The 55886-nt window shown below is 59.9% G+C and carries 57 protein-coding genes and 4 tRNA genes (2 of these 61 cut by a window edge); 40 read left to right on the top strand and 21 right to left on the bottom strand.

All coding sequences use genetic code 11. The features are described 5' to 3' along the window. Together AAIE04_RS23195 and AAIE04_RS23190 are read left to right on the top strand one after the other, a co-directional pair. Nucleotides 1–207 carry the final stretch of a helix-turn-helix domain-containing protein gene (locus AAIE04_RS23195; protein ID WP_498577733.1) on the top strand. The gene continues 366 nt to the left of window position 1, outside the view, so 207 of the gene's 573 nt are visible here — the last part of the coding sequence; the start codon falls outside the window, past its left edge; its stop codon occupies nt 205–207. An 823-nt stretch (nt 208–1030) separates the two neighbouring features. Continuing rightward, the gene (locus AAIE04_RS23190) at nt 1031–1318 is read left to right on the top strand and encodes a hypothetical protein (RefSeq protein WP_498577732.1); all 288 of its coding nucleotides are present in this window, start codon (nt 1031–1033) and stop codon (nt 1316–1318) included. 85 nt (nt 1319–1403) lie between these two features. Here the strand turns inward: AAIE04_RS23190 and AAIE04_RS23185 are convergent, their stop codons facing one another. Continuing rightward, nucleotides 1404–2030: a helix-turn-helix transcriptional regulator gene (locus tag AAIE04_RS23185; RefSeq protein ID WP_004929586.1), complete on the bottom strand. Its 627-nt coding sequence runs from the start codon at nt 2028–2030 to the stop codon at nt 1404–1406. A 310-nt stretch (nt 2031–2340) separates the two neighbouring features. Here AAIE04_RS23185 and AAIE04_RS23180 point away from each other — a divergent pair, with 310 nt between their 5' ends. From AAIE04_RS23180 to AAIE04_RS23160, 5 genes are all read left to right on the top strand, one after another. Next, nucleotides 2341–3615 carry a cation:dicarboxylate symporter family transporter gene (locus AAIE04_RS23180; RefSeq protein ID WP_498057807.1) on the top strand — a complete coding sequence of 425 codons (1275 nt, stop codon included), beginning with the start codon at nt 2341–2343 and terminating at the stop codon, nt 3613–3615. 54 nt (nt 3616–3669) lie between these two features. Next, nucleotides 3670–4059, top strand: a complete 390-nt coding sequence (locus AAIE04_RS23175; protein WP_498057808.1) for a RidA family protein — start codon at nt 3670–3672, stop codon at nt 4057–4059. A gap of 21 nt (nt 4060–4080) precedes the next feature. After that, nucleotides 4081–5052: a threo-3-hydroxy-L-aspartate ammonia-lyase gene (locus AAIE04_RS23170; RefSeq protein WP_164095954.1), complete on the top strand. Its 972-nt coding sequence runs from the start codon at nt 4081–4083 to the stop codon at nt 5050–5052. A 26-nt stretch (nt 5053–5078) separates the two neighbouring features. Next, a complete protein-coding gene (locus tag AAIE04_RS23165) occupies nt 5079–5585 on the top strand; it encodes a YbaK/prolyl-tRNA synthetase associated domain-containing protein (RefSeq protein WP_498577731.1) in 507 nt (168 codons plus the stop codon). A gap of 119 nt (nt 5586–5704) precedes the next feature. Further along, complete coding sequence (locus AAIE04_RS23160) at nt 5705–6127, top strand: hypothetical protein (RefSeq protein ID WP_230329028.1); 423 nt, start codon at nt 5705–5707, stop codon at nt 6125–6127. 392 nt (nt 6128–6519) lie between these two features. Here AAIE04_RS23160 and AAIE04_RS23155 read toward each other — a convergent pair. From AAIE04_RS23155 to aspA, 6 genes are all read right to left on the bottom strand, one after another. Further along, nucleotides 6520–6595: transfer RNA gene (locus AAIE04_RS23155), tRNA-Phe, on the bottom strand. A 160-nt stretch (nt 6596–6755) separates the two neighbouring features. After that, a complete protein-coding gene (dicD, locus tag AAIE04_RS23150) occupies nt 6756–7331 on the bottom strand; it encodes a division control transcriptional repressor DicD (RefSeq protein WP_015376374.1) in 576 nt (191 codons plus the stop codon). 39 nt (nt 7332–7370) lie between these two features. Further along, entirely contained in the window at nt 7371–9089 is a 1719-nt protein-coding gene (locus AAIE04_RS23145; protein ID WP_498577730.1) for a protein-disulfide reductase DsbD, read from the bottom strand. Further along, nucleotides 9065–9388, bottom strand: coding sequence for a divalent cation tolerance protein CutA (gene cutA / locus AAIE04_RS23140; RefSeq protein ID WP_015376376.1), 324 nt, complete (start codon nt 9386–9388; stop codon nt 9065–9067). Before cutA ends, AAIE04_RS23145 begins: the two co-directional genes overlap by 25 nt. Nucleotides 9389–9497: 109 nt before the next feature. Continuing rightward, nucleotides 9498–10799, bottom strand: a complete 1302-nt coding sequence (locus AAIE04_RS23135) for an anaerobic C4-dicarboxylate transporter (RefSeq protein ID WP_038879248.1) — start codon at nt 10797–10799, stop codon at nt 9498–9500. Between the two features lie 249 nt (nt 10800–11048). Further along, a complete protein-coding gene (aspA, locus tag AAIE04_RS23130) occupies nt 11049–12485 on the bottom strand; it encodes an aspartate ammonia-lyase (RefSeq protein WP_004929659.1) in 1437 nt (478 codons plus the stop codon). Nucleotides 12486–12858: 373 nt separating this feature from the next. On the opposite strand from aspA, the gene AAIE04_RS23125 reads away from it, so the two are divergent. From AAIE04_RS23125 to AAIE04_RS23105, 5 genes are all read left to right on the top strand, one after another. Beyond that, nucleotides 12859–13347 (top strand): FxsA family protein, encoded by a 489-nt coding sequence (locus tag AAIE04_RS23125; protein WP_019453406.1) that lies wholly within the window; start codon nt 12859–12861, stop codon nt 13345–13347. 189 nt (nt 13348–13536) lie between these two features. Further along, nucleotides 13537–13830 carry a co-chaperone GroES gene (locus AAIE04_RS23120; protein WP_004952634.1) on the top strand — a complete coding sequence of 98 codons (294 nt, stop codon included), beginning with the start codon at nt 13537–13539 and terminating at the stop codon, nt 13828–13830. 44 nt (nt 13831–13874) lie between these two features. Next, a complete protein-coding gene (groL, locus tag AAIE04_RS23115; protein ID WP_004929662.1) occupies nt 13875–15521 on the top strand; it encodes a chaperonin GroEL in 1647 nt (548 codons plus the stop codon). A gap of 223 nt (nt 15522–15744) precedes the next feature. Beyond that, nucleotides 15745–17370, top strand: a complete 1626-nt coding sequence (locus AAIE04_RS23110; protein WP_498577729.1) for a methyl-accepting chemotaxis protein — start codon at nt 15745–15747, stop codon at nt 17368–17370. 178 nt (nt 17371–17548) lie between these two features. Then, nucleotides 17549–17893 carry a DUF4156 domain-containing protein gene (locus AAIE04_RS23105; RefSeq protein WP_025159576.1) on the top strand — a complete coding sequence of 115 codons (345 nt, stop codon included), beginning with the start codon at nt 17549–17551 and terminating at the stop codon, nt 17891–17893. A gap of 83 nt (nt 17894–17976) precedes the next feature. Here AAIE04_RS23105 and epmB read toward each other — a convergent pair whose 3' ends face one another. After that, entirely contained in the window at nt 17977–19005 is a 1029-nt protein-coding gene (epmB, locus tag AAIE04_RS23100) for an EF-P beta-lysylation protein EpmB (protein ID WP_151428350.1), read from the bottom strand. A 42-nt stretch (nt 19006–19047) separates the two neighbouring features. On the opposite strand from epmB, the gene efp reads away from it, so the two are divergent. From efp to sugE, 4 genes are all read left to right on the top strand, one after another. Then, the gene (gene efp, locus AAIE04_RS23095) at nt 19048–19614 is read left to right on the top strand and encodes an elongation factor P (RefSeq protein WP_019453401.1); all 567 of its coding nucleotides are present in this window, start codon (nt 19048–19050) and stop codon (nt 19612–19614) included. 70 nt (nt 19615–19684) lie between these two features. Next, nucleotides 19685–19816, top strand: coding sequence for an entericidin A/B family lipoprotein (locus AAIE04_RS23090; RefSeq protein WP_019453400.1), 132 nt, complete (start codon nt 19685–19687; stop codon nt 19814–19816). 120 nt (nt 19817–19936) lie between these two features. After that, nucleotides 19937–20068 (top strand): entericidin A/B family lipoprotein, encoded by a 132-nt coding sequence (locus tag AAIE04_RS23085; RefSeq protein ID WP_033636766.1) that lies wholly within the window; start codon nt 19937–19939, stop codon nt 20066–20068. 190 nt (nt 20069–20258) lie between these two features. Then, nucleotides 20259–20576 (top strand): quaternary ammonium compound efflux SMR transporter SugE, encoded by a 318-nt coding sequence (gene sugE, locus AAIE04_RS23080; RefSeq protein WP_019453398.1) that lies wholly within the window; start codon nt 20259–20261, stop codon nt 20574–20576. On the opposite strand, the gene blc is transcribed toward sugE, so the two are convergent. From blc to frdA, 5 genes are all read right to left on the bottom strand, one after another. After that, nucleotides 20570–21103 (bottom strand): outer membrane lipoprotein Blc, encoded by a 534-nt coding sequence (gene blc / locus AAIE04_RS23075; protein WP_025159578.1) that lies wholly within the window; start codon nt 21101–21103, stop codon nt 20570–20572. The two genes, sugE and blc, sit on opposite strands and share 7 nt — an antisense overlap. Before the next feature lie 84 nt (nt 21104–21187). Further along, on the bottom strand, nt 21188–21547 hold the full coding sequence (frdD, locus tag AAIE04_RS23070) for a fumarate reductase subunit FrdD (RefSeq protein ID WP_004929672.1): 360 nt from the start codon (nt 21545–21547) through the stop codon (nt 21188–21190). A gap of 12 nt (nt 21548–21559) precedes the next feature. Next, nucleotides 21560–21952: a fumarate reductase subunit FrdC gene (gene frdC / locus AAIE04_RS23065; protein WP_498577728.1), complete on the bottom strand. Its 393-nt coding sequence runs from the start codon at nt 21950–21952 to the stop codon at nt 21560–21562. Nucleotides 21953–21967: 15 nt separating this feature from the next. Further along, complete coding sequence (locus AAIE04_RS23060; RefSeq protein WP_019453394.1) at nt 21968–22702, bottom strand: succinate dehydrogenase/fumarate reductase iron-sulfur subunit; 735 nt, start codon at nt 22700–22702, stop codon at nt 21968–21970. Then, entirely contained in the window at nt 22695–24491 is a 1797-nt protein-coding gene (frdA, locus tag AAIE04_RS23055) for a fumarate reductase (quinol) flavoprotein subunit (protein WP_498577727.1), read from the bottom strand. Before frdA ends, AAIE04_RS23060 begins: the two co-directional genes overlap by 8 nt. Before the next feature lie 385 nt (nt 24492–24876). Here frdA and epmA point away from each other — a divergent pair, with 385 nt between their 5' ends. Continuing rightward, complete coding sequence (gene epmA / locus AAIE04_RS23050; protein WP_498577726.1) at nt 24877–25854, top strand: elongation factor P--(R)-beta-lysine ligase; 978 nt, start codon at nt 24877–24879, stop codon at nt 25852–25854. 68 nt (nt 25855–25922) lie between these two features. On the opposite strand, the gene mscM is transcribed toward epmA, so the two are convergent. The 3 genes from mscM to rsgA all read right to left on the bottom strand — a co-directional run bounded on the left by mscM (nt 25923) and on the right by rsgA (nt 31302). After that, nucleotides 25923–29270, bottom strand: a complete 3348-nt coding sequence (mscM, locus tag AAIE04_RS23045; protein WP_019453391.1) for a miniconductance mechanosensitive channel MscM — start codon at nt 29268–29270, stop codon at nt 25923–25925. 13 nt (nt 29271–29283) lie between these two features. After that, on the bottom strand, nt 29284–30177 hold the full coding sequence (gene asd / locus AAIE04_RS23040; protein WP_019453390.1) for an archaetidylserine decarboxylase: 894 nt from the start codon (nt 30175–30177) through the stop codon (nt 29284–29286). A gap of 75 nt (nt 30178–30252) precedes the next feature. Further along, nucleotides 30253–31302, bottom strand: coding sequence for a small ribosomal subunit biogenesis GTPase RsgA (gene rsgA / locus AAIE04_RS23035; protein WP_019453389.1), 1050 nt, complete (start codon nt 31300–31302; stop codon nt 30253–30255). Nucleotides 31303–31547: 245 nt separating this feature from the next. On the opposite strand from rsgA, the gene orn reads away from it, so the two are divergent. The 4 genes from orn (at nt 31548) to AAIE04_RS23015 (ending at nt 32643) form a co-directional block, all read left to right on the top strand. Continuing rightward, nucleotides 31548–32093 carry an oligoribonuclease gene (gene orn, locus AAIE04_RS23030; RefSeq protein WP_019453388.1) on the top strand — a complete coding sequence of 182 codons (546 nt, stop codon included), beginning with the start codon at nt 31548–31550 and terminating at the stop codon, nt 32091–32093. A 192-nt stretch (nt 32094–32285) separates the two neighbouring features. Next, nucleotides 32286–32361: transfer RNA gene (locus AAIE04_RS23025), tRNA-Gly, on the top strand. 76 nt (nt 32362–32437) lie between these two features. Continuing rightward, a tRNA-Gly gene (locus AAIE04_RS23020) sits at nt 32438–32513 on the top strand. 54 nt (nt 32514–32567) lie between these two features. Further along, nucleotides 32568–32643: transfer RNA gene (locus AAIE04_RS23015), tRNA-Gly, on the top strand. Between the two features lie 312 nt (nt 32644–32955). Here AAIE04_RS23015 and queG read toward each other — a convergent pair. Beyond that, on the bottom strand, nt 32956–34095 hold the full coding sequence (queG, locus tag AAIE04_RS23010) for a tRNA epoxyqueuosine(34) reductase QueG (protein WP_074055428.1): 1140 nt from the start codon (nt 34093–34095) through the stop codon (nt 32956–32958). Here queG and nnr point away from each other — a divergent pair. From nnr to AAIE04_RS22930, 16 genes are all read left to right on the top strand, one after another. Continuing rightward, a complete protein-coding gene (gene nnr / locus AAIE04_RS23005; protein WP_197667630.1) occupies nt 34094–35608 on the top strand; it encodes a bifunctional ADP-dependent NAD(P)H-hydrate dehydratase/NAD(P)H-hydrate epimerase in 1515 nt (504 codons plus the stop codon). The two genes, queG and nnr, sit on opposite strands and share 2 nt — an antisense overlap. Before the next feature lie 10 nt (nt 35609–35618). Continuing rightward, a complete protein-coding gene (gene tsaE, locus AAIE04_RS23000) occupies nt 35619–36089 on the top strand; it encodes a tRNA (adenosine(37)-N6)-threonylcarbamoyltransferase complex ATPase subunit type 1 TsaE (protein ID WP_074055426.1) in 471 nt (156 codons plus the stop codon). Nucleotides 36090–36096: 7 nt separating this feature from the next. Continuing rightward, nucleotides 36097–37893: an N-acetylmuramoyl-L-alanine amidase AmiB gene (amiB, locus tag AAIE04_RS22995; RefSeq protein ID WP_074055425.1), complete on the top strand. Its 1797-nt coding sequence runs from the start codon at nt 36097–36099 to the stop codon at nt 37891–37893. Nucleotides 37894–37915: 22 nt separating this feature from the next. Next, nucleotides 37916–39799 (top strand): DNA mismatch repair endonuclease MutL, encoded by a 1884-nt coding sequence (gene mutL, locus AAIE04_RS22990; protein ID WP_498577725.1) that lies wholly within the window; start codon nt 37916–37918, stop codon nt 39797–39799. Next, nucleotides 39792–40733, top strand: a complete 942-nt coding sequence (gene miaA, locus AAIE04_RS22985) for a tRNA (adenosine(37)-N6)-dimethylallyltransferase MiaA (RefSeq protein WP_154747210.1) — start codon at nt 39792–39794, stop codon at nt 40731–40733. Before mutL ends, miaA begins: the two co-directional genes overlap by 8 nt. A 113-nt stretch (nt 40734–40846) precedes the next feature. Continuing rightward, entirely contained in the window at nt 40847–41155 is a 309-nt protein-coding gene (hfq, locus tag AAIE04_RS22980) for an RNA chaperone Hfq (RefSeq protein WP_019453381.1), read from the top strand. Nucleotides 41156–41253: 98 nt separating this feature from the next. Further along, on the top strand, nt 41254–42534 hold the full coding sequence (gene hflX, locus AAIE04_RS22975; protein ID WP_004933675.1) for a ribosome rescue GTPase HflX: 1281 nt from the start codon (nt 41254–41256) through the stop codon (nt 42532–42534). Between the two features lie 68 nt (nt 42535–42602). Further along, a complete protein-coding gene (gene hflK / locus AAIE04_RS22970; RefSeq protein WP_019453380.1) occupies nt 42603–43853 on the top strand; it encodes an FtsH protease activity modulator HflK in 1251 nt (416 codons plus the stop codon). 3 nt (nt 43854–43856) lie between these two features. Further along, nucleotides 43857–44861 carry a protease modulator HflC gene (gene hflC / locus AAIE04_RS22965; protein ID WP_004933669.1) on the top strand — a complete coding sequence of 335 codons (1005 nt, stop codon included), beginning with the start codon at nt 43857–43859 and terminating at the stop codon, nt 44859–44861. 63 nt (nt 44862–44924) lie between these two features. Further along, nucleotides 44925–45125, top strand: coding sequence for a DUF2065 domain-containing protein (locus AAIE04_RS22960; RefSeq protein ID WP_004933666.1), 201 nt, complete (start codon nt 44925–44927; stop codon nt 45123–45125). Between the two features lie 98 nt (nt 45126–45223). Next, entirely contained in the window at nt 45224–46522 is a 1299-nt protein-coding gene (locus AAIE04_RS22955) for an adenylosuccinate synthase (protein WP_025159583.1), read from the top strand. Nucleotides 46523–46755: 233 nt separating this feature from the next. After that, nucleotides 46756–47181: a nitric oxide-sensing transcriptional repressor NsrR gene (gene nsrR / locus AAIE04_RS22950; protein ID WP_015376391.1), complete on the top strand. Its 426-nt coding sequence runs from the start codon at nt 46756–46758 to the stop codon at nt 47179–47181. Nucleotides 47182–47240: 59 nt separating this feature from the next. Continuing rightward, nucleotides 47241–49715 carry a ribonuclease R gene (gene rnr, locus AAIE04_RS22945; protein WP_049201413.1) on the top strand — a complete coding sequence of 825 codons (2475 nt, stop codon included), beginning with the start codon at nt 47241–47243 and terminating at the stop codon, nt 49713–49715. A 61-nt stretch (nt 49716–49776) separates the two neighbouring features. Then, nucleotides 49777–50508 carry a 23S rRNA (guanosine(2251)-2'-O)-methyltransferase RlmB gene (gene rlmB, locus AAIE04_RS22940; protein ID WP_063991626.1) on the top strand — a complete coding sequence of 244 codons (732 nt, stop codon included), beginning with the start codon at nt 49777–49779 and terminating at the stop codon, nt 50506–50508. A gap of 116 nt (nt 50509–50624) precedes the next feature. Continuing rightward, nucleotides 50625–52253 carry an isovaleryl-CoA dehydrogenase gene (locus AAIE04_RS22935; protein ID WP_019453375.1) on the top strand — a complete coding sequence of 543 codons (1629 nt, stop codon included), beginning with the start codon at nt 50625–50627 and terminating at the stop codon, nt 52251–52253. Between the two features lie 66 nt (nt 52254–52319). After that, on the top strand, nt 52320–52718 hold the full coding sequence (locus AAIE04_RS22930; protein WP_015376394.1) for a DUF350 domain-containing protein: 399 nt from the start codon (nt 52320–52322) through the stop codon (nt 52716–52718). On the opposite strand, the gene AAIE04_RS22925 is transcribed toward AAIE04_RS22930, so the two are convergent. Next, the gene (locus AAIE04_RS22925; protein ID WP_498577724.1) at nt 52715–52990 is read right to left on the bottom strand and encodes a YdgH/BhsA/McbA family protein; all 276 of its coding nucleotides are present in this window, start codon (nt 52988–52990) and stop codon (nt 52715–52717) included. The genes AAIE04_RS22930 and AAIE04_RS22925 overlap by 4 nt on opposite strands. A 123-nt stretch (nt 52991–53113) precedes the next feature. Continuing rightward, on the bottom strand, nt 53114–53422 hold the full coding sequence (gene bsmA, locus AAIE04_RS22920; protein WP_498577723.1) for a biofilm peroxide resistance protein BsmA: 309 nt from the start codon (nt 53420–53422) through the stop codon (nt 53114–53116). A gap of 126 nt (nt 53423–53548) precedes the next feature. Here bsmA and yjfP point away from each other — a divergent pair, with 126 nt between their 5' ends. Together yjfP and AAIE04_RS22910 are read left to right on the top strand one after the other, a co-directional pair. Next, on the top strand, nt 53549–54301 hold the full coding sequence (gene yjfP, locus AAIE04_RS22915) for an esterase (RefSeq protein WP_498577722.1): 753 nt from the start codon (nt 53549–53551) through the stop codon (nt 54299–54301). Between the two features lie 122 nt (nt 54302–54423). Further along, nucleotides 54424–54798, top strand: coding sequence for a hypothetical protein (locus AAIE04_RS22910; RefSeq protein ID WP_100219130.1), 375 nt, complete (start codon nt 54424–54426; stop codon nt 54796–54798). 103 nt (nt 54799–54901) lie between these two features. Here the strand turns inward: AAIE04_RS22910 and AAIE04_RS22905 are convergent, their stop codons facing one another. Continuing rightward, nucleotides 54902–55168: a YdgH/BhsA/McbA family protein gene (locus AAIE04_RS22905; RefSeq protein WP_063918018.1), complete on the bottom strand. Its 267-nt coding sequence runs from the start codon at nt 55166–55168 to the stop codon at nt 54902–54904. Then, nucleotides 55165–55386, bottom strand: a complete 222-nt coding sequence (locus AAIE04_RS22900) for a hypothetical protein (protein WP_498057670.1) — start codon at nt 55384–55386, stop codon at nt 55165–55167. The genes AAIE04_RS22905 and AAIE04_RS22900 overlap by 4 nt, the downstream gene beginning before the upstream one ends. A gap of 236 nt (nt 55387–55622) precedes the next feature. Between AAIE04_RS22900 and rpsF the strand changes: the two genes are divergently transcribed. After that, nucleotides 55623–55886, top strand: partial view of a 30S ribosomal protein S6 gene (gene rpsF / locus AAIE04_RS22895; RefSeq protein ID WP_004933634.1) — the 5' portion only. 135 nt of this gene lie beyond the right edge of the window; 264 of the gene's 399 nt are visible here — the first part of the coding sequence; it begins with the start codon at nt 55623–55625; the stop codon falls past the right edge of the window.

Raw genomic sequence — 55886 nt, 5'->3', positions numbered from 1 at the left:
CTGTTTGAGGAAGAGACGCTGACGGTACGGCAGCGGCAGATCATGCGGCTGTTTTCCAAAGGCGTCAGCCCGGCGGATATTTCAGTGCGGCTGAATATCAGCGTTAAAACCGTGAGTGCGCACCGGGGGGCGGTCATGAAGAAATTCGGCTTTAACCGCAAGATTGAACTCTACAACTGGCTTATTTTGCGCCGTAACGAACTGTGAAAGGGAATGCGGGTGATCTTGTTTTTTGGGGCTGTTTTATTGTTTTTTCTGAGCCTGTTCTCGTTTTTTATGCACTATAAAGCCATGAGTAAAAACCGATTGAATACCCGCATTAGTAAAAGACGCGCAAAAAACGTGGGCTGCATATGCTGCAAAATCGGGCGCCGAGCGCTCAGCGTCCGTAAGGCGTCGGGCTTTACCCCATCGCGAACGACAGGGGGAATGACCTCCACTGCGGGTTCGATCAATCGCACACCGTCAGACTGTTAATGTCAAACCGGTATTATGAATTCATTGATTGGCTGCTGCCCACGAAGGGAGAGTATTCTTAACATTTATGAGGGATATTATACTTTTCTGTTTTTGTTATTATTCATGCCTGTGTAATTCCCATGTCTGTACATCTTATTAATTATCAGTGGCGTGAATGCTGATTTTGAAACCATAGATTCTTATGCTGCCTTATGTGAAATGAAATTCATAGGGCTATTAATGGTTGCTGACCGAATAGCAGGAACTCATCTTTGCCATTTGGCTCTTGGTTGGCTGTGGTCTATGAGTTCTTAAATAATTATTGATTGCGCGAATGTTGTGTTTGGCGTGATGTCAGGATGTACCCAAGGAAGGTAAAGTGAGTCTTTTTTATCTGGCGATACTTCTGTTTTTTCTGAGTCTGTATGCGTTTTTCAAACATGAACGGCGCATGAGGAAAAGACGGCTGGCGGGAGGTAAGAGAGGACATTAGCCGCAGCAGGGAATCGGTATAGGCTGTGTTGTACTGGGAAATAAAGACAAAACCGGTAATTCAATAAAAAGGAAGGGCATGATGAGAAGAAAAATCGCATTACTGGGCTGCGCACTGCTGATGTGTTCGCCGCTGGCTCAGGCAGGCCTGGTGATTGAAGGTGGTATTAATGGCAATACCGGCAGCGGCGGCAACACGTCCGTTGACGTGAGTATTAACGGCAGCACCAGCGGCAACAACGGTACCGGCGTCAACATCGGCGGTGCGCAAAAACCGGCGTCTACTGCCAGCCAGCTGCAAAAAGATATCTATGCATCAATTTGCGCCAGCCCGTTTATGAAGAAATACGCCTCGATTTGCCAGTGAGGCATAAGTCTAAACTCGCCGTACTGGCGGGTTTTGTATTAATAATGTCTGGGTAACGCAAGCGGGGCTGAAAGGCGCCGCCTTTTCACTCTTCTTTCGCATAGAGATACACCGAAGCGCGGGAAACGCCGAGGTGCTGCGCCACGATTTCCATCGCCTTTTTCACCTCGAGCAGACCTTGCTCCCTCAGTTCCTGAATCAACCGCTTTCTCTCCGGTGTTTTCAGCGCGCGCGGCGTGGTGGCGTGGCGTGCGGCGAAGCGATCGATACGGTTGCGGATGGCCTCCGCGCCGCTGGGCTCCAGGTGTTCCGTCACCGCGCCGGCCGCCGTTTGCGTGAACTGCGCCAGCGCGCTTTGCATGCCGCGGAACAGCGTCATATCAACGTTCAAACAGAGTGCAGCGACGTAGTCGCCCTGCGCATTCTTGATGCCGATCGAGGTACTTTTCGCCGGGCGACCGTCGGCGAACTGGTTGCCGTAGTTGGCGATCACGCTGGGAAACTCCGCCGAAGCGATGCGAGCCAGGCCAAGTTCCGTCGCCGCTTGGCCGACTTCTCGTCCGGACAGGTTGTTGTGGATCGCCAAAATGGCGTGTTCGGGATTTTGCAGATCGTGAACCACCACTTCGCAAAACGGCGCGAAGGTGGCGCTCAGCCCCTCGGCAATCACATTCAACTGGGATAACAGTAAATTTTCCGGCACTTCAGGCATAGGGCACTCCGATCACTCTCTTGGCGGCGTTGGCTCATTTCGAGCCAGATGAAGAACATACCACAAGTGCGGCGCACGGCGGTTTTCATCTGGCGCCTGGCGGCACTAAAAATGATCCTGCTCCCAATTCCGCACTTCCCGATTGGCATTTGACTGTCGCGCAGGTATATAACATCATAACTGGACTTATTTTCTAATTTTAGATTATTTGTTTTGAGTATGACCATGTTCGTGCGTTAAAAGCCGTATCGCACACACCGGGGTTTTTCAGCGCTAGCTTCAACGGCCCGCAAGGGCATGGAGAACAATAATGTCTGCAACTTCAGTCGTCGGTTCGGCACGAAAACCTTTTTACTCCACGCTGACCTTTCAGTTAGTGGTAGGGCTGGCGGCCGGTGGCGCGCTGGGAGTGCTGTGGCCGCAAATTGGCGCTCAGCTCAATCCGCTGGCGGCGGCCTTCGTCAAGCTGATCAAAATGGTGGCCGGCCTGATTGTGTTTCTCACCGTGGTGGCCGGTTTTGCGCAGGTTAAACGCGGTGCCGGCGTTGGTCGCCTGGGCATGATCTCGGTCTGTTATTTCGAAGCGGTCAGCACGTTGGCACTGCTGATTGGCCTGGTGATAGGCAATCTGTTTGAGCCGGGCAAGGGGCTGGCCTTGCATGCTGATGCCGCCACGGTGCTTAAACCGGCGGAGCCCCTGCAAGGCGTGGATTTCGTGATGAGCATCATCCCGAAAACGGTGGTTGATGCGTTGGCCAGCGGCATCATGCTGCAAATCTTGTTGGTGGCTCTGCTGTTTGGCTATGCGCTGTACGCAATGGGCGATAAAGGCAAGCCGGTGGTTGATTTGGTGAATCTGCTTACCGAAGCCACCTTCAAAGTGGTCAATATCATCCTCAAACTGGCGCCCGTTGGCGTATTTGGCGCGGCGGCGTTCATGCTGGGCAAATACGGCATTGGCGCGCTGATGCCGGTGATGAAATTGGTGGGGCTGGTCTATCTGGGGTGTCTGTTCCTCATTGTGGTGGTGTTTTCCGTGGTGGCCTGGTTGACCCGTTTTAGCCTGTTCGGTTTCTTAAAACTCATCAGGGAAGAGCTGATCATCGCCTTTACCACCACCTCATCGGAAGCCGCCTTGCCGGGCCTGATGAAAAAACTTGAAGTGGCCGGCTGCAGTAAAGCCACCGTCGGTTTTGTCGTGCCGACCGGTTACTCCTTGAATCTGGACGGCTCTTCAATCTACATGACGTTAGCGGCGCTGTTTATCGCTCAGGCCGCCGGTTTGGAGCTGAGCCTGGCGCAACAGGCCGGTCTATTGATGGTGTTTCTGCTGACCTCGAAAGGCGTAGCCGGCGTGACGGGCGGCGCTTTCGTCACGCTGTCCGCTTCGCTGTTGATGTTTCCAGAGATACCGATGGAGGGGCTGGCGCTGATTCTCGGCGTGGATCGCTTGATGGATACCATGCGTACGTTGACTAACGTGGCCGGCAACGGCGTGGCGACCATGGCGATTTCTTACTGGCAGAAAGAGCGTGTGGGTTTTCAGGCGAGGCTGCCTGAAGCGGCCGTGCGCAAACCCGTCTGAATGCCGCCCTGCGCGGTTGCCGCAGGGCTTTTCGAACCTGTGCAAGGATTAAATATGAAGCATGATGTGGTTTACAACGGCTCCGGCAGCTTTCCTCCCGCCGGTCATTACTCACCCAGTTGCACGGCCAATGGGACGGTCTATATCTCTGGCCAATTGCCGATCGCCTTTTCCGGTGAGAGTCTTGCCGGCGAATCTTTCGCGCGGCAAGTCCGCCAGGTGCTCGACAATCTGGATGCCTGCCTGGCAGGGGCCGGCGTCGGCCGCGCGCAGCTGGTTCAGGTGCGCGTCTATCTGACGGATATCGATTTGTGGCCGACCTTCAATGCGCTGTATGCCGAATGGATCGGCGAGTTTCGCCCCGCGCGCGCGGTGGCCGGCGTATCGCAGCTGCATTATGGCGCCGCCGTGGAAGTGGAAGCTGTCGCGTTGTCCGCCCTTTAACCCTTACTGACAGGTAACGCTATGACCGATTTGATTTTACCCGTTTATGACGACGTGGCCGCCGCCGCCGCACGCATCAAGGATTATGCTCACCGCACGCCGGTGCAGACTTCACGCACGGTTGACGACGATTTCGGTGCCAGCGTATTTTTCAAATGCGAGAACCTGCAGCGGATGGGCGCCTTTAAATTTCGCGGTGCGATGAATGCCTTGCTGCAGTTTTCTCCGGCGCAGCGCAAGGCCGGGGTAGTGGCCTTTTCTTCCGGTAATCATGCGCAGGCGATCGCGCTGGCCGCCAGGCTGCTCGACATTCCCGCCACGATCGTCATGCCGCACGACGCGCCGGCGGCCAAAGTGGCTGCGACGCGTGGCTATGGCGGCAAAGTGGTGGAGTACAACCGTTATCATGAGGATCGCGAGCAGATCGGCCGGGATCTGGCGCAGCAACAGGGATTAACGCTGATCCCGCCTTACGATCATCCGCAGGTGATCGCCGGGCAGGGCACCGCGGCTAAAGAGCTGTTCGACGAGGTCGGCGAACTGGACGCGCTGTTCGTTTGTCTGGGCGGCGGCGGGTTGCTGGCCGGTTCTGCGCTCGCCGCGCGTCGGCTGTCGCCGGGTTGCCGAGTCTATGGCGTAGAGCCTGTGGCGGGCAATGACGGGCAGCAATCCTTCCGTACCGGCCGCATCGTTCACATTGAGACGCCGCAGACCCTCGCCGATGGCGCACAGACGCAGCATCTGGGCCAATATACTTTCCCGATTATCCGCCGGGACGTTGACGACATTCTGACGGTGACCGACGATGAGCTGATTACCGCCATGCGCTTTTTCGCCGAACGGATGAAAATGGTGGTGGAGCCAACCGGCTGCTTGGGGTTCGCCGCCGCCTGCGCGCAGAAATCGATGCTGCGGGGAAAACGCGTCGGTGTGATCATCAGCGGCGGCAACGTCGACATTCGCCGCTACGGCGAGTTGCTGGCAGGTCAATAGAAACAGGCGGATGACGAGAGAGAACCATGGTGACAGACAAGACGGTATTTGAGCAGGTCGTGGCGCTGCTGAGCGCCGGAGAGGCCGCATTCCGGGTGATAGAACATCCGGCGGAGGGGCGCTGCGAAGCGGTAGCGGCATTGCGCGGCACCGAACAGGGGCAGGGCGCCAAGGCACTGGTGTGCCAAACGCGCATCGATGGAACCAAGCATTACATTTTGGCAGTGCTGGCGGCTGACCGTCAGGCGGATCTGCAGCGGTTGGCGGCCGAGTTGGGCGGTAAAAAGGCGTCGTTGGTCAGCCCGGCGGAAATCGCGACCCTGACGGCCTGCGTGCCGGGGGCGATCCCGCCGTTCAGCTTCCACCCGCAGCTCAGGCTGGTCGCCGATCCGGAGCTGTTTGAGCGTTACGATGACATTGCGTTTAACGCCGGCGATCTGCAACGCTCCGTAGTGCTCAATGCGCAGGATTATCTGCGTATTGCGGCGCCTGAGTTTATTCATTTCGCGCGTACGGAGACGATAGCGGAGTGAGAAAAAGAGCGTCTGTTCAGACGAGTTGAACAACAACGCTGAACTGCCGTTTACCGCCGGTTCAGCGTTTTTATGCTATATCCTTTGTTTGGAACCGCTGGCTGAACGAGAGACTGAGTTTGATCACCAATCCCCTATCCCGCAAAGAATACGCAGTATGGATGTCGTTAACGATAGGGTTCAGCTTTGCGTGGTTAAATCTTTTAGAGCTCTATAACAACGACGCATTATTCTTTCAGAAATTGACGATTTCCGTCATCAATAACGTTTCGTTCGCCGATGTCATCGCCTCTTACCTGAGGCTGATTCTGTATCTTCCTTTCGGCGTGTTGGCGATCGTGCTGACGCTGCTGTTTTGCGCCCAGCGGTTATGCGATACCCGGTTCTTCGTGCTCGCCTGGCCGGTTTCTCTGGCGATCTTCCTGGCCTTTTGGTTCATCAACGTCGCTTTCCCCGGGCATCTCAATCTGGTATTAGCCGCCAAATCTTGCGTACTGGCGCTGATTGGGCTGATTCCGCCGAGCCAACGAAAGCCCGAATAATCGAACGCAGTTCGATGGAGAGTCCTGTCTCTGAAAAGCAAAAACCCAGCCATAGGCTGGGTTCTCTATATAGGGCGACCGGACTCGGACAACCGGCGCTGGCGCCGCGTTGAACAGCGCTTTAGCGCTGGCCCGCAGGGTGAGGCCTCTGGCCGAATAATCGAACGCAGTTCGATGGAGAGTCCGTACCTCAGAAAGCGAAAAACCCGCCATAGGCGGGTTCTTCTGAATATGGTGCCCGGACTCGGACAACCGGCGCTGGCGCCGTGTTGAACAGCGCTTTAGCGCTGGCCCGCAGGGTGAGGCCTTTGGCCGAATAATCGAACGCAGTTCGATGGAGAGTCCTGTCTCTGAAAAGCAAAAACCCAGCCATAGGCTGGGTTCTCTAAATATGGTGCCCGGACTCGGAATCGAACCAAGGACACGGGGATTTTCAATCCCCTGCTCTACCGACTGAGCTATCCGGGCAACGGGCAGCATTAAACCGTATTGGCATAAAGCCGTCAACGGCTTTATGCGTGAAAGACGCTAAAATGCGTCCGGTTGCTGGCTTTTCAGGCAAAGGGCGCAAAAAATGCGCCTGCCGGGGAGAGCACCTCGGGTTGGCTGCACCGGCGACCCTGCAGATTCAGCTCAGCGCCCCGTTACGGCGGCATTGCGCCACCTGCAAGATGTCTTCCGCCAGCCGTTTGGCGACCGATACGTCCTGGAGCTGGCGTTTTACCAGCAGTTTGCTCAGGCAACCTTCCTGAATCAGCTCCATTTGCTGCGCCACCATGTCGGCGTCGTCGGCGTCCATGTCGCGCAGCAGTTCGCGGGTCAGCTCCAGCGAGGTCAGCTTTTGCTGCTCCGCCAGTTGGTGGATCGGGTGATCCGTTTCCGGGAAGAAGCTGCAGGCGGCGATAAACAGGCAACCGGGGTAGCGGTCTTGCTGCACGTATTCCGCCAGCACGTCATAGCGCGCCAGCAGCTTTTGCTGCGGGCTCAGATTCTCGTCCAGCAACAGCTGGCGGCGCCAGGTGTCGATCTGCTGGCCATGATAGCGCAGGCAGTCGTACAGCAGCGCTTCGCGATCCGGCCAGAACCGTTTGAGATCGCCGGGTTGAACGTCGAGTTTTTCCGCCAGCATCTCTAATGTGGCGGTCGCCAGGCCCTGTTGTTCCAACAGGCCCAGCGCGGTATCAAGGACGTGTTCACGTTGCACTTGTGCTTCCTCCCATTCACTTCCGATCTTCAGTGTCAGTTATCGCATTACTTTCTGCAAATGCGCGTTGAAGGCTTCCGCCTTCATAAAGCCGGTGACCCGCTCGGCCGTCAGCTCGCGGCCTGCCGGATCGAAGAACAGGATCGTCGGCAGCCCCAACACCTGCAGATGCTTCAGCAGCGCAGCCTGTTCCGCGCTGTTGGCGGTCACGTCCGCTTGCAGCAGCACCGCGTTGGCCAGGCTCGCCTGTACCGCCGCATCGCTGAAGGTGTATTTCTCGAACTCTTTACAGGCCACGCACCAGTCGGCGTACAGATCGAGCATCACCGGCTTGCCCCGCGCCTGTTGCAGCGCCAGATCGAGCTGTTCGACGTTGTTGATACGGGTAAAGGCCAGGTGCGGCTGAGCGGCCTGCTGCGCCTGGTCGGCGCTGAAAGCCCAGTCTTGCAGCGGCCGTGCGGCGATCACCGCCGCCGCCAGCAGCAGCAGTTGCAAGGCGCGAGCCCAGCCGCGCGCGCTTCTCAGGCTCAGGGCGAAGGCCCAACCGAAGAATGCCAGGCCGAGCAGGCTCCACAAACGCATGCCCCACAGATCGCCGATCACTCGCTCCAGCAGGAACACCGGCAGCGCCAGAATGACGAAGCCGAAGGCCTCCTTCACGTACTGCATCCACGGGCCGCTGCGTGGTAGCAGGCGGTTGCCGAACAGGGTGACGATCACCAGCGGAATGCCCATCCCCAGCGCGTACAGGTACAGCGTGCCGCCGCCGGCCCACAGATTGCCGCTCTGGGCGATATACAGCAGGATGGCGCTGAGCGGCGCGGTGGTGCAGGGCGAGCAAATCAGCCCGGCCAGGGCGCCCATCAGGAATACGCCGGTCAGCGAGCCGCCGCGCTGGGTGTTGCTCCAGTTAGCCAGCCGGGTTTGCAGTGCGGAAGGCAGCTGCAGGGAATAGAGGCCGAACATCGACAGCGCCAGGGCGATGAACAGCACCGACAGGCCGATCAAGACATAAGGGTGTTGCAGCGCCGCCTGGAACTGCAGCCCGGCGGCGGCCACCACCAACCCGAGCAGGGTGTAGGTGAGCGCCATGCCCTGCACGTAAACCACCGCCAGCGCCAGAATGCGGCCGCTGCTTTGCGGCCGGTCGCGGCCGAGAATGATGCCGGAGATCAGCGGGTACATCGGCAGCACGCACGGCGTGAAGGCGATACCGATGCCGATCAGCAATGCCCACAGCGGCGAAAACGGCAGGCTGGCCGGTGCGGCGGGCGCTTCAGCCGGTGCAGAGGCCGAAAGCGGTGCGGCTGCTGCGGCGCTGACCGCGTCCAACGGGATCACCCGGGTTTCCGGCGGATAGCAGAAGCCGGCCTCGGCGCAACCCTGATAGGTGACGCTGAGGCTGGCGTTGGCCGCCGCCTGTTGCAGCGGCACCTGCAGATTAAGCTGCTGCTTGAAGATGGCGACTTCGCCGAAGAACTCGTCCTTGTGGCTCAAACCTTCCGGCAGGGTAAAGGCGCCGAGCGTCGCCTGTTGCGGCACCAGTTTGATCTGCTGACGATACAGGTAATAGCCGGGGCGGATCTGCCAGTTCAGCGTCACCTGGCTGCCTTGCTGTTTGAAATCGAAAGCAAAAGCCCGATCGACGGGCACGAACTGGCTGCCGCCCGTCGGTGCGAACAGCGAGGCCTGCGCCGCCTGCGGCAGGAAGAACAGGCTGCACAGCAGCAAAATCAGTTTAATGAAGCGTTGATCCATGACAGGTAGTCTTTATCTCCGGCCATCACCGGCAATACCAGCAGCTCGGGCGTCTGGTAGGGGTGATGTTGTTTCAGGGTGTCGAGCAGGGCCTGCTGACGGCGGCGATCGCTTTTGAACAGCATCTGCACCTCGTATTCCTGTTCCAGCTTCCCTTCCCAGTAATACAGCGAGGTGGCGCCGGGCAGCAGCGTGGCGCAGGCCGCCAGCTTATCGCCCAAGACCCGCGCCGCCAGTTCCTGGGCGCTGGCTTCATCGGGTGCGGTACAGAGTATGACGACAGCTTCGCAATCAGACATCTTCAGCCCTCTCTTCGGTTCGAATGGGCACTATACCCTGAAGGCGGATTGGCTAGAAGGCGAGTTTATCGCCAGAAGGAAAACCGGGGCCGCAGCCCCGGTCGAAGCGTTACAGCATGATGCTGCCGAGCAGGAAGCCGAATACCACCGCGAAAATCACGCCCATGGTGCCGGGAATGAAGAACGGATGGTTGAACACGAAGCGGCCGATGCGCGTGGTGCCGGTATCGTCCATCTGCACCGCGGCGACCAGCGTCGGGTAGGTCGGCAGGATGAACAGGCCGGATACGGCGGCGAAGGAGGCGACGGCGGTCAGCGGCGACACGTTCAGCGCCAGCGCCATCGGCATCAGCGCCTTGGCGGTGGCGGCCTGCGAGTACAGCAGCGCCGAGCAGAAGAAGAAGATCACCGCCAGCAGCCACGGGTGCGCCTGAATGACGCTGCCTGCCGTCTCTTTGATCCAGTCGATGTTGGCCTGCACGAAGGTGTCGCCCAGCCAGGCGACGCCGAGGATACAGATACAGGCGCTCATGCCGGCCTTGAAGGTGCTGGAGTTCAGCACCATGTCGGTGTCGACGCGGCACAGCAGGGTGGTCAGCGTGGCGACGCTCAGCATGATGATCAGGATGGCGTTGGTGGTGTTCATCAGCGGTTTGGCCACCAGGCCCAGGCCCGGGCTGTTGATGATGGCGTAGGCTACCACGCACAGTACGCCCAGCAGGAACAGCAGCACCGAGGCTTTGGCGCGCGGTTTGATCGCCAGCGCGTTGTTGCCGCGCAGGGTGATCAGGCCTTCTTCCAGGCGTTTCAGGTAGACCGGATCGTTAGACAGCTTGGAGTCGAACAGCCAGGTCACCAGCAGCGACATCACCAGCACGGCGCAGAAGGTGGACGGGATCACCACCATCAGCAGGTGCAGGTAGCTGACGCCGTGGCCTTCCATCACCGAAGACATGTACACCACCGCGGCGGAGATCGGCGAGGCGGTGATGGCGATCTGGGCGGACACCACGGCGGTCGACAGCGGCCGGCAAGGCTTGATGCCCTGTTCTTTCGCCACTTCGGCGATCACCGGCAGCGCCGAGAGCGAGATGTTGCCGGTGCCGGCGAAGATGGTCAGGAAGTAGGTGACGATAGGGGCGAGAATGGTGATGTGCTTGGGGTTCTTGCGCAGCAGCTTTTCGGTCTGCTGTACCAGATAGTCCATCCCCCCGGCGACCTGCATGGCGGAGATCGCCGCGATCACCGCCATGATGATGGAAATCACGTCGAAGGGAATGCTGCCCGGCTTGACGCCGATCAGCGCCAGGACCAGAACGCCCAATCCCCCCGCGAACCCGATACCGATACCGCCCAACCTGGCCCCTAAAAAGATGGCCAGCAGAACGATAACCAATTCCAAGGCTAGCATAGTGTTTACTCCTTAAAATGAGATTTCCCGTCATCCTTGAAACTGCATCGGTGTTGGCTGCGATCACTGACCCCAGTCACTTACTTGAGTAAGCTCCTGGGGACTTGCGCTCTTGCCGCCTTGATGCAGTCCCAATGATTTAGGGTGTAAATTGAAAATAAAACGTTAAAATTTTGTGGGCGCCGGAAAGTAAAAAGGCACGCTATCCAGAGGATTTAGCGTGCCTTTCAGGGCTACCGGGTAGGTCTGTTATTGTTCATTTTCATCCGTATAGCGTTTGGCTTTATAGGCCGGGTGCATCAGGTTCTCCACGGAGAAGATGTCATCCAGCTCGGCTTCGGTCAGCAGGCCGCGTTCCAGCACCACTTCACGCACGCTCTTGCCGGTTTCGGCGCAGATCTTCCCGACGATGTCACCGTTATGGTGGCCGATGAACGGGTTCAGATAGGTGACGATACCGATCGAGTTGAAGACGTAGTGTTCGCAGACTTCTTTATTCGCGGTGATGCCGTTAATGCATTTTTCCAGCAGGTTGTAGCACGCGTTGGTCAGGATGTGGATCGACTCGAACATCGCCTGGCCGATCACTGGCTCCATCACGTTCAACTGCAGCTGGCCCGCTTCGGCCGCCATGGTAACGCAAGTGTCGTTGCCAATCACCTTGAAACACACCTGATTGACCACTTCCGGCACCACCGGGTTCACTTTGGCCGGCATGATGGACGACCCCGCCTGCAGCTCCGGCAGGTTGATTTCGTTCAGGCCGGCGCGCGGGCCGGAGGAGAGCAGGCGCAGGTCGTTACAGATTTTGGACAGTTTCACCGCCAGGCGTTTGAGCGCGCTGTGCACCATCACGTAGGCGCCGCAGTCGGAGGTGGCTTCGATCAGGTCTTCCGCCGGCACGACCGGCAGGCCGCTGACTTCCGCCAGTTTTTGCACCGCCAGCGGCTGATAGCCTTCCGGGGTGTTGAGCGCGGTGCCGATGGCGGTGGCGCCCAGGTTCACTTCCAGCAGCAGCTCCGCGGTGCGGTGCAGGTTGCGGGTTTCTTCGTTCAGCAGCACGCTGAAGGCGTGGAATTCCTGGCCGAGAGTCATCGGCACCGCGTCCTGCAGCTGGGTGCGGCCCATCTTCAGGATGGTTTCGAACTCTTTCGCCTTGCGATCGAAGCCTTCGCGCAGTTGGTTGATGGCGTCGATCAGCTTCTGGTTGGAGGCGTACACCGCGATGCGGAACCCGGTCGGGTAGGCGTCGTTGGTGGATTGGCATTTATTGAGGTGATCGTTCGGGTTCAGGTATTGGTATTCGCCTTTTTGGTGGCCCATCAGCTCCAGGCCGATGTTCGCCAGCACTTCGTTGGTGTTCATGTTCAGCGAGGTGCCTGCGCCGCCCTGGAACACGTCCACCGGGAACTGATCCATGCATTTGCCTTTATCCAGCACCTCGTCGCAGGCCTGGATGATCACGTCGGCGATTTTGCGCGGGATGGTTTTAAGTTCTTTGTTGGCCATCGCCGCGGCCTTTTTCACCATCACCATGCCGCGAACGAACTCGGGGACATCGCTGATTTTGCTGTTGCTGATGTAGAAGTTTTCAATCGCACGCAGAGTATGAACTCCGTAGTAAGCGTCTGCGGGGACTTCACGTGTTCCTAACAGGTCTTCTTCGATACGAATGTTGTTTGACATGAGAACCTTCTCTATCTCTATGTGTTGCTGCCGAATTAATAATTTGTCAGGTCAAGGCTAAAGGGCACAGCCTAAATTAATATTGCCGAAGGCTTGGGGCGTGAAACGATTAACCAAATCGCCCGTTGCTGCCCAGATCATATGCTGGTTGATAAGAAATGACTGAATCCAGATCACCTTATGGTGTTTAAGGATATGCCCTTTTCCGGTTCTGTGACTTCTTTCACGTTTGTGAACTTTAGCAATAAAAACCGGCTCTCGGTTGAAATGAAAGGGTGATGTCCCCATTGTAGTGGTGTCGGCCGTTTACGGCCTCTTTTTTCGCGCCGTCGCCCCGTGGCGGCCGTGCCTTACCTACCGATAGGAGAACCAGGTGCGCTGGTTACCGCTACTGCTGATATTTCTGCTGGCTTACATAGAAATATCGATCTTTATCAAAGTCGCCGCCGTGCTCGGCGTCGCTGTCACCCTGCTGCTGGTGGTGTTCAGTTCCTGCGTCGGCATTTCGCTGGTGCGCAATCAGGGTATGAAAACCTTCGTGCAGATGCAGCAAAAACTGGCGGCCGGCGAAAGCCCGGCGGCGGAAATGGTGAAAAGCGTTTCGCTGGTGTTGGCGGGCTTCCTGCTGCTGATTCCGGGCTTCTTCACCGACTTCCTCGGCCTGCTGCTGCTGCTGCCGCCGGTGCAAAAATCGTTGACGCTGAAGCTGATGCCGCATCTGTCGGTGTATCGCCCCGGCGGTTGGACGGGCGGCGACGCCGCCAACGGCAACACCTTCGACGGCGAATTCCAGCGCAAGGACGACGAACGCCCGGTGCTGGAACACCGCCCGGACGAGGAGCGCAAGCCTCACGATCGTTAACAAAACGCGGCCCAGGCCGCGTTTTTCATCTCTGTAGCCTCCGTTCGGCCAAAAATGCGAAATTTTTTTCGTTAGCCCCCTTGAAGGGGGCTGGAACGCCCCCATCTCAAATGCCACGAGGCCGGTAATAACAACCATCCGGTGTACAACCCTAAATCTGATAGAGACCTTCTTACAGGAGAGCGTTCAATGAGTATTCGTCCATTGCATGACCGCGTTATCGTCAAGCGCAAAGAAGTTGAATCAAAATCTGCTGGCGGCATCGTCCTGACTGGCTCTGCGGCGGGTAAATCCACTCGCGGTGAAGTGGTTGCAGTGGGTAAAGGGCGTGTGCTGGAAAGCGGCAACATCCAACCACTGGATGTGAAAGTTGGCGATATCGTGATTTTCAACGACGGCTACGGCGTGAAAGCAGAGAAGATCGACAATGAAGAAGTGTTGATCATGTCCGAAAGCGACATTCTGGCAATTGTTGAAGCGTAATTGCGCTTTATCTTCTGAACTGAACGAGTTGAAGGGAAATACCAATGGCAGCTAAAGACGTAAAATTCGGCAATGACGCTCGCGTGAAAATGCTCCGCGGCGTGAATGTTCTCGCTGATGCAGTAAAAGTGACCCTGGGCCCGAAAGGCCGCAACGTAGTGCTGGATAAATCTTTCGGCGCACCAACCATCACCAAAGATGGCGTTTCCGTTGCGCGTGAAATCGAACTGGAAGACAAGTTCGAGAACATGGGCGCTCAGATGGTGAAAGAAGTGGCCTCCAAAGCGAACGACGCGGCGGGCGACGGCACCACCACGGCAACCGTACTGGCTCAATCCATCATCACCGAAGGTCTGAAAGCGGTTGCTGCAGGCATGAACCCGATGGATCTGAAGCGCGGCATCGACAAAGCGGTTGTCGCTGCGGTTGAAGAACTGAAAAAACTGTCCGTACCTTGCTCCGATTCCAAAGCTATCGCTCAGGTCGGCACCATCTCCGCCAACTCCGACGAAACCGTGGGTAAACTGATCGCGGAAGCGATGGAGAAAGTGGGCAAAGAAGGCGTTATTACCGTTGAAGAAGGCACCGGCCTGCAAGACGAGCTGGACGTGGTTGAAGGTATGCAGTTCGACCGCGGTTACCTGTCCCCATACTTCATCAACAAGCCGGAAACCGGTTCTGTTGAGCTGGAAAGCCCGTTCATCCTGCTGGCTGACAAGAAGATCTCCAACATCCGCGAAATGCTGCCGGTGCTGGAAGCCGTTGCCAAAGCAGGCAAACCGCTGCTGATCATCGCTGAAGACGTAGAAGGCGAAGCGCTGGCGACCCTGGTGGTCAACACCATGCGCGGCATCGTGAAAGTCGCCGCCGTTAAGGCGCCTGGCTTCGGCGACCGTCGTAAAGCCATGCTGCAGGACATCGCTACCCTGACTGCCGGTACCGTTATCTCTGAAGAGATCGGTCTGGAGCTGGAAAAAGCCACCCTGGAAGATCTGGGCCAGGCGAAGCGCGTTGTCATCAACAAAGACACCACCATCATCATCGATGGCGTGGGCGACGAAGCGACCATCCAGGGCCGCGTTGCTCAGATCCGTCAGCAGATCGAAGAAGCGACCTCTGACTACGATCGTGAAAAACTGCAGGAGCGCGTAGCGAAACTGGCCGGCGGCGTTGCCGTTATCAAGGTTGGCGCAGCCACTGAAGTTGAAATGAAAGAGAAGAAAGCCCGCGTTGAAGACGCCCTGCACGCGACCCGCGCCGCAGTGGAAGAAGGCGTGGTTGCAGGCGGCGGCGTAGCGCTGATCCGCGTTGCAGGCAAAATCGCCGCGCTGAAAGGCGACAACGAAGACCAGAACGTGGGTATCAAAGTTGCGCTGCGCGCAATGGAAGCCCCTCTGCGTCAGATCGTGGTCAACGCCGGTGAAGAAGCTTCCGTTATCGCCAACCAGGTGAAAGCGGGCGAAGGCAGCTACGGCTACAACGCTTACTCTGAAGAATACGGCGACATGATCGCGATGGGTATCCTGGATCCAACCAAAGTCACCCGTTCTGCTCTGCAGTACGCGGCGTCCGTGGCTGGCCTGATGATCACCACCGAATGCATGGTCACCGACCTGCCGAAGGCTGACGCACCGGATCTGGGCGCAGCAGGCGGTATGGGTGGCATGGGCGGCATGGGCGGCATGATGTAATCATCCCCACACGCTTGTGTGCTGAGAACCCCGGTCAAGTGACCGGGGTTTTTTTATCTTAAAAATCAATAAAAAGAATGTTTGTTTAGCGCGTTATTAGTTCACTGAATGAATTATTGCATTATTTTGTTTTTACCCTAAACCGTTGTCGTTTCGTACCGATATAGCCCCTACCGGGCGGGGAATTTTCCCCCGCCGGGGTGACTGTCAACGGAGACGACTTATGCTGAAAAATATGAAAATAGCCACCTGGCTGATGTTAATGCTGTTGCTGCTGGGCTTGATGCCCATGGGAACCGGCGCCATCGCCTTCTATTTCATGCAGCAAAACGGCAACAGCATCGGCAGGATGAGCACTTTTTCCGACGAGGAAGCGGCGCTGAACCGCAGTTGGCGTGCTCTGCTGCAAACGCAGACGCTGATCGACAACATGGCGTTCGAGCGTATGGCGCAGACCAGCAGAGCCGATATTCAGCAGGGCATCGATGAGGCGCGCGGCGAGCTGCGCGGCGCCGATGTCGCTTTCAACCTGTTCTGGGATACGCCGGGTTTGACGGTATCGCGCCCGGAGCTGGGCGAGGCGATGAAAAAGGTCTACCTGGCGCAGCAGGCGGTGCTGAAGCAAGAGTTGACGCTGCTGGCCGACACGCCGCAGGCGGCATTGATCGAGCGGCTGCACGCCATGGCGGCCGAGAAGCGTCAGGTGCGCCAACGGTTGGACAGCCAGTTTGCCGACTATATGCGGGCGACGGTCGCCGCCCACCGTCTGGCGGTGGAGGAGGCGGAACAGACTCAGAAAGTGTTCGCCCGCCTGCTGAGCGGTACCCTGGCGGCGATCTTGCTGCTGCTGGTCGCCGTACAGCGCGACTTCCGTCGGCGCCTGATCCTGCCGCTACGCCAGATTGCCGAACACTTGCAAAAGGTTGGGCGCGGCGATCTGCGCAGCAAGATCGTGGCTCGCAGCAACGATGAGATTGGCATGTTGTTCGCCAGCCTGCAGGCGATGCAGCAGGAGCTGAGCGCCACCGTGCAGCAGGTGCGTGATGGCGTGGAGTCGATCAACCACGGCACGCATGAGATCGCCGTCGGCAACGCCGATCTCTCCAGCCGCACCGAAGAGCAGGCCAGCGCGCTGACGGAAACCGCTGCCAGCATGGAACAGATCACCGCCACGGTGCGGCAAAACGCCGATAACGCCAACCAGGCCGCCGGGATGGTCAGCCAAACCGCCGACATCGCCCGCAACGGCGAAACGATGATGGCCAGCGCGGTCGACAAAATGCGGGCGATCAACGACAGCGCGCGTCAGGTGGGGGACATCACCAGCGTGATCGACGGCATCGCCTTCCAGACCAATATCCTGGCGTTGAACGCCGCCGTGGAGGCCGCGCGCGCCGGTGAGCAGGGGCGGGGTTTTGCGGTGGTGGCCGGCGAGGTGCGCAACCTGGCGCAGCGCTGCGCGACTTCGGCCAAGGAGATCAGCGGCCTGGTAGACGGCGTGACCGGCGATATCGCCGCCGGCGTGCGGCTGGTGGAACAGGCGGGCGAAACGATGAATGCCATCGCCGGTTCGGTGAATCAGGTGATGTCGCTGATGGATAACATCTCGTACGCGTCGCAAGAGCAAAGCAAGGGCGTTGAGCAGGTCGGGGTGGCGGTGACCCAGATGGATCAGGTGACCCAGCAGAACGCCGCGCTGGTGGAGGAGGTGGCGACCACCGCCGTCGGCGTGGAGGAGCAGGCGGCGCTGCTGGCGCAGGCGGTGGCGGTATTCCAACTGGCGGAGGAGGAACCGCGTCAGGGCGAAGTGGAGGCTCAGGCATCAGCGGCCGCTGCCGCTTGGGCATAACGCCGCCGCACTGTATTTGATGATATTTTTGCCGCCCGGGGCGATTTAGCTGGTAGACTGGTTAGTTATCAGCTGTCGCTCAAGACGTTGGCCCGCTAGCGTGGCAACGGATGCTTAAGAGATGGCATCGCTTTCTGATAAGCTTTTGCGTAATTCTCAACATCGAATGGGGAACAAGATGCGGATTAAAGCCTTACTGGGTCTTTCGGCAGCGATGCTGCTGGCGGGTTGCAGCACCACTCATGAACTGACCGCTGCGGGTCAGCAGATCAAGTTCACCGACAGCAAGCCGGCGGCGGAATGCCAGCTGCTGGGTGAAGTGACCGGCACCCAGAGCAACTGGCTGTCCGGCAACGGCGGTGAAGGCAGCTCCATGCGCGGTGCGGCCAATGATCTGCGCAACAAGGCTGCGGAGATGGGCGGCAACGTCATTTACGGCGCCAACAGCCCAAGCCAGAATCTGCTCTCCAGCTTCGCGCCGTTGGACAGCAAAATGGTCGGCCAGGTTTACAAGTGCCCGTAAGGCGCTGAGGCCAATCGCCGCAGAGAGATAAAAAAAGAGGAATGCCACGGCATTCCTCTTTTCGTTGGGGCGTTTGACGCGCCTCACTCCTGCATCAGACGCAGGTCGATCGGCGTTTTGCTTGGTTCGCCGCCCACCTCACGCGTCAGGCGCGGCACCAGATAACCGGACACCTTGCTCAGCAGCGCCTGCATGATGGCGCGCGCTTCATCGTCGCTGACCATGAAGTGCGCCGCGCCCTGCACTTTGTCCAGCACGTGGATGTAATAGGGCAGGATGCCGGCGTCGAACAGCGCGTTGCTGAGCGCCGCCAGCGTATCGGCGTCATCGTTGACATCGCGCAGCAGCACGCTTTGATTGAGCAGAGTGACACCGGCGAGGCGCAGCTGGGCCATGGCGCTCTGCAGCTCGCGGTCAATTTCGTTGGCGTGGTTGATGTGCGTGACCATCAGCACCTGCAGGCGCGAGGCCGACAGCAGGCGGCACAGCGCCGGCGTAATGCGCGCCGGGATCACCACCGGCAAACGGGTGTGAATGCGCAGGCGTTTCAGGTGCGGGATGGCCTCCAGCTCGCCGACCAGCCACTCAAGCTCGCTGTCTTTGGCCATCAGCGGATCGCCGCCGGAAAAAATGATCTCGTCCAGTTCCGGGTGTTGGCGGATATAATCCAGCGCCTGCCGCCAGTTGTTCTTATTGCCCTGGTTGTCCTGGTAGGGGAAGTGGCGGCGGAAGCAGTAACGGCAATTGACCGCACAGCCGCCCTTGACCAGCAGCAACGCGCGATTGCGGTATTTGTGCAGCAGGCCCGGCACCACGCTGCGCTGCTCATCCAGCGGATCGGTGGTGAACCCTGGGGCGTTGATGAACTCCTCTCTGGCGGTCAGCACCTGGCGCAGCAGCGGGTCGTTGGCGTCCCCGGGGCGCATGCGCGCAGCGAAGGCGCGCGGCACGCGCAGGGCAAACAGCCGGCGGGCATCGCGCCCCTGCGGCAGTTCCGGGTGCGTATTCAGTGACAAAAGCTGCAGTAATTCATCAGGATCGGTAATAACATCGGCGAGTTGATGCAACCAATCTTCTCTATGTGCCGTACTTTGGGTTATAATGTGTGCCATTTTTTTGGCTAAGCTACCAGTTCAAATATTCAGAGGGCCATCATGGCGACTTATTCTAGCAACGATTTCCGTCCGGGTCTTAAAATCATGTTCGAGGGCGAACCTTACGCCGTCGAAGCCAGTGAGTTCGTTAAGCCGGGCAAAGGCCAGGCGTTCGCGCGCGTGAAAATGCGCCGTCTGCTGACCGGCACCCGCGTGGAAAAAACCTTCAAGTCTACCGATTCTTGCGAAGGCGCGGACGTGATGGACACCAACATGAACTACCTGTACAGCGACGGTGAGTTCTACCACTTCATGCACCCTGAGTCTTTCGAACAGCATCAGGTTGACGGCAAAACCGTCGGCGACGCGGCCAAATGGCTGCAGGATAACGCAGAGTGCATCATCACCCTGTGGGATGGCCGTCCAATCGCCGTTCAGCCGCCGAACTTCATCGAAGCGGAAATCACCGAGACCGATCCTGGCCTGAAAGGCGATACCGCAGGGACTGGCGGCAAGCCGGCTACCCTGAGCACCGGCGCCGTGGTTAAAGTGCCGTTGTTCGTCCAGATCGGCGAAGTGATCAAAGTTGACACTCGCTCTGGCGAATACGTCTCTCGCGTTAAGTAAGTTTCAAAACAGAGGAACCCCAGCGGTTCCTCTGCTTTATCCCTTCCCCGTTCGTTGGCAGAAAATCCGCATGTTCAAGAAAACGCTGTTGGCCGTGCTCTCCCTGTTGTTCCTTTTCTCCCTTAGCGGTTGCAATACGTTTCGCGGTTTCGGCGAAGACGTTCAGCATCTCGGCGGCGCCATCTCCCGCACGGCCAGCTGAACCCGCCTTTAAATCGATGTATTTGCGCTACAAAGCCGGTTGCGATCCCACGCCTTCCGTCAATTTTGACTACGCTTAGAAAGCCGTACTTTTTCATCAACGACAAATAAGGACTTTCTTATGCTGAAGAAAAGTATTATCGCGATCTTCTCTTTGATGATTTTGACCTCGTTGACCGCCTGTAACACCACCCGCGGCGTGGGTGAAGACATTCAGGCCGGCGGCAAGGCCATTCAGCGCAGCGCGGAATAATCCGTCCTCATCCGGCGGCGCTTCGCCAGCGGAGGCCGCCGCACTACTTGTCCTTGCCTATCTGTTTGCGCTGTTGCTATGCTGCCGCGGTGCGGGCGAGGTTGCCCGCCGTTCATAACCTGGCTGAACGGGACGACCCGTTTACGCGTCATTTCATCGGGGACGACCCCAGTGGTAGGGAGGCCGTCTCATGGCCTGGATTATTCTGCTTGTCGCCGGTTTGCTCGAAGTGGTTTGGGCTATCGGTCTGAAATATACCCACGGTTTTACCCGATTGACGCCGAGCATCATCACCATCGCCGCGATGGTGGTCAGCATGTTGCTGTTGGCCAACGCCATGAAAACGCTGCCCGCCGGCACCGCCTACGCGGTGTGGACCGGCATCGGCGCGGTGGGTGCGGCCATAATGGGCATGGTGCTGTTAGGCGAATCGACCAATATCGCGCGCATCATCAGCCTGTGCCTGATCGTGGTCGGCATACTCGGGCTGAAGTTCAGCAGTCACTGATCGGCGGACTGTTGCACCCAGATCAGCGCATCGGTGGCGAAACCGTAGCCCTTGGCCGTCTGTAATAAGCTGTCGCGTGCGTTGGCGTCAAGCGTCGGGGTGCGCGACAGGATCCACAGATAGTCGCGGTTAGGGCCGCAAACCAGCGCGTAGCGGTAGTCCGGGTCCAGGGCAATCACGTTATAGCCGCCGTAGAAGGGGCCGAAGAACGACACTTTCAGCGCCGCGACCTGCGGTGAACCGATAAAGTAGGCTTTGCCTTCGCTTTCTTGCCATTGCTGTTTCTGCGGATTGAAGCCGCGATTGATGACTTTCAGCCCGCCGTCGGCGCGTGGGCTGTAGTGGGCGGTCACCTGCTGCAAACCGCGTTCAAAACGATGATCCAGACGCGCGATTTCGTACCAGGTGCCGAGATAGCGTTGGCTGTCGAAATTGTTCACGACCTTGATGTCTTTGGGCGGGGAGACGCTGCAAGCGACGGAGAGCAGGGCGGAAAGCATGACGCTAAGCTTTGACCATAAACGCATCGGTGGCTCCTGTTTACCGGGGGCGAGTAGACAGTGTAGCCGATGAGAAAAGGGCGGCCAACGGGCGTTGGCCGCCTGAGCGGTTTACAGCGTGACGACGCCGATGACGGTGACCACGCTGAGGATCGCCGCCAGACCGTAGAACACCCACTTGCCGGCCGGCACGTGGATCTTCAGATCGTGCATCGCATGGTGGATGCGGTGCAGGCCGCACCACAGCGGCAGAATGATCATCAGCAGCAGGAACAGGCGGCCGATCAGGCTCTGGCAGAACGCCAGCACGCGCTCGTAACCCAGTGCCTCACCGGGGAACAGCCCCAGCGGCAGCAGAATGCCGACCAGCAGCACGATGGCCGGCGCGACGATCGCGCCCCACATGCCGCCGGCGCCGAACAATCCCCAGAAAACCGGCTCGTCGGAGCGTTTAGGTGCTTGATTTATCATGTTTCCTCCGGATTAGATCAGGGCCACGGCCAGGATGACCACGCTCACGACGATGGTGACGGCCCACAGTCCTTTCACGATGGGGCCCGGCCCCATTTTCTCGCTGTTGACCACGATATTGGCGGCCTTCGGCGCCAGATCGAACCAGGTTTTGGTATGCAGCGCCGCCGCCAGCAGGGCGACGACGTTGATCAACAGCACCAGCGGATTCTGCAAGAAACCGACGAAGCCGGCCCAGCTATCGGCGCCGCCCTTCAGCGCAAACACGCCGTACAGCAGCACGATGCTGAACCACACCGCCAACACCGAGGTGCCTTCGCGCAGCATATAGAAACGGTAGAAGCCGAGTTTTTGCCACCAGGTGGGCGTCATGGTGCGCACATAGGGCTTACGTTGAGTTGTCATGGCAATTTTTCTCCCTTATTGCGGCTTCAACATGGCGATCATGAAGTCTTTGGCGCTCTCCACCTTGCCCTGCTGGATGGCGGCGGCGGGATCGACGTGTTTCGGGCAGACTTCAGAGCAATAGCCGACGAAGGTGCAGCTCCAGACGCCGTTTTGGCCGTTGAGCTGCGGCATGCGCTGTTTCTTGCCGTGGTCGCGGTTGTCCAGGTTATAGCGGTGTGCCAGCGTGATCGCCGCCGGGCCGATAAACTCGGGGTTGAGGCCGAACTGCGGGCACGCGGCGTAGCACAGGCCGCAGTTGATGCAGCCGGAGAACTGGTGGTACTTGGCCATCTGCGCCGGGGTCTGCACGTTCGGACCGTCTTCCGGTTTGCGATCGTTGCCGATGATGTACGGCTTGATTGCCTCCAGGCTTTCGATGAAGTGGGTCATATCGACCACCAGATCGCGCTCGATCGGGAAGTTGCCCAACGCTTCGACCTTCATGCCGCCGACGTAGTCGCGCAGGAAGGTTTTGCACGCCAGCTTCGGCACGCGGTTGACCATCATGCCGCAGGAGCCGCAGATCGCCATGCGGCACGACCAGCGGTAGGAGAGGTCCGGCGCCAGGTTATCCTTGATGTAGCCCAGCGCGTCGAGCAGCGAGGTTTGTTCATCGTAAGGCACGGCGTAGGTGACGAAATGCGGCTCGGCGTCGGTTTCCGGGTTATAGCGCATGACGTCGATCTTCAGGGTTTGCATCTCAGCCATTTGCCTGCTCCTTATTCTTTTTCTCCTGCGCTTCGGCTTCTGCGCCGTAGACGCGTTTGGCCGGCGGCAGCTTGGTGATTTTCACGTCGCTGTATTCGAGACGCGGCGCGCCCTGCGGGTTATGGAACGCCAGCGTATGTTTGAGGAAGTTGACGTCGTCGCGCTCGGTGCAGCCTTCGTCCAGGCGCTGGTGGGCGCCGCGCGACTCTTTGCGGTTAAGCGCGGAGTGCGCCATGCACTCGGCGACGTCCAGGCCGTAACCCAGCTCGATGGTGTACAGCAGATCGGTGTTGAACACGCTGGAGTTGTCGGTGATTTTGACGCGCTTGAAGCGCTCTTTCAGCTCGGCCAGCTTATCGATAGTTTTTTGCATCAACTCCGGCGTGCGGTAGATACCGCAGCCTTCTTCCATCGACAGCCCCATTTCGTCGCGGATCTTCGCCCAGTTCTCGTTGCCTTCCTGTTTCATCAGGTTGCTCAGGCGGGTTTCGACGTCGCGGGTTTGCGCATCCAGCGCGGCGCCGTTGGCCGGTGCGGTTTCCAGCGCGCGGCGCGCCGCGTGTTCACCGGCGACGCGGCCGAACACCACCAGTTCCGCCAGCGAGTTGGAGCCGAGACGGTTGGCGCCGTGCAGGCCGACGGAGGAGCATTCGCCGACTGCGAACAGCCCCTTGATGCGGGTTTCGCAGTTTTGATCGGTTTCAATGCCGCCCATGGTGTAGTGCGCGGTAGGGCGCACCGGAATCGGATCTTTCACCGGATCGACGCCGACATAGGCTTTGGCCAGTTCGCAGATGAACGGCAGCCGCTCCAGCAGCTTTTTCTCGCCCAGGTGGCGCAGATCGAGGTAGACCACGTTGCCGCGCGGGGTGGCGATGGTGCGGCCGGCGCGCCATTCGTGCCAGAAGGCCTGGGACACCTTGTCGCGCGGGCCCAGCTCCATGTATTTGTTCTTCGGCTCGCCCAGCGGGGTTTCCGGGCCCATGCCGTAGTCTTGCAGGTAACGGTAGCCGTCCTTGTTCACCAGGATGCCGCCTTCGCCGCGGCAGCCCTCGGTCATCAGGATGCCGGAACCGGGCAGGCCGGTCGGGTGATACTGCACGAACTCCATGTCGCGCAGCGGTACGCCGTGGTGGAAGGCCATGCCCATGCCGTCGCCGGTGACGATGCCGCCGTTGGTGTTGTAGCGATAGACGCGCCCGGCGCCGCCGGTGGCCATCACCACCGCGTTGGCGCGGATCTGCACGCGGGTGCCTTCCATCATGTTAAGCGCCACCAGGCCGCGCGCCTGGCCGTCATCCACCAGGATATCCAGCACGAAGTGCTCGTCGAAGCGTTGGATTTGCGGGTATTTCAGCGAAGTCTGGAACAGAGTGTGCAGCATGTGGAAGCCGGTCTTGTCGGCGGCGAACCAGGTGCGTTCGATCTTCATGCCGCCGAAGCGCCGCACGTTGACCGAACCGTCCGGTTTGCGGCTCCACGGGCAACCCCACTGTTCGAGCTGGGTCATCTCGCGCGGGCACTGATGCACGAAGTGATCGACCACGTCCTGCTCGCACAGCCAGTCGCCGCCGGCAACGGTGTCGTGGAAGTGGTAGTCGAAGGTATCGTGATCCTGAGTGACGGCGGCGGAGCCCCCCTCAGCGGCGACCGTGTGGCTGCGCATCGGGTAGACCTTAGAGATCAGCGCGATTTTCAGTTGGGGATTGGCTTCCGCTGCGGCTATTGCTGCACGTAAACCAGCGCCCCCGGCCCCAATAATGGCAAGATCGGCGTTAAAGGTTTGCACTGCATTCCTCCAATGTTCTTATTAAGAACGGCAAGTTAAATATCTATGCTTAAAATTTAGCGAACTCTTCGGGTGCTAACTAATTGAACCGATTAATGTTGCTTAAAGGTTAAGGATAGATATCTCCCACCAATAATGGGGAATTAACTATACCTAAAGTTAAGTAGTGGAAATTTGATGTGATCGATTGTTTTGTCGATTAACGCTCGACCAACAGGCTTGCCTGCCTTTTCGCGTGTTCGGCGTGCTTTACCCTTTTTAGCGCGCTTTTGCCGCCTATTTATCGGAAATTGGCGTTATCGCCGGTTGCGCATCGTGAAGAATTTGTTTGGCTGCAAGGATGCGAGTAGACTGCATCCCCTGTTTGATTTCGGAGTTAATTACCATGAGCGAAACGGCAAGCTGGCAGCCTAGTGCACCCATCGCCAATTTGTTGAAACGCGCAGCGATTCTGGCTGAGATCCGGCGTTTCTTCGCCGATCGTGGCGTGCTGGAAGTTGAGACGCCCACCATGAGCCAGGCAACGGTCACCGACGTTCACCTGTTCCCGTTCGAGACGCGTTTCGTCGGGCCGGGGGCGGCAGAGGGCCTGACGCTATACATGATGACCAGCCCGGAATATCACATGAAGCGCCTGCTGGCGGCGGGCAGCGGCCCGATCTACCAAATGGGGCGCAGCTTCCGCAATGAAGAAGCCGGGCGGCATCACAACCCGGAATTCACCATGCTGGAGTGGTACCGTCCGCACTACGACATGTACCGCCTGATGAATGAGGTGGACGATCTGCTGCAACAGGTGCTGGACTGCGAGAGCGCGGAGACCCTGTCTTATCAGCAGGCGTTCCTGCGTCATCTGGACATCGATCCGCTGTCGGCGGAGAAGGCGCAGCTGCGTGAAGCGGCGGCCAAACTCGATCTGAGCAACATCGCCGATACCGAAGAAGACCGCGATACGCTGCTGCAGCTGCTGTTCACCGTGGGCGTGGAGCCACATATCGGTCGTGAAAAGCCGGCGTTCGTTTACCACTTCCCGGCCAGCCAGGCGGCGTTGGCGGAGATCAGCACCGAGGACCACCGCGTGGCGGAGCGTTTCGAGGTGTACTTCAAGGGCATTGAGCTGGCGAACGGTTTCCGCGAGCTGACCGACGGCCGTGAACAACAGCAACGCTTCGAGCAGGACAATCGCAAACGCGCGGAGCGCGGCCTGCCGCAGCAGCCGATCGACTACAACCTGTTGGCGGCGTTGCAGCACGGCATGCCGGAATGTTCCGGCGTGGCGCTGGGCGTGGATCGTCTGGTGATGCTGGCGTTGGGCGCCGAGAGCCTGAGCGACGTGTTGGCCTTCCCGGTCGAGATCGCCTGACGTTTCAGGCGGAGAGAAAAGCAAAAAGGGTCGGCAAATGCCGGCCCTTTTTTTATCGCGAGAGTCCCTTACAGCCCTCCGGCGTCGCGCTTGGTATTCGGCGCCGGCGTGGACGGCGGCGTACGGCCGTTGTTGGTCAGCCGCGACAGCGTCTCGGTACGCACCTGGAACGGTGGGTACGGCAGCGTGATGCCGTGCTCACGGTAGCCAGCCAGGATCAGCTGGTGGATCTCGTGGCGCAGCGGCATGCGGTGGCCCATCTCGGCGGCGTAAATACGCATCTCGAAGATCTGGATGCCTTGCTGCAGGTCGACCAGGTAGACCTCCGGCGCCGGGTTATCCAGCACCAGCGAGCAGCGCTCGGCGGCGTTCATCAGGATCTTGGTCACCTCTTCACTGTTGGCTTCGCCCGGCGCCGGTACGGTCAGCACCACACGAGTCAGGTTATCCGACAGCGACCAGTTGACGAACTGCTCGGTGATGAAGGCTTTGTTCGGCACGATGATCTCTTTGCGGTCCCAGTCCGAGATGGTGGTGGCGCGGGTGTTGATCTTGGTGACGGTGCCGGTCAGGTTGCGGATCGTCACGGTATCGCCGATGCGGATCGGCTTCTCGAACAGGATGATCAGGCCGGAGATGAAGTTGGAGAAGATCTCCTGCATGCCGAAGCCCAACCCCAGACTGAGCGCGGTGACCACCCATTGCAGTTTCGACCATTCGATGCCGATCCAGGCGAAGCTGAGCACCGCGCCAAACAGCAGCAGCAGGTACTTGGTGATGGTGGTGATGGCGTAGCCGGTGCCTGGCGACAGATCGAGGTGCTGCAGCACCGCCAGCTCCAGCAGCGCCGGCAGGTTGCGCACCAGCTGCATGGTGATGATCAACACCAGAATGGCGATCAGAACCGCGCCGAGGGTGATCGGATGGGCGGTTTCCACGCCGTTCACCGTCGAGGTGACGTCCCACAGCGAGATGTTTTCCAGGAAGGCGAACGCGGAGTGGATCTCCGACCACAGAACGATCACCGACACCAGCGCGATCAGCGTCAGGATCGAACGCACCAGCCGCAGCGACTGGGCGCTGATGGTGTCCAGATCGAAGTCTGAATCGTCCGGATCGATGGATCCTTCGGTACTGTTCGGGGTATGCGAAGTTTCGTCTTCGCCGCGGGCGCGCTGGGCCAGAATGTCGGCGCGGCGCTGTTTGGCGCGATCGAAGGCGATGCGCCGCCGCTGGATCAACATCCAACGGCGAATGATGTGGTAGATGACCAGCAGCAGGAACCAAATCGCCACCGAGGTTTCCAGGCGCGCCAACAGCGCCTGCGCGGTGGTGAGGTAACCGACGGTCGACGCCAGCGCCGCCAGCAGCGGCGCCGACAGCAGCAGCCCCCAAAAGGCGCTGTTGAGCATGTTGTCGCCGGAGCCGTTTTTATCCAGATACAGCGGGATGCCGGCGCGTTTCAGGCTGTGGGTGACCAGCGCCAGCGCCAGACACAGCAGGATGAAGCACAGCCGCCCCAGCGTATTGGCGAACTCGCGCTCTTTCAGGCTATCGAAGGTGATCAGCGCCATGATCAGCGGCACGATCAGCCAGATCGACATTTTGTAGTAGCGCATGGCGCGCGAGACCTGCTTCGCCGGCCAGCGGAAGTGCACGATGAACAGCCCCTGCGGGTGGGCGAAGGCGGCGCAGATCATACAGATCCACAGGATCGGCAATGTGGCGGTCACCCCTTTGCCGATCGCTTCCGCCACCGGGTAGTTCCAGGCGCTTTGCAGGCCGTAGCCGAGTGCGGCCCACAGTACCGGCAGCGGCATCGCCACCAGAATCGACCAGAACACGGTGCGCACCGTCAGGAAGAATTCATCCTGCGTCACCTTGCCGACGCGGCTGCTGGCGCGCTCGAGGAAGGCGTGATAGTGCTTGCGCGAACTGATGCTGAAAATCACCAGCAGCAGGGCGCCGAAGATCGGGATCAGCGTTTCGCGGCTGGTCACCATCATCATGAAGGCGCCGCCGAGCTGCGACAGCGTATCCAGCGACAGGACGCGCGTCAGATCGTGCGCCACGTTGAGCGGGTAAGAGAAGTTGATCGGATTGACGTCCGGCACCCAGAACAGGTAGCGGTGGGTGGCGTCGCGAATTTCGTTCAACGCTTCGATCAGCTGGGTGTTGGCCACCTTCAGCTTGGTCAGCTCGAGAATTTGGGTGTCGCAACCGGACAACAGCGAGTTCAGCAGCTCGCGCTGGGTGCGCAGCTGGGCATCGACGATGCGCTGCTCCTGGTTGGTCAGTGCGCTGCCGTCGTCGCGTTTGAACTCGCGCTGCGACAGTTTTTCCAGCTGGCTTTCAAACTGCAGGCGCTGCACGCGCAGCTGGGCCATGTCGCCGTCCAGCTGTTGCGGTTTGGGCATTTCCGGTAATGTCGCCACCTGGGCGCGCAGGGTTTCCCCCAGCGCCGACGACGAACCGAGCCACTGGGCCTGTTCGATGATGGTGCTCAGCGCCTGGCGCACCTGCAGTGTCTGCGCCGCCGCCTGCCGCTGCTGCGATGAAATCAGATCCATGCGCTGCGCCTGGTTGTTCAGCGCGGCGGACAGTTCGCGGTTGATCTGCAGCTGTTGGCTGATGCTCTTCGGCAGATCGCCGTTCTGCTCGGCCAACTGCTCGGTTTTTTCCAGCGCCAGTTCCGCTTCGCGTTGGCGCTGGGCGTTGAGGTTGTTGCGCAGCGCCTGCAGCTGAACGTCTATTTTCTCGTGGCGCTTTTTATAGACTTCGGCGCGCATGCGCGCCAGCTCCTGGCGATTGTTGGCCGACAGCTGCGCCAGCTCCAGTTCGTCTACTTTGGCCTTGCGCGCCGCGGCTTCGGTCTGCAGCAGGGCCAGGGCGGCCTGCGCGTACGGCGTGGTCGGGTTGGCGGGCTGCGCCTGCAAACGGCGCTGCACTTCGGTCAGCGCGCGGCGGGCGTCGGTCTGCTGCTGCGGCAACTGGCCGAGCGAGTCGCTGATTTCCCGGGTGCGATCCTGCTCTTGCTGCAGCAGGCGTGCCTGTTCCAGTAGCAGGCTGCTGGTTTGCAGGATCTGCTGCTCCAGATCGGCCGCCGGGAGATCGTCGCCGTTCGGCAGGATCTTGTTGCTTTCCAGCACCAGCTGCCGGCGCAACTCCTGCGTCATCTTCGGGAAATCGTCGATCACCCTCTGATACTGCTCGGAGCGAGTCTGCGACTCTTTACGCTCCGTCAGCCAGTTGAGAGCGCTTTGCAGCGCTTCGGTGGTCTCCGCCTGATTCGGCGCGTTTTTGCTGCTTTCCGCCTGCTTCAGCTCCTGTTTGAGCTGGTTCTCGGTCGGCACGGGGGCGGCCAGCGCCGGTTGCCACAGCAGGCAACCGAGCAAAAGCGTGATGATCAGGCGCACGGCGTCGATTCCTTTAGAGCGGGGTCTGTGGTGTTTCAGCGGCGGCCGGAATTTCGGCGAAGGCCTCACCCATGCGGGTGACGGTGCCGTTATGCAGCTGCGGCGCGAACTGTACGCTGCCTGCGGTAAACAGGTTGATCACCGTGGAGCCGAGCTTGAAACGGCCCATCTCGGCGCCTTTTTCCAGCGCGATGGCACCTTCTTCACCGGCGGCCGGGTAGGTCCAGCGCTTGATGATGCCTTCGCGCGGCGGCGTGACGGTGCCGGCCCAGACGGTTTCGATGCTGCCGACGATGGTGGCGCCGACCAGGATTTGCACCATCGGCCCGATGTCGGTGTCGAACACGCAGATCACGCGCTCGTTGCGCGCGAACAGGTTAGGCACGTTGGCGGCGGTGAGCGGGTTGACCGAGAACAGATCGCCCGGCACATAGATCATCTCGCGCAGCACGCCGGCGCACGGCATGTGTACGCGGTGGTAATCGCGCGGCGCCAGATAGGTGGTGGCGAACAGGCCGTTGCGGAACGGCTCGGCCAGCAGATAGTTGCCGGCCAGCAGCGCTTCCAGACTGTAATGGTGGCCTTTAGCCTGGAAGATTTGATCGTCGCGGATCGGACCGAGCTGGCTGATGGCGCCGTCGGCGGGCAGCGCCAGCCAGTTGGCGTCGGCGATGATAGGGCGCGCGCCGTCGCGCAGCGGGCGCACGAAGAAGTCGTTGAAAGTGGCGTAAGACGCCAGGTCCGGATTTTGCGCTTCCTGCATCTCCACGCGGTAGTAGCGGGCGAAGGTCTTGACCACCAGTTGGGTCAGCCAGCCGGCCTGTTTGTCCGCGCCCCAGCCCGCCAGGCGGGTCAGCGCCAGCTTAGGCAGCCAATATTGCAATTTAATCTTGATGCTATCCAGCACGTTAACCTCGTGAATCAGGGTAAAGGGCGCGCATTGTAACGAGGGCTCCGCCGTCGTCAATCCCGCCCGTTAGTGTCAGTCTGCGGCGTCCGTGAAGTTCTTGCGAACCTTCACCTGCGCCATGCTTTCCAGAATGCGGTGATAGTTGTCGAAACGCTCTTCCGCGATATCGCCTTTCTCCATCGCCTCGCGAATGGCGCAGCCGGGATCGGTATCGTGGCGGCAGTCGCGGAATTTGCAACCGCCTAAATAATCACGGAATTCGACAAAGCCGCGGGTGATTTGTTCCGGCTCCAGGTGCCACAGGCCAAACTCGCGCACCCCTGGGGAGTCGATCACATCGCCGCCGTGCTGGAAATGGTACAGCCGCGCGGCGGTGGTGGTATGTTGCCCGAGGCCCGATACGTCGGAAACCTGATTTACCAGAATTTGCTCTTCGGACGGCGGCAGCAGCGCGTTCAGCAGGCTGGACTTGCCGACCCCGGACTGTCCGGCGAAGATGCTGATGCGCCCGGCCAGCGCCTGTTCGAATTCCGCCATGCCTTCCCGCGTCTGGCTGGAGACTTCCAGCACCCGGTAGCCAATCTTGCGATAGATATCCATCATGCCGTCGACCAGCTTGCGCGCTTCGGCGTCCAGCAGGTCAATCTTGTTGAGCACGATCAGCGGCTCGATTTCGAGCGTCTCGCAGGCCACCAGATAGCGGTCGATGATGTTCAGCGACAGCTCGGGCAGGATCGCCGACACGATGACGATCTGATTGATATTGGCGGCGATCGGCTTCACGCCGTCGTAGAAATCCGGGCGCGTCAGCACCGAGGTGCGTTCGTGCACCGCTTCCACGATGCCTTTTACCCCTTCATGGGCGCCCAGGCCGGGGCGCCACACCACGCGATCGCCGGTCACCAGCGAACGCAGCGTGCGGCGGATGTTGCAGCGGTGCTGAGTGCCATCCGGCGCCTCAACGTCGGCGTGCATGCCGAAACGGCTGATGACGACGCCTTCCTGCGGCTCGCCCAGTTGGGAATCATCAGGTTCCGGTTTGTTGTCAGCGCGCTTCAGACGGCGCTGATGGTTCGCCTGCACGCGGCGTTGCTGGCCTTTGGACAGTTTGTTCTTACTCACTGCGCCTCACTTGAATCGGTTTTATACCTTTACGTATACGCACAGCTGCGGCGGGGGACTTTCCCCGGGCGCAGCCTTGAACCCGTCAGGGTATATGTCGCCCAGGGCGACCAAAAAGACTATGATACACGCTATTTTATATTAAATAACCGTTGTTAGCCGCCGGCTGCGGCGCGTCGCCACCGGCGGCACCCGCCGTCTCGTCCGCGCAGCGTTTTTCTCTCGGCTTTTAGGCAGGAAACATCATGACAGGAAACGAAAATAACCTGATTTGGATCGATTTGGAGATGACCGGGCTGGATCCCGAGCGTGACCGCATTATCGAAATCGCCACGCTGGTCACCGACGCCAACCTGAACATCCTGGCGGAAGGGCCGGTGATCGCCGTGCATCAAACCGATGAGCAGCTGGCCCTGATGGACGAGTGGAACGTGCGCACCCATACCGGCAGCGGATTGGTGGAGCGAGTGAAAGCCAGCCGCCAGGACGATCGCGCTGCCGAGCTGGAAACCATCGCCTTCCTGCAGCAATGGGTGCCGGCCGGCAAATCGCCGATCTGCGGCAACAGCGTGGGCCAGGATCGCCGTTTCCTGTTCCGCTATATGCCGGAACTGGAGGCCTACTTCCATTACCGCTATCTGGATGTCAGCACGCTGAAGGAGCTGGCGCGCCGCTGGAAGCCGGAAATTCTCGGCGGCTTTAAGAAGCAGGGCACCCATCAGGCGCTGGATGACATCCGCGAATCGGTGGCCGAACTGGCTTATTACCGCGAACATTTCATTCAGCTTTAAGGCGATAGCAGCCCCTGTGGAGAAAAAACGCCGTTTTTAGCCGCTTAATTCGCCAATCTGGCGCTTTAATCGGCAATCAAACAAAAATCGCGTTTTTTTGCTTTCAGGGGCTTGCGACAAAAAGGATTTCTCGTATAATGCGCACCCCGTACCGATGAAGAATTTCGTAACGTTCCACCATCGATACGCCGGGCGGGAATAGCTCAGTTGGTAGAGCACGACCTTGCCAAGGTCGGGGTCGCGAGTTCGAGTCTCGTTTCCCGCTCCAAATTCAACAATGTCGCGATGCGGCATGATGAATAAATAAAGCAGTATCAAGCAGTATCAAGCAGTATCTATGCGATGCGGGAATAGCTCAGTTGGTAGAGCGCAACCTTGCCAAGGTTGAGGTCGCGAGTTCGAGCCTCGTTTCCCGCTCCAAAAATTCAAAGGTCACGCCAGTGTTTGGTGGCCGGATGCCAAAAGCATCTCAATGCGGGAATAGCTCAGTTGGTAGAGCACGACCTTGCCAAGGTCGGGGTCGCGAGTTCGAGTCTCGTTTCCCGCTCCAATTTTCTCTTCGTTTCAAACTCAAATCCAACGCCTTGTCGGGCGCGGATTTTTGTCCCGTTTTACACACCCGGTAAAAACGTTGTGAACAGAGTTATCCACAGCCTCTGTACATAAACCCGCCTGCCTGAAAAATCAACGTCATACAAATTAAATATTTATTGCTTTGATTTATAAGCTTATTTATTTATGTCGAAACGTTATGCCGATCACTTGCTCTTTTTGTTGCAGTTGAAAGACAACGTGTTTTTATTTTTATACACAAATCCACAGAGTGAGTCGCTCGGGCGGCATGACTGTGCGATGTGCGCCCTCAGGCGTCGCGCGGCAGGCCTTTTTCCACAGCCCGTATCAACCGTTTTTTCTGCGCCGTCTGCACCTCAATGCCCTGCGCTTCGCGGCGGGCGAGCTGTTGCGCCAGCGCCCAGTGGATATGTTCGTCCAGCATGGCGTCCTGCTCCAAACGCGCGCGCAGCGCGAGTACGATGCTGTCCTCATAAGGCGCGTTGCCCAGCGCCACCGCGATATTGCGCAGCCAGCGCAGGTGGCCGATGCGGCGTATCGCTGAGCCTTCGGTGATGCGCAGGAATTTTTCTTCCGTCCAATTGAACAGATCGATCAGCTGCGGCGCATGCAGCGCGGCGCGCGGGCTGAAGTCGTCTTCATCGGTGAGTTGCGAAAAGCGGTTCCACGGGCAGATCAGCTGGCAATCGTCGCAGCCGTAGATGCGGTTGCCGAGCAGCGGGCGGAACTCTTCCGGGATCGCGCCTTCCAGCTCGATGGTCAGGTAGGAGATGCAGCGCCGGGCGTCGACGGTATAGGGCGCGACGATGGCACCGGTCGGGCAGGTGGTGATGCAGGCGACGCAGCGGCCGCACTGCTCTTCCTGCGGCTGATCCACCGGCAGCGGCAGATCGATCAGCAGTTCACCGAGGAAAAACCAGGATCCGGCTTCGCGGTTGAGAATTAGTGAGTGTTTACCAACCCAGCCAATACCCGCTTTGGCGGCCAGCGCGCGCTCCATCACCGGCGCCGAATCGACAAAGGGACGGAAATTCAGCTCGCCGCAGTATTCCTGGATTTGATCGCCCAGCTTTTTCAGGCGCTGGCGCAACAGCTTGTGATAATCGCGCCCCAGCGCGTAGCGGCTGACGTAACCCAACTGCGGGTTTTGCAAGGTGCTGGCGAACGCCGCCTTGGCCGGCAGGTAGTTCATGCGCACGCTGATCACCCGCAGCGTGCCCGGCAACAGCTCGTGAGGGCGCGCGCGCAACATGCCGTGGCGCGCCATCCATTCCATCTCGCCGTGGTACTGTTTGTCGAGCCAGGCCTGCAGCTTCGGCTCTTCAAGGCTCAGATCGGTATCGCAGATGCCAACCTGCTGGAATCCTAGCGATTGCCCCCATTGCTTGATATGTTGGGCGAGTTGATGGAGATCGAGGGGGTGCGTCATGACGGGCCACAGTGAAAAAGCATACGTTGACAGTTTACCACACTCTGTCTGGCCTGCGGACTGGATCCGGCGTTCGGAACCTGCGGCGGCGGCCTCGCTCGGTATTTCTCTTTACGATTTGATGCAGCGCGCCGGTCAGGCGGCCTACGCGCTGGCGCGCAACGCTTACCCCTCACGCGACCACTGGCTGGTGCTCTGCGGCCACGGCAACAACGGCGGCGATGGCTATGTGACGGCGCGCCTGGCGAAGGCGGCGGGCGTGCAGGTGACGGTGATCGCCTGTGAAGGCGCACGGCCGTTGCCGCCGGAGGCCGCTGAAGCCCGCCTGGCCTGGCTGGCCGCCGGCGGCGATATTCTGCCGGCGCACAGCCGCTGGCCTGAACGAGTCGATCTGATCATCGACGCTCTGTTAGGCACCGGTTTAGGCAGTGCGCCGCGTGCGCCTTACGATGCGCTGATCGAAGCCGCCAACCGCCATTCGGCGCCGGTGGTGGCGCTCGATATCCCGTCCGGCCTGCTGGCAGAAAGCGGTGCGGCGCCGGGGGCGGTGGTGCGTGCCGCACACACCGTCACGTTTATCGGTCTTAAGCCGGGGTTGCTGACCGGCCAGGCGCGCGATTGGGTCGGGCAACTTCATCAGAATACGCTAGGCTTATCGGGTTGGTTGGCAAAGCAACCGGAGCAGATTCAGCGGCTTACCGCCGAAGTACTGCCGCGCTGGCTGCATCCGCGTCGTCCCTGCGCCCACAAGGGCGAACATGGCCGTCTGCTGTTGGTGGGCGGCGACCGCGGATTCGGCGGCGCCATTCGCATGGCGGCGGAAGCGGCGCTGCGCAGCGGGGCGGGATTGGTGCGAGTGCTCACTCACATTGAACACGTTGCACCGCTGTTGGCGGCCCGACCGGAGTTGATGGCACAGGCGTTGGACGAAGCGACGCTGCGGCAGGCGATGCAGTGGGCGGATGTGCTGGTGATTGGCCCGGGGTTGGGCCAGACTGAGTGGGGCAAAAACGCGTTGAACGTGCTGCAAACCAGCGATAAACCGGCTTTGTGGGACGCCGATGCGCTGAACTTGCTGGCATTAAATCCCGAGAAACGGCAGAATCGCGTGATGACTCCGCATCCCGGGGAGGCGGCGCGGCTGTTGAGCTGCAGCACCGCCGACATCGAGAGTGATCGCTTACTTGCCGTGCGTAACCTGACGGCGCGTTATGGCGGCGTGGCGGTGCTGAAAGGCGCCGGAACGCTGATCGCCGATGAGCGGGGGCAGATGGCGATCGCCGACGTCGGCAACGCCGGCATGGCCTCGGGCGGCATGGGCGATGTGCTGTCGGGCATCATCGGCGGTTTGCTGGCGCAAAAGCTCTCGCTGTATGATGCCGCCTGTGCGGGCTGCGTCGTACACGGCGCGGCCGGCGATCGCGTAGCGGAAAGACAAGGTACAAGAGGCATGTTGGCGACCGATTTACTGCCGGACATCCTTCATTTCGTTAACCCTGAGTGGGCAAAATAGACTTTATCGAATGAAAGAACTCGTTTTACCTCTGCCGGACGAGGCAGCGACTGTCGCTTTGGGCACCACTTTGGCCAAGGCTTGCGATCGCGCCAGCGTCATCTATCTGTACGGCGACCTGGGCGCCGGTAAAACCACCTTCAGCCGTGGCTTCCTGCAGGCGTTGGGGCATCGGGGCAACGTCAAAAGCCCGACCTACACGCTGGTGGAGCCTTATGCCCTGCAGCCGCTGGCGGTGTATCACTTCGATCTGTATCGCCTGGCCGATCCGGAAGAGCTTGAGTTTATGGGCATTCGCGATTACTTCGCGCAAGACGCCATTTGCCTGGTCGAATGGCCGCAGCAGGGCACCGGCGTGCTGCCGGAGCCGGATCTGGCGTTACATCTGCGCTATCAGGGCGAAGGACGAGAGGCGCAGATCGAGGCGATTTCCGCTTACGGCAGCCAATTGTTAGACCGTATCCATGGATCACAGGGATGATGCTGCAATGACGCATGCGTTGAAAAAATTTGCGATCGTCATGTTGATCGCCGTGCTGGGGCCGCTCGGCGCGCTGAACGCGCTGGCGGCGTCTTCGCTGTCCGATATCAAAGTCTCTAACGCCCAGCGCGAAGCGACGGTGTCGGTGAGTTTCAATGGCCCGCCGGACTACGCGTTTTTCCCGCTGCACGGCCCGGATCGCGTGGTGTTGGACGTCAACCAGAAAGGCAAGGTCGGCGGCCTGCCGCTCAATTTCAGCGGCCAAAATCTGGTGAAAAGCATTCGCTCCAGCGCGCCGAAAGACGCCCAGAGCGTGCGCCTGGTGTTTGATCTGACCCAGCGCGCCAAAACCCGAGTTTCCACCCGTCAGAACGGCAGCGTGCACACCGTGGTCTTCACCATTACGGCCGAAGGCGGCGCCAATGCCGTGGCGCGTAAAGCGCCGGTGCAAACGCCTGCGCCGGTGGCGGTCAGCCAACCGCCGCGTCAGGCGCCGGTCGCGGTGCGTGAAGCGCCGGAGCCGCCGCTGCGCAAAGCGCCGCCGGGTTCAAACCCCTTTACCAATAAACAGAGCGTGGTCGCAGGCACCGCCACCGAGGTGACGCCGCGCAGCAGCCGCGTTTCCGCCGGTTCCGGCGATCGGGTGGTGGTGGCGATCGACGCCGGCCACGGCGGTCAGGATCCGGGTGCCATCGGCCCGACCGGCCTGAAAGAGAAGAATGTCACCATCGCCATCGCGCGCCGTCTGCAGGCGATGCTGGACGCCGATCCGCAGTTCAAGCCGGTGCTGACGCGTAACGGCGACTATTTCATTTCGGTGATGGGGCGTTCCGACGTCGCGCGTAAGCAGGGCGCCAACGTGCTGGTTTCCATCCACGCCGACGCCGCGCCGAACCGCAGCGCCAGCGGCGCTTCCGTCTGGGTGCTGTCCAACCGCCGCGCCAACAGCGAAATGGCCGGCTGGCTCGAACAGCATGAGAAGCAGTCCGAGCTGCTCGGCGGCGCCGGCGATCTGCTGGCCAACAGCCAGGCCGACCCTTATCTGAGCCAGGCGGTGCTGGACCTGCAGTTCGGCCACTCGCAGCGCGTGGGGTACGATGTGGCGGTGAAAGTGCTGCAGCAGCTGCAGAGCGTCGGATCGCTGCATAAACGCCGGCCGGAACACGCCAGCCTGGGCGTGCTGCGTTCGCCGGATATCCCATCGCTGCTGGTGGAAACCGGATTTATCAGTAATAGCACGGAGGAGCGGCTGCTGGGCAGCAGCGCGTATCAGGAGAAGATTGCCAAGGCCATCCATAACGGTCTGCGCAGCTACTTCCTGGCGCATCCGCTGCAAGCCGACCCAAAGGTGGAAAACCGACCGCTGGACGTCGCAGCGGCGGTTAACACCTCAACACCAGACGTGCGCCAGCCGGAGCCTATCGTCAGCTCGGCCGGCGCGAGCCGCAGCCAAAGCGGCAAAACCCAGATCCACGTGGTGAAGCGGGCGGAGACGCTGTCCGGCATCGCCGATAGCTACGGTACGACCATGGCGGCGCTGCGGGATCTGAACAAACTGAAGAAAGACGGCGTATGGGTCGGGCAACGCCTGAAGGTGCCGGCGGGGAAAACCGCCGCCATCACTACCGTCGCCAAGGCGAAAACGCCGGCGAAGAAACCGTCCAAACATAAAGTGGCCCGTGGGGATACGCTGTCCTCTATCGCTTCTCGTTACGGCGTCAGCGTCGGCGATCTGAAACGGGTCAATAATCTGAAGTCGGACGTCGCGCCGCTGGATCGGACGCTGACCATTCCGCAGGCCTAGCGCCATCGCTACAGGAGTCAGCATGCCTATCCAGGTGTTACCGCCACAGCTCGCCAACCAGATCGCCGCCGGAGAGGTGGTTGAACGCCCCGCGTCGGTGGTCAAGGAGCTGGTGGAAAACAGCCTGGACGCCGGCGCGACGCGTATCGACATCGATATTGAACGCGGCGGCGCCAAGCTGATCCGCATTCGCGACAATGGCTGCGGCATCGGCAAGGACGACCTGGCGCTGGCGCTGGCGCGGCATGCCACCAGTAAAATCAGCACGCTCGACGACCTGGAGGCGATCGTCAGCCTCGGTTTTCGCGGCGAAGCGCTGGCCAGTATCAGCTCGGTTTCCCGTTTGACCCTGACGTCGCGCACCGCCGAGCAGAGCGAAGCGTGGCAAGCCTACGCCGAAGGGCGTGAGCAGGCGGTGACGGTCAAACCCGCCGCGCATCCGGTCGGCAGCACGCTGGAAGTGCTGGATCTGTTTTACAACACCCCGGCGCGTCGCAAGTTCATGCGCACCGAGAAAACCGAATTCGGCCATATCGATGAAGTGGTGCGGCGCATCGCGCTGGCGCGTTTCGATGTGGCGATCAACCTCAGCCATAACGGCAAATTGATCCGCCAATACCGGGCGGCGAAGGAAGAAAGCCAACACGAGCGCCGTTTGGGCAGCATCTGCGGCCCGGCGTTTTTGCAGCATGCGCTGAACATCGACTGGCAGCACGGCGATCTGAGCATCCGCGGCTGGGTGGCGGATCCGGCCGGCGCGCGTCAGCTGGGTGAAATGCAGTATTGCTACGTCAACCGCCGCATGATGCGCGATCGGCTGATCAATCACGCCATTCGTCAGGCCTATCAGGATCAGTTGAAAGACGATCAGCAGCCCGCTTACGTGCTGTACCTGGAGGTCGATCCGCACCAGGTGGATGTCAACGTTCACCCCGCCAAGCACGAGGTGCGTTTCCATCAGGCGCGGCTGGTGCACGATTTTATTTATCAGGCGGTGACCGCCGTGCTGCAGCAGGCCGGCCAAACGCCGCTGCTGCCGCTGACGGAAACGCCTGACGAAGAACCAGCGCCGGTCTGGCAGCAGGAAAACCGCGTCGCCGCCGGCGGCAACCATTTTTCTCAGCCTGCGCCGCGCCGCGAAACGCCGCCGCAGGCCGGCGTCGCCCGCGAGCGCGCACCGCAGCCGGGGTGGCAAACGGCGGGCGGTTACCAGAAACGCGAAGGCGAGCTGTACGGCAAACTGATCCAGCCCGCCGCAGAGCCGCCGACCGACGCCGAGTCGGAAACCCCGAGCAAGCCACCGCTGTTCCCGCCGGTGAAAGCCGCAGCGGAAGTACCGCTGGCGGGCGGGCAGCACAGTTTTGGTCGGGTGCTGATGATTTATCCGCCATGCTATGCGTTGATTGAGCAGCGCCAACTGCCGGCACTGCTCAATCTGACGGTGGCCGAACGCTGGCTGCGTCAGGCGCAGCTCAACCCATCGGCGGAGGGGCTGCGGCCGCAACCGCTGCTGATCCCGATCAAGCTGACGCTGAGTAAAAACGAAGCGGCGGCCATTGCGCGGCATCAGACGCTGTTGGCGGCGATGGGGCTGGATCTGCAGACAGATCATGGCCGTGTGACGTTGCGCGCAGTGCCTTTACCATTACGCCAACAAAATTTACAAAAACTGATACCCGAACTGTTAGGCTATCTGGCCGAACATCAGGAGATGTCGCCCGCGGTGTTGGCCACCTGGCTCGCTCGCCGTCTTGGCAGCGAACATGAACAGTGGAACACCTCGCAAGCGATACAATTGCTGACCGACGTTGAACGACTTTGCCCGCAGCTGGTCAAATCGCCACCGAGCGGACTTTTACAACCCGTTGATTTACAGGCCGCACTGGCGGCCCTCAAGCATGACTGAAACTGAAATGACACCACGTCCCCCGGCTATTTTCATCATGGGGCCGACCGCCTCAGGCAAGACCGCGCTGGCGATCGCGCTGCGCGAACGCCTGCCGGTGGAGCTGATTAGCGTCGATTCCGCGCTGATTTATCGCGGCATGGATATCGGCACCGCCAAGCCGAGCGCCGAAGAATTGGCGCAGGCGCCGCACCGGCTGATCGATATCCGCGATCCCGCCGAAGCTTATTCGGCGGCGGAGTTCCGCGCCGACGCGCTGAAAGAGATGGCCGACATCACCGCCGCCGGGCGCATTCCGCTGCTGGTGGGCGGTACCATGTTGTATTTCAAGGCGTTGCTGGAAGGATTGTCGCCGCTGCCGTCCGCCGATCCCGCAGTGCGCGAGCGCATCGAACGGCAAGCGGCGGAGCTGGGTTGGGAGGCGTTGCACCGGCAGTTGCAGGCGATCGATCCGGTCGCGGCATTGAGAATTCATCCGAATGATCCGCAGAGACTGTCCAGAGCACTGGAAGTTTTTTTTATTTCGGGTAAAACTTTAACGGAACTGACTCAAATTTCGGGTGAATCGTTACCGTATCAAGTTCACCAATTTGCGATAGCGCCGACCAGCCGTGAGTTGATCCATCAACGCATCGAGCTGCGGTACCATCAAATGTTGGCGGCGGGTTTTGAGACGGAAGCGCGTGCACTTTTCGCACGGGGTGATTTGCATACGGACTTGCCCTCCATTCGCTGTGTCGGTTACCGCCAGATGTGGTCATACTTGTCTGGTGAAATTAGTTACGATGAGATGGTTTATCGTGGTATTTGCGCAACACGTCAGTTGGCTAAACGCCAGATGACCTGGTTACGGGGTTGGGAGTCGGTCCATTGGTTGGACAGTGAAAAGCCGGGAGAGGCTTTGGACTCGGTGACACAGGTTGTTAGTGCATAGGTTGGGTGATTGTGTACAATTGCTGAGTATTCAGCGCGCAAATTTTTACGTCGTTTATTTTAGAGCCGACAGGTTCTTAGTTACAAACAACAAGCAAATAAGGAAAAGATAGAATGGCTAAGGGGCAATCTTTGCAAGATCCGTTCCTGAACGCATTGCGTCGTGAACGTGTTCCGGTTTCTATTTATTTGGTGAATGGTATTAAGCTGCAAGGCCAGATTGAGTCTTTTGACCAGTTTGTCATCCTGTTGAAGAACACGGTTAGCCAGATGGTGTACAAGCACGCTATCTCTACCGTTGTCCCGTCACGTCCGGTTTCGCATCACAGCAACAACCCGAGCGGCGGTTCAAGCAACTATCACCATGGCAACAATCCGTCTGCGCAGCAACAGTCGCAGCAGGAAAGCGATGACGCTGAATAAAGCGCGTTGCAAGTCAACCATGACGGGGAGCATAAGCAGCCGCGCGCTGTTTATGTCCCCCAAACTCACGGTGAGTGTCCGTTTGAGAGGTTGCACGCTTGTTTGACCGTTATGAAGCCGGTGAGCAGGCCGTACTGGTTCATATCTATTTCTCGCAAGATAAAGATACGGAAGACCTCAACGAGTTCGAATCGTTGGTTTCCTCAGCCGGTGTCGAAGCTTTGCAAGTGGTGACTGGTAGCCGCAAAGCCCCGCATCCGAAGTACTTTGTCGGCGAAGGAAAGGCCGAAGAAATTGCAGATGCGGTGAAAGCCAGCGGCGCGTCTGTTGTCCTGTTTGATCATTCCCTTTCCCCGGCGCAGGAAAGAAACCTCGAGCGCCTGTGCGAATGCCGGGTGATCGATCGCACCGGGCTGATTTTAGACATTTTCGCCCAGCGTGCCCGCACCCATGAAGGTAAGCTGCAGGTGGAGCTGGCGCAGCTGCGTCACATCGCCACGCGTCTGGTACGTGGCTGGACGCACCTGGAGCGGCAAAAAGGGGGGATAGGCCTGCGCGGGCCGGGGGAAACCCAGCTTGAGACCGACCGTCGCCTGTTACGCGATCGCATCAGCTTGATTCTGCGCCGCCTGGAGCGGGTAGAGAAGCAGCGTGAACAAGGCCGACGCGCGCGGACCCGCGCCGATGTGCCGACCGTATCGCTGGTGGGCTACACCAACGCCGGCAAATCCACCCTGTTTAACCGAATAACGTCTGCCGAGGTGTATGCGGCGGACCAGCTATTTGCCACCCTGGATCCTACGTTGCGGCGCATTGATGTGCCGGACGTGGGAGATACCGTGTTGGCGGATACCGTAGGCTTTATCCGGCACCTGCCGCACGATCTGGTGGCCGCCTTCAAGGCGACGCTGCAGGAGACGCGCCAGGCATCGCTGCTGCTGCACGTCATCGACGCGGCGGATCCGCGCGTCGATGAGAACATCGAAGCGGTGAACACCGTGCTGGCGGAGATCGACTCGGATGAAATCCCTACACTGTTAGTGATGAACAAAATAGATATGCTGGACGATTTTGTGCCGCGTATCGACCGCAACGACGAAAACCTGCCGATCCGGGTGTGGCTGTCCGCCGCCAGCGGAGAGGGTATTCCGTTGCTGTATCAGGCGTTGACGGAGCGCTTATCGGGGGAGATCGCGCATTACGAATTGCGCTTACCGCCACGGGCAGGCCGTCTTCGCAGCCGTTTTTACCAGCTTCAGGCGATTGAAAAAGAGTGGAACGAGGAGGACGGCAGCATTGGCGTGGTGGTGCGAATGCCGATCGTCGAATGGCGTCGTCTCTGCAAGCAAGAACAGGACCTGATTGACTTTATCGTATGATCATATCCTGTTACATTTATGCTTCGCGAAAGCCTGAAGTACCCAATCACAGAATATGGAGCTAAAACATGGCGTGGAATCAGCCCGGTAATAACGGACAGGACCGCGACCCGTGGGGGAGCAGCAATAACAATGGCGGCAACTCTGGCGGTAACAACAAAGGCGGTCGTGATCAAGGGCCACCTGATTTGGACGATATCTTCCGCAAACTGAGCAAGAAATTGAGCGGTTTCGGCGGGGGCAAAGGCTCCAACAGCAATAGCGGCGGCACCGGCACCTCTGGTCCGGGCTTCAGCGGCCGCATTATCGGTATCGCGGCGGTCGCCGTGGTGGTGATCTGGGCCGCCAGCGGCTTCTACACCATCAAGGAAGCCGAGCGCGGCGTCGTGACCCGTTTCGGCAAGTTCAGCCACCTGGTGCAGCCGGGCCTGAACTGGAAACCGACCTTCATCGACGACGTGCGTCCGGTGAACGTGGAATCCGTGCGCGAGCTGGCGGCGTCCGGCGTGATGCTGACCTCCGATGAAAACGTGGTGCGCGTGGAAATGAACGTGCAGTACCGCGTGACCAACCCGGAAGCGTACCTGTTCAGCGTCGTCAATGCCGACGACAGCCTGAGCCAGGCGACCGACAGCGCCCTGCGCGGCGTGATCGGTAAATACTCGATGGACCGCATCCTGACCGAAGGCCGTACCGTGGTGCGTAACGACACGCAGCGCATGCTGGAAGAGACCATTCGTCCTTACAACATGGGCATCACGCTGCTGGACGTCAACTTCCAGGCGGCGCGTCCACCGGAAGAGGTGAAGGCGTCGTTCGACGATGCGATCGCCGCGCGTGAGAACGAGCAGCAATACATCCGTGAAGCGGAAGCTTACGCCAACGAAGTTCAGCCGCGTGCGAACGGCCAGGCGCAGCGTCTGCTGGAAGACTCCAAGGCTTATAAAGACCGCACCATCCTGGAGGCTCAGGGTGAGGTGGCGCGCTTTGCCAAACTGTTGCCGGAATACAAGTCCGCTCCGCAGATCACCCGTGAGCGTCTGTATATCGAAACCATGGAAAAAGTGCTGGGCCATACCCGTAAGGTGTTGGTGAGCGACAAAGGCAACAACCTGATGGTGCTGCCGTTGGATCAGATGCTGCGCGGCCAAGGCGCGGCACCGGAGAGCGGCAACAAGGATACCAGCCTGATTCGCCTCAATCCGAATCCTGCGCCGGCTGCCAACAGCAGCGCTCCGCGCACCAGCGGCGGTTCGATTATGGATCAGCGCCGGGCGAATGCGCAGCGTGACGACACCACTCGCGTAGGGAGAGAGTAATCAATGCGTAAGTCTTTTGTAGTTATTGTCCTCGCGGTGCTGGTGGTGCTGTACGCTTCGCTGTTCGTGGTGCAGGAAGGTCAGCGCGGCATCGTGCTTCGCTTCGGCAAGGTTCTGCGCGACGGCGAAAACAAGCCGCTGGTGTATGCGCCGGGTCTGCACCTCAAGATCCCGTTCATTGAGACCGTGAAGAACCTGGATGCGCGTATCCAGACCATGGACAACCAGGCCGATCGCTTCGTGACCAGCGAGAAGAAAGACCTGATCGTCGACTCCTATCTGAAGTGGCGCATCAGCGATTTCAGCCGTTACTATCTGGCGACCGGCGGCGGCGACGTCTCCCAGGCTGAAGTGCTGCTGAAACGTAAGTTCAGCGACCGTCTGCGTTCCGAAATCGGCCGCCTGGATGTGAAAGACATCGTGACCGACTCGCGCGGCAAGCTGATGTCTGACGTGCGTGACGCGCTGAACACCGGCACCGTGGGTGACGGCGAAGAAGTGGCGACCACCGAAGCCGATGACGCTATCGCCTCTGCGGCGGCGCGCGTTGAGCGGGAAACCACCGGCAAACAGCCGCAGGTGAACCCGAACAGCATGGCGGCGCTGGGCATCGAAGTGATCGACGTGCGTATCAAGCAGATCAACCTGCCGGCCGAAGTGTCCGATGCCATCTACCAGCGTATGCGCGCCGAGCGTGAAGCGGTAGCCCGTCGTCTGCGCTCGCAAGGCCAGGAAGAAGCCGAGAAGCTGCGCGCCAGCGCGGACTACGAAGTGACCCGTACCCTGGCGGAAGCCGAGCGTCAGGCGCGTATCACCCGCGGTGAAGGCGATGCCGAAGCGGCCAAACTGTTCGCCAATGCGTTCAGCCAGGATCCGGACTTCTATGCCTTTATCCGCAGCCTGCGCGCCTATGAAGCCAGCTTCAAGGACAACCAGGATGTGCTGGTACTGAGCCCGGACAGCGATTTCTTCCGCTACATGAAGTCGCCTGATACCCTGCGCAAATAAGCGCGGCAGGCAATCTGAACGAGGGCCCGTTTACGCGGGCCCTTTCTCGTTTTTGGGGGATGCATGAACTCAACGATTTGGCTGGCGCTTGGGCTGGTTCTGGTACTGGAAGGATTGGGGCCGATGCTGTTTCCGCAGGCCTGGCGCAAAATGATTGTGGCGATGTCGCAGCTGCCGGACGCGACGCTGCGGCGATTTGGCGGTGGAATAGTGGTTGCGGGCTGCGTGATCTACTACATGTTGAGCGGCCGCACGGGTCTTTAAAGTCTAGCCCAAAATTTATGCAATCGTATGCTAAAAGTGCTGAAAATCGAAAATTACGGTGGTAGAATCCATTTTTAAGCAATCGGTGATTTTGAAAAATGGGTAAGAACGTCGTCGTACTGGGCACCCAATGGGGTGACGAAGGTAAAGGCAAGGTTGTAGACCTGCTGACTGAACGGGCTCAATATGTTGTGCGCTACCAAGGTGGCCATAACGCTGGCCACACTCTGGTAATCAACGGTGAAAAAACCGTCCTTCATTTAATTCCTTCAGGTATTCTGCGTGAAAACGTCACCAGCATCATCGGCAACGGTGTTGTTCTGGCGCCGGACGCGTTGATGAAAGAAATGGGTGAACTCGAAGCGCGTGGCATCCCGGTACGCGAACGTCTGTTACTGTCTGAAGCTTGCCCGTTGATCCTGCCTTACCACGTTGCGTTGGATAACGCGCGTGAGAAAGCGCGCGGCGCGAAAGCGATCGGCACCACCGGTCGCGGCATCGGCCCGGCTTACGAAGATAAAGTGGCTCGTCGCGGCCTGCGCGTCGGCGACCTGTTCAACAAAGAAACCTTCGCCGTTAAGCTGAAAGAGATCGTCGATTACCACAACTTCCAGCTGGTCAACTACTACAAAGTTGAAGCCGTCGATTATCAGGCGACGCTGGACTATGTGCTGTCTATCGCCGACATCCTGACCGCCATGGTGGTTGACGTTTCCGAACTGCTGGACGGCGCGCGTAAGCGTGGCGATCTGATCATGTTCGAAGGCGCTCAGGGCACCCTGCTGGATATCGACCACGGCACCTATCCGTACGTGACCTCTTCCAACACCACCGCAGGCGGCGTAGCTACCGGTTCCGGCATTGGCCCACGTTATGTGGACTACGTGCTGGGCATCGTGAAAGCTTACTCTACTCGCGTGGGTGCAGGTCCGTTCCCAACCGAACTGTTCGATGAAACCGGCGAGTACCTGTGCAAGCAGGGTAACGAGTTCGGCGCCACCACCGGCCGTCGTCGTCGTACCGGCTGGCTGGATGCCGTAGCGGTGCGTCGCGCGGTGCAGATCAACTCCCTGTCCGGCTTCTGCCTGACCAAACTGGACGTCCTGGACGGCCTGAAAGAAGTGAAGATCTGCGTGGGCTACCGCATGCCGGACGGCCGCGAAGTGGACACCACTCCGCTGGCGGCAGAAGGCTGGGAAGGCATTGAGCCTATCTACGAAACCATGCCGGGCTGGAGCGAAACCACCTTTGGCGTGAAAGAGCACAGCAAGCTGCCTCAGGCTGCGCTGAACTACATCAAGCGCATCGAAGAAGTGACCGGTGTACCGGTAGACATCATCTCTACCGGCCCGGATCGCAGCGAAACCATGATCCTGCGCGACCCGTTCGACGCATAATCAGGCTTTGCGGCACTAAACAAACCGGGCGCGTCCCGGTTTGTTTTTATCCTGACTCCCTCCGATTGCGGTTTCACGTCAAAAAATCCTTTCATAAACCCGCCTTAGGGCGCGGGATTCGCTAAATAATTAGCGACGAACTCTCCGGCTGGTTTATTATCCAATGAGTAATCTTTTGAATAGCGCCGAAAAGCGGCGTATCAGACGGGTAAAGTGATACCCAGAGGTAAGATGTGCAGTTAACAAGTTTTACTGATTATGGCCTGCGGGCGTTGATCTACATGGCTTCGTTGCCGCAGGACAAGATGACCAGCATCTCGGAAGTGACCGAGGTTTACGGTGTGTCTCGCAACCATATGGTGAAGATCATCAATCAGTTGAGCCGGGTGGGTTTTGTCACGGCGGTGCGCGGCAAGCATGGCGGCATCCGTTTGGGCAAACCGGCCGAGAGCATTCGCCTCGGCGACGTAGTGCGGGCGCTGGAGCCGCTTGCGCTGGTTAACTGCAGCAGCGAGTTTTGCCACATCACCCCTGCCTGCCGACTGAAGCAGGTGCTCCAGCAGGGCGTACAGAATTTCCTTGAAGAGCTGGATAAGCATACGTTGGCCGACATGGTCGAAGACAATCCGCCGCTCTACAAGCTATTGCTTGTCGAATAAAACGACGTTGAGAAGACAAGGCTCAACGTCATCCTGCTGATGACAACGGAGGAACCGCAATGTCACAAGATCCATTCCTGGAACGAGAAGCAGAAAAATACGAATCCCCCATCCCCAGCCGTGAATATATCCTGGCCCATTTGGCGAAACGAGAAACGCCGGCCAGCCGCGAAGAACTGGGCAATGAACTGGGCCTCAGCGGCGAAGAGCAGCTGGAAGCGCTGCGCCGCCGCCTGCGTGCCATGGAGCGCGATGGCCAGTTAGTGTTTACCCGCCGCCAGTGCTACGCGCTGCCGGAACGTTTGGATTTGCTGCGCGGCACGGTGATCGGCCACCGCGACGGCTACGGCTTCCTGCGCGTTGAGGGCAGCAAAGACGATCTGTACCTGTCCGCAGAACAGATGAAAATGGCGATCCACGGCGACGTGGTGCTGGCGCAGGCGCTGGGCGCAGACCGTAAAGGGCGCCGCGAGGCGCGCATCGTGCGCGTGCTGGTGCCGAAAACCAGTCAGATCGTCGGCCGTTTCTTCATGGACGCCGGTACCGGCTTCGTGGTGCCGGACGACAGCCGTCTGAGCTTTGATATTCTGATCCCGGCGGACAGCGTCAGCGGCGCGCGCATGGGCTTTATGGTGGTGGTGGAGCTGACTCAGCGTCCGACTCGCCGCACCAAGGCGGTCGGCAAGATCGTCGAGATCCTCGGCGACAAAATGGGCACCAGCATGGCGGTGGACATCGCGCTGCGCACCCATGAGATCCCGCATACCTGGCCGCCGCAGGTGGAAAAACAGGTGGCCGATCTCAGCGAGCAGGTGCCGGAAGCGGCCAAGAAGGGCCGCGTCGATCTGCGCAAGCTGCCGTTGGTCACCATCGACGGTGAGGACGCGCGCGACTTCGATGACGCCGTGTACTGTGAGAAGAAACGCGGCGGCGGCTGGCGCCTGTGGGTGGCGATCGCCGACGTCAGCTACTACGTGCGTCCGCGCACCGCGCTGGACGACGAAGCGCGCAGCCGCGGCAACTCGGTCTACTTCCCGTCGCAGGTGATCCCGATGCTGCCGGAAGTGCTGTCCAACGGGCTGTGCTCTCTGAACCCGCAGGTCGATCGCCTGTGCATGGTGTGCGAGATGACCATCTCCGCCCAGGGGCGCCTGTCGACGGCCAAATTCTACGAGGCGGTGATGAGCTCTCACGCCCGCCTGACCTATAACAAGGTGTGGCACATTCTGCAGGGCGACCAGGAGCTGCGCGAGCATTACCATCCGCTGGTCAAGCACCTGGAAGAGCTGCACGCCATGTACAAGGTGCTGGATAAGGCGCGCGCCGAGCGCGGCGGCATCGCGTTTGAAACCGAAGAAGCCAAGTTCATCTTCAACGCCGAACGTCGCATCGAGCGCGTGGAACCGACGGTGCGCAACGACGCCCACAAGCTGATCGAAGAGTGCATGATCATGGCCAACGTGGCGGCCGCGCGCTTCGTCGAGAAACGCAACGAGCCGGCGCTGTATCGCGTGCACGATCGTCCAAGCGACGACCATATCTCCGCGCTGCGCAGCGTGCTGAGCGAGCTGGGGCTGACGCTGGGCGGCGGCAACAAGCCGCAGCCGAAAGACTATGCGGTGCTGATGGATGAAGTGTCCGAGCGCCCTGATCACGAAATGCTGCAAACCATGTTGCTGCGCTCGATGAAGCAGGCGATTTACGATCCGGAAAACCGCGGTCACTTCGGCCTGGCGTTGGCGTCTTACGGCCACTTCACCTCGCCGATCCGCCGTTATCCGGATCTGGCGCTGCACCGCGCCATCAAATATCAGCTGGCCAAAGAACACGGCGAGCCGAAAGAGCGCTGGACGCCGACCGGCGGCTGGCACAGCGAATTCGAAGAGATGCTGCAGCTGGGCGAACACTGCTCGATGACCGAGCGCCGCGCGGACGAAGCGACGCGCAACGTCGCCGACTGGCTGAAGTGCGACTTCATGCAGGATCACGTCGGTGAAGTGTTCAGCGGCATCATCTCCAGCGTGACCGGCTTCGGCTTCTTCGTGCGCCTGAACGATCTGTTCATCGACGGGCTGGTGCACGTATCAACGCTGGATAATGATTACTATCGCTACGATAATATCGGCCAGCGCCTGATCGGCGAGTCTTCCGGCACGGTCTATCGTCTGGGGGATACGGTGGAGATCCGCGTGGACGCGGTGCATATGGACGAGCGCAAGATCGACTTCGCGCTGGTGTCCAGCACCCGCAAAGCGCGCGGTGAAGGCAAAACCGAGCGCGATCGCGCCAAGAAAGGCGGCCAGCGTACGCTGCGCGACAACGGTAGCGCAGGGCGCGGCAAGCGCCGCGGCGGCAAACCGCCGGCCAACTTCGAGCCGGACAGCGCCTTCCGCAAGCAGGATGACGCCAAGCCCGCCGACAAGGTGAAGAAGGCGAAGAAGAAGGCCAAGAAGGCATCCGACAAAACGCGGAAAATCGCGGCGGCGACCAAAGCCAAACGCGCAGCCAAGAAGAAAGGTGCCGAGCAGGCCTAACCTGCCGCACATCGTTACCATCGGCCGGTTATCGCCGGCCGCACGAATTTAAAAGAGCATCATGAGCGAAATTATTTACGGCATCCACGCCGTCAAAGCCCTGTTAGAGCGCGACCCGCAACGCTTCCTGGAAGTGTTTATTCTGAAAGGCCGCGAAGATCGCCGCCTGCAACCGCTGATCGCCGAGCTGGAAGCGACCGGCATCGTTATTCAGGTGGCGAACCGCCAATGGCTGGATGACAAGGTTGAAGGCGCGGTGCACCAGGGGATCGTCGCCCGGGTGCGCGAAGGGCGTCAGTATCAGGAGAACGATCTGCCGGGCCTGCTGGAAAGCGTGGAGACGCCGTTCCTGCTGGTGCTGGACGGCGTGACCGACCCGCATAACCTCGGTGCCTGCCTGCGCAGTGCCGACGCCGCCGGCGTGCACGCGGTGATCGTGCCGCGTGATCGTTCCGCCCAGCTGAACGCCACCGCCAAGAAAGTGGCCTGTGGCGCGGCTGAAAACGTGCCGCTGATCCGCGTGACCAACCTGGCGCGCACGCTGCGTCTGTTGCAGGAAATGAACGTCTGGGTGGTGGGTACTGCCGGTGAAGCCGACCATACGCTGTATCAGAGCAAAATGACCGGCCCGATGGCGCTGGTGATGGGCGCGGAAGGCGAAGGCATGCGCCGCCTGACCCGTGAACACTGCGACGAGCTGATCAGCATCCCGATGGCCGGGACCGTCTCTTCGCTGAACGTGTCGGTCGCCACCGGCATCTGCCTGTTCGAAGCGGTGCGTCAGCGCGGCTGATTCTCCTGACGGGGGCCGCGAGCCCCCGTTAATTCCCCCTCTTGTGATCCCGCCTGCGGCAGAAATCTCTGCGCCGACCATACTTACCCCTGACGCTTTTTTCAGGGAGCACTCTCATGGTCTGGACTACGCACACCGTTTTTAACCAACCTAAGCCGCTGGGCAACAGCAACCTGTTTCTCTCCGATACGCCGCTGCGCGAAGCGTTGCAGCGCGAGCAGGGCGGTTGGGACGCCGAGGTATTGGCCTCGCTGGGCCAGCAGCTCGGCACTCAGGAGTCGCTGGAGCTGGGGCGGCTGGCCAATGCCAACCCGCCTGAGCTGCTGCGCTACGACGCCACCGGCCAGCGGCTGGACGACGTTCGCTTTCATCCCGCCTGGCATATCCTGATGCAGGGGCTGATCGCCAACCGGGTGCACAACCTGCCCTGGCAGGAGGATGCGCGCATCGGTTCCTTCGTAGCCCGCGCCGCGCGCTTTATGCTGCATGCTCAGGTCGAGGCCGGCACCCTGTGCCCGGTGACCATGACCTTCGGCGCCACGCCGCTGTTGCTGCAGACGTTACCGGCTGAGTTTCGCTCCTGGCTGACGCCGCTGCTGTCGGATCGTTATGACGCTCATCTGCTGCCGGGCGGGCAAAAACGCGGCCTGCTGATCGGCATGGGCATGACGGAGAAGCAGGGCGGCTCCGACGTTTTGAGCAATACCACCACCGCCACGCCCTTAGGCGTGCGCGGGCCGGGCGAAGCCTACCGGCTGGTGGGGCACAAGTGGTTCTTCTCGGTGCCGCAGAGCGATGCGCACCTGGTGCTGGCGCAGGCCGAAGGCGGGTTGTCCTGTTTCTTCCTGCCGCGCATTTTGCCGGACGGCAGTCGCAACGCCATTCGCCTGGAGCGGCTGAAAGACAAGCTGGGCAACCGCTCCAACGCCAGCAGCGAGGTGGAGTTTCAGGATGCCACCGCCTGGCTGCTGGGCGATGAGGGCGACGGCGTGCGGCATATCCTGAAAATGGGCGGCCTGACCCGTTTCGACTGCTCGCTGGGCAGCCACGGCCTGATGCGCCGCGGGCTGTCGGTGGCGCTGTATCATGCGCTGCAGCGGCAGGCGTTCGGCAAGCTGTTGATCGAACAACCGCTGATGCGCCAGGTTCTGGCGCGCATGGCGCTGCGGCTGGAGGGCCATACCGCGTTGCTGTTCCGACTGGCCCGCGCCTGGGAGAGCCGCAGCAATGAGGGCGAGCTGATCTACAGCCGCCTGCTGACGCCGGCGGCCAAATACAGCATCTGCCGGCAGGGCATGCCGTTCATCGCCGAGGCGATGGAGGTGCTGGGGGGGATCGGCTACTGCGAAGAGAGCGAACTGCCGCGTCTGTACCGCGAGATGCCGGTCAACAGCATCTGGGAGGGTTCCGGCAACATCATGTGCCTGGACGTGCTGCGCAGCTTGCACAAGCTGCCGGGCGCGCTCGAGATGTTGCAGTTCGAGCTGCAGCCGGTGCGTGGTCAGAATCGGCTGTTCGATCATGCCTGGCGGCAGTGGCAGCAGCGCGCCCGGCAACCGAGTGAGGAGATGGGGCGGTTGCTGACCCAGCAGCTGTTCGATCTGTGCTGCGCCGCGCAGCTGCTGCAGCACGCCAGCCCGCAGATCGCCGATGCCTGGTGTCACCTGACGCTGGATCACCGCGGTGAGAGCCTGCTGTCGGCCGAGGTGTGCGAGCTGCTGTTGAACCGCGCCATCGGCGGCTAGGGAAAAGGGTGGCGCGCGGCGGCGAAAACCTTTTTAATTCAGCCTCACTCTGACAGGAAAATGCACATGGATATTCTCAGCGCGTTGGCGGCGTTCGCCTCTTACTTCTTCAGCGGTTTCGCCATGATTTTGGTGTTTCTGTTCGTCTATACCCGTATCACTCCGCACGACGAATGGGCGCTGATCAAGGCCGATAATCAATCCGCCGCCTTTGCTTTCATCGGTGCCTGCCTGGGGTATGTGATCCCGTTGGCCAGCGCGGCGATCAACTCGATCAGCCTGCTGGATTACCTGCTGTGGGGCGTGGTGGCGCTGGTGGTGCAACTGCTGCTGTTCGCGGCCGTGAAGATCTACATGCCGCGCATCAGCGACAAGATCGAAGCGAACCATCTGGCCGCCGGGATTTTCCTGGGGGGCGTCTCCGTCAGCGGCGGCGTGTTGAATGCGGCTTGCATGAGCTACTAAAGGTATAAGATCGCCGAGGCGCGCCAGCCAGGCGGGTGCGCCTGCTCTTCCATGCGCAGGATGCGGTAATAGCTGGCGCCGTGTTGGCCGGCGGTGCGGGCGATGGCCAGTTCCGCCTCCTGCGGTGAACCGGGCAGATCGTTGAAGGTGATCTCGGCGATTTCACTGAGCGGCGTCACGCGATCGGCGGGCGCCAGCTCGGCGGACTGTGCGCCGGTGCTGAGCAACCCCATGGAAAGCAAGAGGGAGGTGAGTGCGGTGGAGCGTTTCATGGCGTTCCCCTTCGTCAGATCCTGATTCGACACCCGCAACATGCGGCATGCTGTCCCTCAGTGTGCAACACCCTGCTTCAGCCAGTGCAAAGCCAGTGTAAATCTGCTTAAAAAATCCCCGCCTTAGCGATACAGGATCGCCTGGGAATACCATTGGCCCGGCACGACGGTCTCGCTGTTCATAATGATCAGGTAATAACGAGCGCCGGCGGCGGTGGCCTTGCGCTGGATCTCCGCTTCCACGTCCATCGGGCTGCCGCGTACCACGGCGGTGACGGTGCCGGTTTTCACCAGCTCGGCGGTTTGCGCGCGAACGATCTCCTGCGCCTGTGCGGTGGGCGGCGGCGGCGGTTTCGGCGTGGTGGTCATGATGCCGCAGGCGGAAAGCTGTGTGGCCAGAGTCAGGCTAATGAGTGTACGGACAATCGTCATGGTGACCTCGGAAGCGCCGGTGCGATGGCTTCAGTGTAACGCAATATAAGCTGTAACAGATTGAGCTATCGCTGCTTCGTGCAAGTTTGTCATGATGAATGCCAACAGGTGATTGAGGATGAGCGGATGATCGAAATTCATGACGAGCGGGCGGGCGATATTGCGGTGATCCATGCGGTGCCGGCGGGGCAGTATCATCGGCCGCTGCCGACGGTGTTCTTCTGCCATGGCTATACCTCGTCGAAAGAGGTGTACGCCTACTTCGCCTATGCGCTGGCGCGTGCCGGTTTTCGAGCGGTGCTGCCGGATGCCGATCGGCACGGCGAGCGGTTCGACGGCGATGAGACGCGGCGCCTGGCATCGTTCTGGGAGATCTTGCGCAGCAATATCGACGAACTGCCGCAGGTCAAAGCGCATTTTGAGCGGCTCGGCCTGATTGCCGACGGACGCATCGGCGTCGCCGGCGCCTCAATGGGCGGCATGACTGCGCTTGGCGCCTTCGCGCGCTTCCCGTGGATCCGGGCGGCCGCCAGCCTGATGGGCTCCGGTTATTACCGTTCGCTGGCGCGAACGCTGTATCCGCCGTTGGGCGAACGGGGCGAGGCGCTCTCGCCGGCGGCGTATGCCGCGCGCACCGCCGTGCTGGCGGAGTATGAACTGGAGGGGCGTTTGGCACAGATCGCCGGGCGGCCGCTGCTGTTGTGGCACGGCGAGACGGACGACGTGGTGCCGGCGGCGGACAGCCTGCGTTTGGCGGCCGAACTGCGGCGGCAAGGCGCGGACGGCCGTTTGACGTCGCTCGTCGAGCCGGGGGTGAAGCATCGCATCACGCCGTTGGCGCTGTCCGCCACCACCGATTTCTTCCACCGCGAGTTGTAATGCGCATCCGGGCGCGATGCAGGGAATTACAGCGCTCTGCGCAGGTTGTTTCGGCCATCGTTTGGCCGCCCGAAGGGGAGAATGTCAGCGTGAATTCTTTCTGGGGCAGCAAGGAGCAGGGCATGATAAAGGGTATCAGCAAGACGGCCGACGCCGATCGCAGTTTGATGGGAACGATAAAAGCGCGCGCCGAGGTTAAATCAGCGGCCTTCAGCGAGCTGTTGGGCGCCGCCGACGGCAAAGCGCGGCAAAACAAGGCGAATCCGCTGTCGCGCATTACCGCGCATACGGTGCAAAACATGACGGCACTGTTCTCTTTCGCGCCGAAAGCAGCGGCCACTCACACTGCGGCGGCGGGGGCGCTCTCTTTCGAGCAGCGGGCGACCCTGGCGGAAAGTACCGAGCTGCTGCAAACGCGCACCCACTATTTGCGGATGGCGTTGCAGTTGCACAATCCGGGCAAGGCGCTCAGCGCGCCGGCGTTGCTCAAGCTCTGATTGGCGTGGAAAGAAGTGGAGCGCCCAACGTGCGGCGCTCCTGAGTGGACTTAACGGGCTCTCTGGTGAAGCCCTGGGGATTTCCCTGGCGTGGCATGTCTCTTTAGCGGTACAGCTCGGCGCTGACGTGCATCGTGCTGTTGTCGCCCGGTTCGTGCAGGGCGATGATGCGATAAGAGGTTGCGCCGCGTTGATCGGCGATTTTACTGACCTGGCTGGTGGCGTCATCCGGCGAAACCACGTTCTGGTTCAGGGTGACGAAGCCGACGCTCTGGCGTTGATCGGCCTGGTGCGAGGTGATCTCCGTCGCGGCCATTACATTGGCGGAGAACAGGGCGGCCAGCGCCGTCGCGAGCATGATGCGTTTCATAGTGCCTCTCTTAACTTCTTGCCGTTACGGCCTGACAGCGAGTGTCGCTGCGGCAAAAAGTCATTTATCTGCATTGAATAACCTGGAATCTTTTTCGTCGCGCTGTCTGCGGCGGATATGGTTAATTTTAGTCCGTTGCGGCGGATTAAAAAGCGGGGCGTTTTGATGACCTTTTTCAAAAAAAATGAAATAGATCTGTGACTCAGCGCTGATTTCATTGAAAGATTTTTGAAACCGATGGATCGGCGTACATAGGTTCACCCACGAGCAAATCGTGCTATTTCCCATGGCGCCTCGCATTAACGCGAATAAAACCCACGCAGTCCTTGAGTTTCCCGCCCTGCGTCAGTATGATTACGCGTCATTTTTCAGCCGCACACTAAACACGTTCCTTGCTTCCATGGGCCGCGGTTGACCCTGACAGGAGGCTGAATAATCCGTAAGGAGCAATTCGATGCGTCATTACGAAATCGTTTTTATGGTCCATCCTGACCAAAGCGAACAGGTTCCGGGCATGATCGAGCGTTACAGTGCTACCATCACTAACGCGCAAGGTCAGATTCACCGTCTGGAAGACTGGGGCCGCCGTCAGCTGGCTTATCCGATCAACAAACTGCACAAGGCTCACTACGTTCTGCTGAACGTTGAAGCGCCGCAGGAAGCGATCGATGAGCTGGAAACTAACTTCCGCTTCAACGACGCCGTTATCCGCAGCATG

This window comes from Serratia sp. Ae19-1, assembly GCF_059801225.1.
The sequence above is the reverse complement of the archived record's forward strand: the minus strand, read 5'-3'. Positions and strand labels throughout refer to the sequence as shown.

Coding starts and splice junctions, on each gene's coding strand:
- AAIE04_RS22905 (WP_063918018.1), bottom strand. CDS start 55,168: ATGAAACGCATCATGCTCGCGACGGCGCTGGCCGCCCTGTTCTCCGCC.
- cutA (WP_015376376.1), bottom strand. CDS start 9,388: ATGTCTGATTGCGAAGCTGTCGTCATACTCTGTACCGCACCCGATGAA.
- AAIE04_RS23085 (WP_033636766.1), top strand. CDS start 19,937: ATGCTGAAGAAAAGTATTATCGCGATCTTCTCTTTGATGATTTTGACC.
- queG (WP_074055428.1), bottom strand. CDS start 34,095: ATGACGCACCCCCTCGATCTCCATCAACTCGCCCAACATATCAAGCAA.
- hflK (WP_019453380.1), top strand. CDS start 42,603: ATGGCGTGGAATCAGCCCGGTAATAACGGACAGGACCGCGACCCGTGG.
- frdC (WP_498577728.1), bottom strand. CDS start 21,952: ATGACAACTCAACGTAAGCCCTATGTGCGCACCATGACGCCCACCTGG.
- AAIE04_RS22925 (WP_498577724.1), bottom strand. CDS start 52,990: ATGAAACGCTCCACCGCACTCACCTCCCTCTTGCTTTCCATGGGGTTG.
- AAIE04_RS23145 (WP_498577730.1), bottom strand. CDS start 9,089: ATGGATCAACGCTTCATTAAACTGATTTTGCTGCTGTGCAGCCTGTTC.
- hfq (WP_019453381.1), top strand. CDS start 40,847: ATGGCTAAGGGGCAATCTTTGCAAGATCCGTTCCTGAACGCATTGCGT.
- epmB (WP_151428350.1), bottom strand. CDS start 19,005: ATGGCACACATTATAACCCAAAGTACGGCACATAGAGAAGATTGGTTG.
- frdD (WP_004929672.1), bottom strand. CDS start 21,547: ATGATAAATCAAGCACCTAAACGCTCCGACGAGCCGGTTTTCTGGGGA.
- AAIE04_RS23170 (WP_164095954.1), top strand. CDS start 4,081: ATGACCGATTTGATTTTACCCGTTTATGACGACGTGGCCGCCGCCGCC.
- AAIE04_RS22900 (WP_498057670.1), bottom strand. CDS start 55,386: ATGAAATCAGCGCTGAGTCACAGATCTATTTCATTTTTTTTGAAAAAG.
- AAIE04_RS23175 (WP_498057808.1), top strand. CDS start 3,670: ATGAAGCATGATGTGGTTTACAACGGCTCCGGCAGCTTTCCTCCCGCC.
- AAIE04_RS23090 (WP_019453400.1), top strand. CDS start 19,685: ATGTTCAAGAAAACGCTGTTGGCCGTGCTCTCCCTGTTGTTCCTTTTC.
- epmA (WP_498577726.1), top strand. CDS start 24,877: ATGAGCGAAACGGCAAGCTGGCAGCCTAGTGCACCCATCGCCAATTTG.
- blc (WP_025159578.1), bottom strand. CDS start 21,103: ATGCGTTTATGGTCAAAGCTTAGCGTCATGCTTTCCGCCCTGCTCTCC.
- AAIE04_RS23165 (WP_498577731.1), top strand. CDS start 5,079: ATGGTGACAGACAAGACGGTATTTGAGCAGGTCGTGGCGCTGCTGAGC.
- miaA (WP_154747210.1), top strand. CDS start 39,792: ATGACTGAAACTGAAATGACACCACGTCCCCCGGCTATTTTCATCATG.
- tsaE (WP_074055426.1), top strand. CDS start 35,619: ATGAAAGAACTCGTTTTACCTCTGCCGGACGAGGCAGCGACTGTCGCT.
- yjfP (WP_498577722.1), top strand. CDS start 53,549: ATGATCGAAATTCATGACGAGCGGGCGGGCGATATTGCGGTGATCCAT.
- AAIE04_RS22955 (WP_025159583.1), top strand. CDS start 45,224: ATGGGTAAGAACGTCGTCGTACTGGGCACCCAATGGGGTGACGAAGGT.
- AAIE04_RS23135 (WP_038879248.1), bottom strand. CDS start 10,799: ATGCTAGCCTTGGAATTGGTTATCGTTCTGCTGGCCATCTTTTTAGGG.
- AAIE04_RS23185 (WP_004929586.1), bottom strand. CDS start 2,030: ATGCCTGAAGTGCCGGAAAATTTACTGTTATCCCAGTTGAATGTGATT.
- AAIE04_RS22935 (WP_019453375.1), top strand. CDS start 50,625: ATGGTCTGGACTACGCACACCGTTTTTAACCAACCTAAGCCGCTGGGC.
- mutL (WP_498577725.1), top strand. CDS start 37,916: ATGCCTATCCAGGTGTTACCGCCACAGCTCGCCAACCAGATCGCCGCC.
- AAIE04_RS23060 (WP_019453394.1), bottom strand. CDS start 22,702: ATGGCTGAGATGCAAACCCTGAAGATCGACGTCATGCGCTATAACCCG.
- AAIE04_RS22910 (WP_100219130.1), top strand. CDS start 54,424: ATGATAAAGGGTATCAGCAAGACGGCCGACGCCGATCGCAGTTTGATG.
- AAIE04_RS23105 (WP_025159576.1), top strand. CDS start 17,549: ATGCGGATTAAAGCCTTACTGGGTCTTTCGGCAGCGATGCTGCTGGCG.
- aspA (WP_004929659.1), bottom strand. CDS start 12,485: ATGTCAAACAACATTCGTATCGAAGAAGACCTGTTAGGAACACGTGAA.
- AAIE04_RS23110 (WP_498577729.1), top strand. CDS start 15,745: ATGCTGAAAAATATGAAAATAGCCACCTGGCTGATGTTAATGCTGTTG.
- rnr (WP_049201413.1), top strand. CDS start 47,241: ATGTCACAAGATCCATTCCTGGAACGAGAAGCAGAAAAATACGAATCC.
- rlmB (WP_063991626.1), top strand. CDS start 49,777: ATGAGCGAAATTATTTACGGCATCCACGCCGTCAAAGCCCTGTTAGAG.
- efp (WP_019453401.1), top strand. CDS start 19,048: ATGGCGACTTATTCTAGCAACGATTTCCGTCCGGGTCTTAAAATCATG.
- AAIE04_RS23190 (WP_498577732.1), top strand. CDS start 1,031: ATGATGAGAAGAAAAATCGCATTACTGGGCTGCGCACTGCTGATGTGT.
- groL (WP_004929662.1), top strand. CDS start 13,875: ATGGCAGCTAAAGACGTAAAATTCGGCAATGACGCTCGCGTGAAAATG.
- AAIE04_RS22960 (WP_004933666.1), top strand. CDS start 44,925: ATGAACTCAACGATTTGGCTGGCGCTTGGGCTGGTTCTGGTACTGGAA.
- orn (WP_019453388.1), top strand. CDS start 31,548: ATGACAGGAAACGAAAATAACCTGATTTGGATCGATTTGGAGATGACC.
- bsmA (WP_498577723.1), bottom strand. CDS start 53,422: ATGACGATTGTCCGTACACTCATTAGCCTGACTCTGGCCACACAGCTT.
- AAIE04_RS22930 (WP_015376394.1), top strand. CDS start 52,320: ATGGATATTCTCAGCGCGTTGGCGGCGTTCGCCTCTTACTTCTTCAGC.
- AAIE04_RS23180 (WP_498057807.1), top strand. CDS start 2,341: ATGTCTGCAACTTCAGTCGTCGGTTCGGCACGAAAACCTTTTTACTCC.
- hflC (WP_004933669.1), top strand. CDS start 43,857: ATGCGTAAGTCTTTTGTAGTTATTGTCCTCGCGGTGCTGGTGGTGCTG.
- amiB (WP_074055425.1), top strand. CDS start 36,097: ATGACGCATGCGTTGAAAAAATTTGCGATCGTCATGTTGATCGCCGTG.
- sugE (WP_019453398.1), top strand. CDS start 20,259: ATGGCCTGGATTATTCTGCTTGTCGCCGGTTTGCTCGAAGTGGTTTGG.
- AAIE04_RS23120 (WP_004952634.1), top strand. CDS start 13,537: ATGAGTATTCGTCCATTGCATGACCGCGTTATCGTCAAGCGCAAAGAA.
- nnr (WP_197667630.1), top strand. CDS start 34,094: ATGACGGGCCACAGTGAAAAAGCATACGTTGACAGTTTACCACACTCT.